This window comes from Brevundimonas sp. SL161 (genome assembly GCF_049896985.1).
In the GTDB taxonomy this organism is placed as follows: Bacteria; Pseudomonadota; Alphaproteobacteria; order Caulobacterales; family Caulobacteraceae; genus Brevundimonas.
On the sequence record NZ_JAFCVJ010000014.1, the window covers coordinates 1 to 55,490 of the forward strand.

At 66.2% G+C, this 55,490-nt stretch carries 54 protein-coding genes, 1 tRNA gene and 1 pseudogene (1 of these 56 running past the window's edge); 27 read left to right on the forward strand and 29 right to left on the reverse strand.

What is annotated here, in order from left to right:
* Window positions 1-134 precede the first annotated feature (134 nt).
* Window positions 135-848, forward strand: a complete 714-nt coding sequence (locus ACP7AU_RS10960) for a hypothetical protein (protein ID WP_426051428.1) — start codon at window positions 135-137, stop codon at window positions 846-848.
* A 10-nt stretch (window positions 849-858) separates the two neighbouring features.
* Here ACP7AU_RS10960 and polA read toward each other — a convergent pair whose 3' ends face one another.
* The 3 genes from polA to ACP7AU_RS10975 all read right to left on the reverse strand — a co-directional run bounded on the left by polA (window position 859) and on the right by ACP7AU_RS10975 (window position 4,985).
* Window positions 859-3,774 (reverse strand): DNA polymerase I, encoded by a 2,916-nt coding sequence (gene polA, locus ACP7AU_RS10965; RefSeq protein ID WP_426051429.1) that lies wholly within the window; start codon window positions 3,772-3,774, stop codon window positions 859-861.
* A 150-nt stretch (window positions 3,775-3,924) separates the two neighbouring features.
* Window positions 3,925-4,542, reverse strand: coding sequence for a DUF6655 family protein (locus ACP7AU_RS10970; protein ID WP_426038718.1), 618 nt, complete (start codon window positions 4,540-4,542; stop codon window positions 3,925-3,927).
* A gap of 2 nt (window positions 4,543-4,544) precedes the next feature.
* Complete coding sequence (locus tag ACP7AU_RS10975) at window positions 4,545-4,985, reverse strand: VOC family protein (RefSeq protein WP_426051430.1); 441 nt, start codon at window positions 4,983-4,985, stop codon at window positions 4,545-4,547.
* A gap of 173 nt (window positions 4,986-5,158) precedes the next feature.
* Between ACP7AU_RS10975 and ACP7AU_RS10980 the strand changes: the two genes are divergently transcribed.
* Both ACP7AU_RS10980 and ACP7AU_RS10985 read left to right on the forward strand, forming a co-directional pair.
* Window positions 5,159-7,144, forward strand: a complete 1,986-nt coding sequence (locus ACP7AU_RS10980) for a CASTOR/POLLUX-related putative ion channel (protein ID WP_426051431.1) — start codon at window positions 5,159-5,161, stop codon at window positions 7,142-7,144.
* A gap of 99 nt (window positions 7,145-7,243) precedes the next feature.
* Window positions 7,244-7,570, forward strand: coding sequence for a zf-TFIIB domain-containing protein (locus ACP7AU_RS10985; RefSeq protein WP_426038715.1), 327 nt, complete (start codon window positions 7,244-7,246; stop codon window positions 7,568-7,570).
* A gap of 163 nt (window positions 7,571-7,733) precedes the next feature.
* Here ACP7AU_RS10985 and ACP7AU_RS10990 read toward each other — a convergent pair whose 3' ends face one another.
* The gene (locus tag ACP7AU_RS10990) at window positions 7,734-9,446 is read right to left on the reverse strand and encodes a hypothetical protein (RefSeq protein ID WP_426051432.1); all 1,713 of its coding nucleotides are present in this window, start codon (window positions 9,444-9,446) and stop codon (window positions 7,734-7,736) included.
* A 187-nt stretch (window positions 9,447-9,633) separates the two neighbouring features.
* On the opposite strand from ACP7AU_RS10990, the gene ACP7AU_RS10995 reads away from it, so the two are divergent.
* The 5 genes from ACP7AU_RS10995 to ACP7AU_RS11015 all read left to right on the forward strand — a co-directional run bounded on the left by ACP7AU_RS10995 (window position 9,634) and on the right by ACP7AU_RS11015 (window position 13,160).
* Complete coding sequence (locus tag ACP7AU_RS10995; protein WP_303694605.1) at window positions 9,634-10,338, forward strand: response regulator transcription factor; 705 nt, start codon at window positions 9,634-9,636, stop codon at window positions 10,336-10,338.
* Complete coding sequence (locus tag ACP7AU_RS11000; RefSeq protein ID WP_426051433.1) at window positions 10,307-11,935, forward strand: stimulus-sensing domain-containing protein; 1,629 nt, start codon at window positions 10,307-10,309, stop codon at window positions 11,933-11,935. Before ACP7AU_RS10995 ends, ACP7AU_RS11000 begins: the two co-directional genes overlap by 32 nt.
* Entirely contained in the window at window positions 11,932-12,354 is a 423-nt protein-coding gene (locus ACP7AU_RS11005) for an HPr kinase/phosphorylase (RefSeq protein WP_426038712.1), read from the forward strand. The genes ACP7AU_RS11000 and ACP7AU_RS11005 overlap by 4 nt, the downstream gene beginning before the upstream one ends.
* A 108-nt stretch (window positions 12,355-12,462) precedes the next feature.
* Complete coding sequence (locus ACP7AU_RS11010; protein ID WP_271084494.1) at window positions 12,463-12,867, forward strand: PTS sugar transporter subunit IIA; 405 nt, start codon at window positions 12,463-12,465, stop codon at window positions 12,865-12,867.
* A 5-nt stretch (window positions 12,868-12,872) separates the two neighbouring features.
* Window positions 12,873-13,160 (forward strand): HPr family phosphocarrier protein, encoded by a 288-nt coding sequence (locus ACP7AU_RS11015; protein WP_426038711.1) that lies wholly within the window; start codon window positions 12,873-12,875, stop codon window positions 13,158-13,160.
* Between the two features lie 3 nt (window positions 13,161-13,163).
* On the opposite strand, the gene ACP7AU_RS11020 is transcribed toward ACP7AU_RS11015, so the two are convergent.
* Complete coding sequence (locus tag ACP7AU_RS11020) at window positions 13,164-14,117, reverse strand: rhodanese-related sulfurtransferase (RefSeq protein ID WP_426051434.1); 954 nt, start codon at window positions 14,115-14,117, stop codon at window positions 13,164-13,166.
* A 623-nt stretch (window positions 14,118-14,740) separates the two neighbouring features.
* Here ACP7AU_RS11020 and ACP7AU_RS11025 point away from each other — a divergent pair.
* Complete coding sequence (locus ACP7AU_RS11025) at window positions 14,741-15,088, forward strand: hypothetical protein (RefSeq protein WP_426038709.1); 348 nt, start codon at window positions 14,741-14,743, stop codon at window positions 15,086-15,088.
* A gap of 398 nt (window positions 15,089-15,486) precedes the next feature.
* Here ACP7AU_RS11025 and ACP7AU_RS11030 read toward each other — a convergent pair whose 3' ends face one another.
* Window positions 15,487-15,963: a hypothetical protein gene (locus tag ACP7AU_RS11030; protein WP_426051435.1), complete on the reverse strand. Its 477-nt coding sequence runs from the start codon at window positions 15,961-15,963 to the stop codon at window positions 15,487-15,489.
* A gap of 403 nt (window positions 15,964-16,366) precedes the next feature.
* Here ACP7AU_RS11030 and ACP7AU_RS11035 point away from each other — a divergent pair, with 403 nt between their 5' ends.
* The 4 genes from ACP7AU_RS11035 (at window position 16,367) to ACP7AU_RS11050 (ending at window position 18,844) form a co-directional block, all read left to right on the forward strand.
* Window positions 16,367-16,555 (forward strand): hypothetical protein, encoded by a 189-nt coding sequence (locus tag ACP7AU_RS11035; protein ID WP_426051436.1) that lies wholly within the window; start codon window positions 16,367-16,369, stop codon window positions 16,553-16,555.
* 835 nt (window positions 16,556-17,390) lie between these two features.
* Window positions 17,391-18,086, forward strand: a complete 696-nt coding sequence (locus ACP7AU_RS11040; protein ID WP_426051437.1) for an SOS response-associated peptidase — start codon at window positions 17,391-17,393, stop codon at window positions 18,084-18,086.
* 42 nt (window positions 18,087-18,128) lie between these two features.
* Entirely contained in the window at window positions 18,129-18,311 is a 183-nt protein-coding gene (locus ACP7AU_RS11045) for a hypothetical protein (RefSeq protein WP_426051438.1), read from the forward strand.
* Window positions 18,312-18,433: 122 nt separating this feature from the next.
* On the forward strand, window positions 18,434-18,844 hold the full coding sequence (locus tag ACP7AU_RS11050) for a hypothetical protein (RefSeq protein WP_426051439.1): 411 nt from the start codon (window positions 18,434-18,436) through the stop codon (window positions 18,842-18,844).
* 69 nt (window positions 18,845-18,913) lie between these two features.
* Here the strand turns inward: ACP7AU_RS11050 and ACP7AU_RS11055 are convergent, their stop codons facing one another.
* From ACP7AU_RS11055 to ACP7AU_RS11065, 3 genes are all read right to left on the reverse strand, one after another.
* Window positions 18,914-19,108 carry a hypothetical protein gene (locus tag ACP7AU_RS11055; protein WP_426051440.1) on the reverse strand — a complete coding sequence of 65 codons (195 nt, stop codon included), beginning with the start codon at window positions 19,106-19,108 and terminating at the stop codon, window positions 18,914-18,916.
* 50 nt (window positions 19,109-19,158) lie between these two features.
* A complete protein-coding gene (locus ACP7AU_RS11060) occupies window positions 19,159-19,407 on the reverse strand; it encodes a hypothetical protein (RefSeq protein ID WP_426051441.1) in 249 nt (82 codons plus the stop codon).
* A gap of 250 nt (window positions 19,408-19,657) precedes the next feature.
* Window positions 19,658-20,047 (reverse strand): DUF302 domain-containing protein, encoded by a 390-nt coding sequence (locus ACP7AU_RS11065; protein ID WP_426051442.1) that lies wholly within the window; start codon window positions 20,045-20,047, stop codon window positions 19,658-19,660.
* A 272-nt stretch (window positions 20,048-20,319) separates the two neighbouring features.
* On the opposite strand from ACP7AU_RS11065, the gene ACP7AU_RS11070 reads away from it, so the two are divergent.
* Window positions 20,320-20,847, forward strand: coding sequence for a DUF305 domain-containing protein (locus ACP7AU_RS11070; RefSeq protein WP_426051443.1), 528 nt, complete (start codon window positions 20,320-20,322; stop codon window positions 20,845-20,847).
* 151 nt (window positions 20,848-20,998) lie between these two features.
* On the opposite strand, the gene ACP7AU_RS11075 is transcribed toward ACP7AU_RS11070, so the two are convergent.
* From ACP7AU_RS11075 to ACP7AU_RS11115, 9 genes are all read right to left on the reverse strand, one after another.
* Window positions 20,999-21,490: a YybH family protein gene (locus ACP7AU_RS11075; RefSeq protein ID WP_426051444.1), complete on the reverse strand. Its 492-nt coding sequence runs from the start codon at window positions 21,488-21,490 to the stop codon at window positions 20,999-21,001.
* A gap of 46 nt (window positions 21,491-21,536) precedes the next feature.
* Window positions 21,537-22,013, reverse strand: coding sequence for a DUF411 domain-containing protein (locus ACP7AU_RS11080; protein WP_426051445.1), 477 nt, complete (start codon window positions 22,011-22,013; stop codon window positions 21,537-21,539).
* Window positions 22,010-22,933 carry an acyltransferase family protein gene (locus ACP7AU_RS11085; protein WP_426051446.1) on the reverse strand — a complete coding sequence of 308 codons (924 nt, stop codon included), beginning with the start codon at window positions 22,931-22,933 and terminating at the stop codon, window positions 22,010-22,012. The genes ACP7AU_RS11080 and ACP7AU_RS11085 overlap by 4 nt, the downstream gene beginning before the upstream one ends.
* A gap of 18 nt (window positions 22,934-22,951) precedes the next feature.
* Entirely contained in the window at window positions 22,952-23,119 is a 168-nt protein-coding gene (locus tag ACP7AU_RS11090) for a hypothetical protein (protein ID WP_426051447.1), read from the reverse strand.
* Between the two features lie 98 nt (window positions 23,120-23,217).
* Window positions 23,218-23,439: an ammonium transporter family protein gene (locus ACP7AU_RS11095; RefSeq protein ID WP_426051448.1), complete on the reverse strand. Its 222-nt coding sequence runs from the start codon at window positions 23,437-23,439 to the stop codon at window positions 23,218-23,220.
* An 11-nt stretch (window positions 23,440-23,450) separates the two neighbouring features.
* Entirely contained in the window at window positions 23,451-23,834 is a 384-nt protein-coding gene (locus tag ACP7AU_RS11100) for a copper resistance CopC family protein (protein WP_426051449.1), read from the reverse strand.
* A 104-nt stretch (window positions 23,835-23,938) separates the two neighbouring features.
* Window positions 23,939-24,565 (reverse strand): DUF305 domain-containing protein, encoded by a 627-nt coding sequence (locus tag ACP7AU_RS11105; RefSeq protein WP_426051471.1) that lies wholly within the window; start codon window positions 24,563-24,565, stop codon window positions 23,939-23,941.
* A 110-nt stretch (window positions 24,566-24,675) separates the two neighbouring features.
* The gene (locus ACP7AU_RS11110) at window positions 24,676-25,656 is read right to left on the reverse strand and encodes a hypothetical protein (protein ID WP_426051450.1); all 981 of its coding nucleotides are present in this window, start codon (window positions 25,654-25,656) and stop codon (window positions 24,676-24,678) included.
* 232 nt (window positions 25,657-25,888) lie between these two features.
* Window positions 25,889-26,434 carry a recombinase family protein gene (locus ACP7AU_RS11115; RefSeq protein WP_426051451.1) on the reverse strand — a complete coding sequence of 182 codons (546 nt, stop codon included), beginning with the start codon at window positions 26,432-26,434 and terminating at the stop codon, window positions 25,889-25,891.
* A gap of 606 nt (window positions 26,435-27,040) precedes the next feature.
* Between ACP7AU_RS11115 and ACP7AU_RS11120 the strand changes: the two genes are divergently transcribed.
* Window positions 27,041-31,210: a hypothetical protein gene (locus ACP7AU_RS11120; protein ID WP_426051452.1), complete on the forward strand. Its 4,170-nt coding sequence runs from the start codon at window positions 27,041-27,043 to the stop codon at window positions 31,208-31,210.
* A gap of 603 nt (window positions 31,211-31,813) precedes the next feature.
* Here ACP7AU_RS11120 and ACP7AU_RS11125 read toward each other — a convergent pair.
* The 3 genes and pseudogenes from ACP7AU_RS11125 to ACP7AU_RS11135 all read right to left on the reverse strand — a co-directional run bounded on the left by ACP7AU_RS11125 (window position 31,814) and on the right by ACP7AU_RS11135 (window position 33,875).
* Complete coding sequence (locus ACP7AU_RS11125; protein ID WP_426051472.1) at window positions 31,814-33,532, reverse strand: site-specific integrase; 1,719 nt, start codon at window positions 33,530-33,532, stop codon at window positions 31,814-31,816.
* A 21-nt stretch (window positions 33,533-33,553) separates the two neighbouring features.
* Window positions 33,554-33,838 (reverse strand): annotated as a pseudogene (locus ACP7AU_RS11130) (DUF6538 domain-containing protein); the annotation flags it as partial.
* Window positions 33,800-33,875 (reverse strand) — tRNA-Ala (locus ACP7AU_RS11135). The gene ACP7AU_RS11135 and the pseudogene ACP7AU_RS11130, both read right to left, overlap by 39 nt.
* Before the next feature lie 144 nt (window positions 33,876-34,019).
* Between ACP7AU_RS11135 and ACP7AU_RS11140 the strand changes: the two genes are divergently transcribed.
* The 5 genes from ACP7AU_RS11140 (at window position 34,020) to hisS (ending at window position 38,757) form a co-directional block, all read left to right on the forward strand.
* Entirely contained in the window at window positions 34,020-34,325 is a 306-nt protein-coding gene (locus tag ACP7AU_RS11140) for a YggT family protein (protein WP_303694612.1), read from the forward strand.
* A 120-nt stretch (window positions 34,326-34,445) separates the two neighbouring features.
* On the forward strand, window positions 34,446-35,327 hold the full coding sequence (locus tag ACP7AU_RS11145; protein WP_426038708.1) for a 3-hydroxybutyryl-CoA dehydrogenase: 882 nt from the start codon (window positions 34,446-34,448) through the stop codon (window positions 35,325-35,327).
* A complete protein-coding gene (locus ACP7AU_RS11150) occupies window positions 35,327-35,884 on the forward strand; it encodes a DUF5671 domain-containing protein (protein WP_426038707.1) in 558 nt (185 codons plus the stop codon). Before ACP7AU_RS11145 ends, ACP7AU_RS11150 begins: the two co-directional genes overlap by 1 nt.
* Window positions 35,885-35,960: 76 nt before the next feature.
* Window positions 35,961-37,205: a DUF418 domain-containing protein gene (locus ACP7AU_RS11155; protein WP_426051453.1), complete on the forward strand. Its 1,245-nt coding sequence runs from the start codon at window positions 35,961-35,963 to the stop codon at window positions 37,203-37,205.
* Between the two features lie 46 nt (window positions 37,206-37,251).
* Window positions 37,252-38,757, forward strand: coding sequence for a histidine--tRNA ligase (gene hisS, locus ACP7AU_RS11160; RefSeq protein ID WP_426051454.1), 1,506 nt, complete (start codon window positions 37,252-37,254; stop codon window positions 38,755-38,757).
* Window positions 38,758-39,221: 464 nt separating this feature from the next.
* Here the strand turns inward: hisS and ACP7AU_RS11165 are convergent, their stop codons facing one another.
* Complete coding sequence (locus ACP7AU_RS11165) at window positions 39,222-41,342, reverse strand: M13 family metallopeptidase (protein WP_426051455.1); 2,121 nt, start codon at window positions 41,340-41,342, stop codon at window positions 39,222-39,224.
* Window positions 41,343-41,507: 165 nt separating this feature from the next.
* On the opposite strand from ACP7AU_RS11165, the gene ACP7AU_RS11170 reads away from it, so the two are divergent.
* Both ACP7AU_RS11170 and ACP7AU_RS11175 read left to right on the forward strand, forming a co-directional pair.
* Window positions 41,508-43,355, forward strand: coding sequence for a cation:proton antiporter (locus tag ACP7AU_RS11170; RefSeq protein WP_426051456.1), 1,848 nt, complete (start codon window positions 41,508-41,510; stop codon window positions 43,353-43,355).
* Window positions 43,356-43,541: 186 nt separating this feature from the next.
* Window positions 43,542-44,192 carry a TetR/AcrR family transcriptional regulator gene (locus ACP7AU_RS11175; protein ID WP_426051457.1) on the forward strand — a complete coding sequence of 217 codons (651 nt, stop codon included), beginning with the start codon at window positions 43,542-43,544 and terminating at the stop codon, window positions 44,190-44,192.
* Window positions 44,193-44,207: 15 nt separating this feature from the next.
* Here the strand turns inward: ACP7AU_RS11175 and ACP7AU_RS11180 are convergent, their stop codons facing one another.
* Window positions 44,208-45,320 carry a Rieske 2Fe-2S domain-containing protein gene (locus ACP7AU_RS11180; protein ID WP_426038701.1) on the reverse strand — a complete coding sequence of 371 codons (1,113 nt, stop codon included), beginning with the start codon at window positions 45,318-45,320 and terminating at the stop codon, window positions 44,208-44,210.
* Window positions 45,321-45,452: 132 nt separating this feature from the next.
* Between ACP7AU_RS11180 and ACP7AU_RS11185 the strand changes: the two genes are divergently transcribed.
* The 3 genes from ACP7AU_RS11185 (at window position 45,453) to ACP7AU_RS11195 (ending at window position 49,282) form a co-directional block, all read left to right on the forward strand.
* Window positions 45,453-46,427, forward strand: coding sequence for an alpha/beta fold hydrolase (locus tag ACP7AU_RS11185; protein ID WP_426038700.1), 975 nt, complete (start codon window positions 45,453-45,455; stop codon window positions 46,425-46,427).
* Entirely contained in the window at window positions 46,424-47,047 is a 624-nt protein-coding gene (locus ACP7AU_RS11190) for a class I SAM-dependent methyltransferase (RefSeq protein WP_426051458.1), read from the forward strand. Before ACP7AU_RS11185 ends, ACP7AU_RS11190 begins: the two co-directional genes overlap by 4 nt.
* 135 nt (window positions 47,048-47,182) lie before the next feature.
* A complete protein-coding gene (locus ACP7AU_RS11195) occupies window positions 47,183-49,282 on the forward strand; it encodes a transglycosylase domain-containing protein (RefSeq protein ID WP_426051459.1) in 2,100 nt (699 codons plus the stop codon).
* Between the two features lie 170 nt (window positions 49,283-49,452).
* Here ACP7AU_RS11195 and ACP7AU_RS11200 read toward each other — a convergent pair whose 3' ends face one another.
* The 3 genes from ACP7AU_RS11200 to ACP7AU_RS11210 all read right to left on the reverse strand — a co-directional run bounded on the left by ACP7AU_RS11200 (window position 49,453) and on the right by ACP7AU_RS11210 (window position 52,134).
* A complete protein-coding gene (locus ACP7AU_RS11200; RefSeq protein ID WP_426038697.1) occupies window positions 49,453-50,178 on the reverse strand; it encodes a M48 family metallopeptidase in 726 nt (241 codons plus the stop codon).
* Complete coding sequence (locus ACP7AU_RS11205; RefSeq protein WP_426038696.1) at window positions 50,132-51,412, reverse strand: polyhydroxyalkanoate depolymerase; 1,281 nt, start codon at window positions 51,410-51,412, stop codon at window positions 50,132-50,134. The genes ACP7AU_RS11200 and ACP7AU_RS11205 overlap by 47 nt, the downstream gene beginning before the upstream one ends.
* Before the next feature lie 98 nt (window positions 51,413-51,510).
* Window positions 51,511-52,134, reverse strand: a complete 624-nt coding sequence (locus tag ACP7AU_RS11210; protein WP_426038695.1) for an SCO family protein — start codon at window positions 52,132-52,134, stop codon at window positions 51,511-51,513.
* Window positions 52,135-52,183: 49 nt separating this feature from the next.
* Here ACP7AU_RS11210 and ACP7AU_RS11215 point away from each other — a divergent pair, with 49 nt between their 5' ends.
* Window positions 52,184-53,662, forward strand: coding sequence for an ActS/PrrB/RegB family redox-sensitive histidine kinase (locus ACP7AU_RS11215; protein WP_426051460.1), 1,479 nt, complete (start codon window positions 52,184-52,186; stop codon window positions 53,660-53,662).
* A 120-nt stretch (window positions 53,663-53,782) separates the two neighbouring features.
* Window positions 53,783-54,328, forward strand: a complete 546-nt coding sequence (locus ACP7AU_RS11220) for an ActR/PrrA/RegA family redox response regulator transcription factor (RefSeq protein WP_426038725.1) — start codon at window positions 53,783-53,785, stop codon at window positions 54,326-54,328.
* A gap of 18 nt (window positions 54,329-54,346) precedes the next feature.
* Here the strand turns inward: ACP7AU_RS11220 and mmcB are convergent, their stop codons facing one another.
* The 3 genes in view from mmcB to thpR are tightly spaced (at most 31 nt apart) and all read right to left on the reverse strand, a layout consistent with a single transcriptional unit that may run on beyond the window.
* Window positions 54,347-54,802, reverse strand: a complete 456-nt coding sequence (mmcB, locus tag ACP7AU_RS11225; RefSeq protein ID WP_425992129.1) for a DNA repair putative endonuclease MmcB — start codon at window positions 54,800-54,802, stop codon at window positions 54,347-54,349.
* 31 nt (window positions 54,803-54,833) lie between these two features.
* Window positions 54,834-55,382, reverse strand: coding sequence for a GNAT family N-acetyltransferase (locus ACP7AU_RS11230; protein WP_426038693.1), 549 nt, complete (start codon window positions 55,380-55,382; stop codon window positions 54,834-54,836).
* A 2-nt stretch (window positions 55,383-55,384) separates the two neighbouring features.
* On the reverse strand, window positions 55,385-55,490 hold the final stretch of the coding sequence (gene thpR, locus ACP7AU_RS11235; protein WP_426038692.1) for an RNA 2',3'-cyclic phosphodiesterase. It continues 431 nt past the right edge of the window; only the last 106 of its 537 coding nucleotides appear in the window; its start codon lies beyond the right edge, outside the window; its stop codon occupies window positions 55,385-55,387.

A 55,490-nucleotide genomic window follows, 5' to 3' on the forward strand; every position in this document is an offset into this window, starting at 1 on the left:
AAGTGCGGCCTGAGCCGCTCCATCTGCTCGTCCGTCAGCCAATAAAGGTCGCTCATATCCAGACTCCTCGCAGAGCCTGAATCAGATCGAGCGCATCACACCAATGGGTCCTGAGCCTAAGCACGACCGGAGATTTGGTCGTCGCCATCCGGAACAGCGAGCCTCTTGGTGTGGATGTCGTCGCCGACCTTCTCCGCGCGATGGGGGACGATTATCGGATGTCGAGTGGCGGCAGAACTTTGGCCGTCCGCGAGATGCGGGCGGGATCACTCCTGATCCATCTGTGGGACGCGGCCCAGTTCGCCTTCGACAGCGCAGCGACGATCGTGACGCTCGTCGAGTTTACGAAGTTGATACGCGGTGCGATCGAGGCGACCAAAAAAGGTCGGTCGGTAGACTCGAAAGGCCGCGGGATGAAGACTGTTCGCGCGCTGATCAAAGCCTCCCGTGAGTCTCACGCCGAGATAGAGATCGATTATGAAGGCCCGAACGAACGCATCCAAGTTCGGCTATCCCGGCTCGACGCAGAGCAGATCACCCTGAGGGAGGTCGACAAACCAGTCCTCAAACGCCTGCCGTCGATTACCGGCTTGTCGGCCCCCCAGTCGCGGATCGACCAAGAGATTGAGGCATTCGCCCGAACCGCAGCCCGGGATGATCGCTTTGTGGATCCACCCCAAGGGGACGGGCTCTTGTCCATAATAGGTACACTCGTTCACGCGCTGCTTGAGCTACCGGGCGGTCGTGACCGCCTACAAGAGATAACACGTCGACTGCGCTCATCGGGGGACGAGACTGCCGCGGTATTCTTGGAGGGTTTCATGGGGAAGCCGCTGGATCGCGGTTAGGCGCTACCCCCTAGTGGGCCTCGTCCCAATTCCCCGCCGCTCTCGCATCTACCACCAGCGGCACCGTCAGGGCCACGGCCGGTTCCCCCGCCCCCTCCATGGTGCGTTTGATCACGGCGATGGCGCGCTCGGCCAGGGCGTCCGGGCATTCGAAGACCAGTTCGTCGTGGACCTGGAGCAGCATCTTCACCTCCGACAGCCCGGCCGCCACCAGGGCCGCGGGCATGCGGATCATGGCGCGGCGGATGATGTCGGCGGCGGCGCCCTGGATCGGGGCGTTGATGGCGGCGCGCTCGCCGAACTGGCGTTCGGCGCCCGACTTGGAATGGATGGCCGGGATGTGGATGCGGCGGCCGAAGACGGTGGAGACGAAGCCCGCCTGGCGGACCTCGGCCTTCGTCGCGTCCATATAGGTGCGGATGCCGGGGAAGCGTTCGAAATAGGTCTTGATATAGGCGCCGGCCTCGCCCTGGTCGATGTTCAGCTGGGCGGCCAGGCCGAAGGCCGAGATGCCGTAGACGATGCCGAAATTGATCGCCTTGGCGCGGCGGCGGGTCTCGGGGTCCATCTGGTCGACGGGGACGCCGAACATCTCGGAGGCCGTGGCCGTGTGGATGTCGATCCCGGCCTTGAAGGCGCGTTTCAGCTCGGGGATGTCGCCGATGTGGGCCAGCAGCCGCAGCTCGATCTGGCTGTAGTCGGCGCTGATCAGGACATGGCCGTCGCGGGCGATGAAGGCCTGGCGGATCTGGCGGCCCGTCTCGGTGCGGATCGGGATGTTCTGCAGGTTGGGATCGCTGGAGGCGAGGCGGCCGGTGGTGGTGGCGGCCAGCTGGTAGGAGGTGTGGACCCGGTCGGTGGCCTCGTCCATGGCCGCGACCAGGGCGTCGGTATAGGTGCCCTTGAGCTTGGACAGCTGGCGCCAGTCGAGGATGGCGCGCGGCAGGGGGTGGGTCTCGGCCAGGGTCTCCAGGGTCGCGGCGCCGGTCTCCCACTGGCCCGAGGCGGTCTTCTTGCCGCCGCTCAGGTTGAGCTCGCCGAACAGCAGCTCGCCGATCTGTTTGGGGCTGCTGATCGCGAAGGGGCGGCCGGCGATCTCGTGGGCCTGGGTCTCCAGCTCGGCCATGCGCAGGCCGAACTCGGACGACAGGCGGCGCAGGCGGGCGGGGTCGACGCGGATGCCCTCCAGCTCCATGTCGGCCAGCACCGGCGGCATGCCGCGCTCCAGGCTCTCATAGACGGTCGCCAGCCCCTCCGCCGCCAGCCGGGGCTTGAGCAGACGCCACAGCCGCAGGGTCACGTCGGCGTCCTCGGCGGCGTAGCAGGTCGCCGGCTTGAGCTCGACGTGCTTGAACGACTTCTGGGCCTTGCCGGTCCCAGCGACCTGTTTGAACGGGATCGGGTCATGCCCCAGATGCAGCCTTGAGAGCTCATCCATCCCGTGCCCGTGCAGCCCGCCCTCGAGGACGTAGCTGATCAGCATGGTGTCATCGATCGGCGCGACCCGGATCCCCCGCCGGGCCATGACCGCCAGGTCGTATTTCCCGTTCTGCACGACCTTGAGGACGGATCGGTCCTCCAGAATGATCTTCATCCGGGCCAGAACAGCGGCCTTGTCCAGCTGATCCAGCGGCGGCCTCGTCTCGATCGCGTCCCCGAAATCCAGCCCGCCCCCGCCCGCCTGCGGCTCGTGTTCATGGGTCAGGGGCACATAGCAGGCGTCGTTCGGCCCGATCGCCAGGCTGATCCCGCACAGGCCTGCGTGGGTCGCCGACAGGGCGTCGGTCTCGGTGTCGAAGCCCACGACCCCCACCTCTGTCGCCCGGGCGATGAAGGCGTCGAGTTCCTCCAGCGTCTGGATGCAACGGTAGGCCTCATGGTCCACCGCGTGTTTCTCGACCCCCTCCGGAATGGCCTGGGGCGCATAGCGGGGCGAGATGACCGGGGCGGTCAGGGGCGCGGGCCGGGCGGGCGCGAAGGCCGACCCGTCGTGTCCCTCAAGCCTGCCGTCGCCGACCCGGCGCAGCAGTCCCCGGAACTCCATCGTCTCCAGGAAGCCGACCAGCGTCGCGGGATCGGGATCGCGGACCTTGAAGTCGTCGATCGCCTCGGGCGCAGGGGCGTCGCAGGTCAGGGTAACCAGCTGGCGGCTGAGCAGGATCTGGTCCCTGAAGTTGATCAGGGTCTCGCGCCGCTTGGGCTGTTTGATCTCCCCGGCCCGCTCCAGAAGCGTGTCGAGGTCGCCGTATTCGTCCAGCAGCTGGGCGGCGGTCTTGGGGCCGATGCCCGGGGCGCCCGGGACGTTGTCGACGCTGTCGCCGATCAGGGCCTGCAGGTCGATCATCTTGTCCGGCGTGACCCCGAACTTCTCCATCACCGCCTCCTCGGCCAGGCGGCGATCCTTCATCGGGTCCCACATGACGACCGAGGGCCCGATCAGCTGCATCAGGTCCTTGTCGGACGAGACGATGACGCACTCGCCGCCGGCGTCGCGCACCTTGCAGGCATAGGTGGCGATCAGGTCGTCCGCCTCGTAGCCCGGCAGTTCGACGCAGTGGACCCCGAACGCCGCCGTCGCCTCTCGCACCAGCGGGAACTGCGGGATCAGGTCCTCGGGCGGGGCCGAACGGTTGGCCTTGTACTGGTCGTAGAGGGTGTTGCGGAAGGTCTTCTCGGAGTGATCGAAGATGGCCGCGAGATGGGTCGGCCCATCGGCGCCCTTCATGTCCTTGAGCAGCTTCCACAGCATGTTGCAGTAGCCCTGCACCGCGCCCACTGGAAGGCCGTCGGACTTGCGCGTCAGGGGCGGCAGGGCGTGGTAGGCGCGAAAGATGTAGGCCGAGGCGTCGATCAGCCACAGCCGGACCGGCGGGCCGTCCTGCGTCAACGGGCGGTCGGTTTCTGGCGCAAGATTGGCATCGGACATGGCGCGAACATAGGCGTCGCGTCGCGGCGCGTCACGCCTTGGCGATCGTCAGATCGGAGAAGCTTCAGCGTCGGACGACCAGGGCGTGGTGGCGATCGAGTTCGCCGGCTTCGCCTTCGTTAACGGCGTCTGGTCCGGCATGGCCGAAGCCTAGAACTCGAGCCAGCTGTCGCCGGGGTCGCGCTCGCCGGGCCGGGCCGACTGCTGGCCCCAGCTGACCATCATCAGCAGCTTGTGGCTGCGGATGCGGTATTCGCCGATCATCGGGCTGACGGCCCCCAGAGGCGCGCCCGTGCGCGCATCATAGACGAAGCCGGAAAACTCGGCGACGCCGACCCGGTCGCGACGGCTGTAGAGGCTGAGCTCGGGAATCGAGACGACGTTCAGGTTCTCGTTGATCGGCAGGGCCAGCGGCGGCAGTCCGACGACCCGGCGCATCTGCTCCAGCGACAGGGCGCCGGCGCGCAGCTCGAATACGGCGTCGGCCTGGGCCTTGTCGTCGGCCAGGGCGAAACCGGCCTCGGACAATGCGGATCGGATGGCCGAAGTCGCATAGGCCGAGCCCTCTCCCTGCATGTAGCGGCTCTCCACGAAGACCCGCGATCCGGGCGGAATCGGCAGACGCAAACCATCGACGGCCTGATCGGCGGCGCGCGCCATCAGCAGCTGTTCCGTCGCCGTCCGGCCCGGGTAGGTCTCCGACGTCGAGGCGCATCCGGCCAGGAGGGCGGCCAGAACGACCGCGACGCCCGGCAGGATTAGACGCACGCCTACCAGGTCCCGATATTGGGCATGGACAGCCACGGCTCGGCGGGCTCCAGCGGCGTCCCTTCCTGCAGCAGTTCGATCGAGATGCCGTCGGGCGAGCGGACGAAGGCCATGTTGCCGTCGCGGGGCGGGCGGTTGATGACCACGCCCGAGTCCATGAGCCGTTGGCAGGTCGCATGGATGTCATCGACCTTGTAGGCGAGGTGGCCGAAATTCCGGCCACCCATATAGACCTCGGGGTCCCAGTTCCAGGTCAGCTCGACCTCGGGCGATCGCTCGGCGGCGGAGCGATCCTTGTCCCTGGGCGCGGCCAGGAAGACGAGGGTGAACCGCCCCTTCTCGTTCTCGAGACGGCGGACCTCCTCGAGGCCCAGCTGGGCGGTCCAGAAATGCAGGGAGGCGTCCAGGTCGGCGACCCGGACCATGGTGTGCAGATAGCGCATGAGATCGCCTCAGGCTGAGAGGGAGGAGGCCCGCCTTCTAGTCGGGAATCGTCAGCTTCCAAAGGCCGGAAAAGCGCTCTAAGCGTGGCGGCTCAACGTCCTTGCACGAATTGTCGCAGGACGCGGCCGTCGGCCAGGGGGCGGGCGGACAGCCAGGGACATTCAGCCGCTTCATGGGATCGCTCACTCGCGCCAACGCGGCGCGCAGCGCCGGCAAGGGCGCCGCCGCCAAACCGAACACCACCAAGGGACAGCAGGTCGGCGACGTCAGTCTCGGCGAACGGCTGAAGTACGGCTTCGACAAATCCATGGCCGGCGGACCGGTCGCCCTGGTCGGCTGGCTCAGCCTGGTGACCCTGGTGGTGATCGTGATCGCCGCGACCATCCTGGCGATCAGCCGGATGGGCCCGGACGGCGGCTTCAACTTCTTCGAGGCCGCCTGGCAGTCGCTGATGCGGACGATGGACGCCGGCACGATGGGCGGCGACTCCGGCTGGCCATTCCGCTTCCTGACCCTGTTCGTGACCCTGATGGGCATCCTGGTCTTCTCGGCCCTGATCTCGATCATCTCGGCGGGCCTGGACGCCAAGATCGACGAGGCCCGCAAGGGCCGCTCGCGCGTCCTCGAAACCGATCACACCATCATCCTGAACTGGTCGGCGTCGATCTTCGACATCATCTCCGAACTGGTCATCGCCAACGAGAGCCGGAAGAACCCGCGCATCGTCATCATGGCCAACAAGGACAAGGTCGAGATGGAGGACGAGATTACGGACAAGGTGTCCGATCGCAAGAACACCCAGATCATCTGCCGCTCGGGCGATCCGACCGACCTGTTCGACCTCTCGATCGTCAATCCCCAGGCCTGCCGTTCGATCATCGTGGTGTCGCCGGAAGGCGCCGAGGATCCCGACAGCCAGGTGATCAAGACGGTCCTGGCCCTGACCAACGATCCCAAGCGCCGCGAGACGCGCTATCAGATCGCCGCCGAACTGCGTGACGCCAAAAACGCCGAGGTCGCCCGCATCGTCGGCGGCGACGAGGTCCAGCTGGTGCTCGCCGACGACCTGATCTCGCGCATCGTGGTCCAGTCCAGCCGCCAGGCCGGCCTCTCGGCCGTCTATTCCGAGCTGCTCGATTTCGACGGCTGCGAAATCTACACGACCGAGCTCGAGGAGCTGACCGGCGTCACCTATGGCGACGCCGTCATGGGTTATGAAGACTCCGCCCTGATCGGCATCCGCTATCCCGACGGCCGGGTGCGGATGAACCCGCCGATGGACGAGATCATCGTCGCCGGCTCGCGCGCGATCATCATCGCCGAGGACGACGCGGCCATCAAACTCACCCCGCTGCCCGAGGACGCCATCGACGCCTCGGCGATCCGCAAGCCCAAGGTGGTGCGTCGCAAGGCTGAACGCACCCTGATCATCGGCTGGAACCGTCGCGGCCCGATGATCGCCTATGAGCTGTCGAAATACGTGCGCCCCGGCTCCACCCTCGTGGTGGCCGGCGACACCCCCGGCTTCGCCGAGGAGATCGCCGCCATGCCGCTCGGGTCGACCAATATGAAGGTCACCTCGAAGACCATCGACACCAGCCACTCTGCCTCGATCGAGGCGCTGGACCCGGTCAGCTACGACTCCATCATGGTGCTGGGCTATTCCGACACCATGGAGGCCCAGTCGGCCGACACCCGGACGCTGATCACCCTGCTGCATCTGCGGAAACTTTCCGAGCGGCTGGGCACCCATATCAGCGTGGTCTCGGAGATGATCGACATCCGCAACCGCGAGCTGGCCGAGGTCACCCGCGCCGACGATTTCGTAGTGTCCAACAAGCTGGTCAGCCTGATGCTGGCCCAGGCGTCCGAGAACGAATACCTCAGCTCGATCTTCGACGACCTGCTGGATGAGGACGGCTCGGAAATCTACATGCGCCCGGTCGGCGACTATGTGGACCTGTCCGGGCCGGTGACCTTCTACACGATCGCCGAGGCCGCCCGTCAGCGCGGCGAGACCGCCATCGGCTATCGCCGCAAGCGCGAGAGCGAGGCCGGCGACGACCGCAACATGGGCGGGGTGGTGGTCAATCCGCCCAAGTCCGAGGCGCTCGACTACCTGCCCGAAGACCGCATCATTGTCCTGGCGGAAGACTGATCGCATCGATCGGGGCGGGGCTGCGACACCCCGCCCCGCTTGGCGCGTCTGGCCAGAGCCTCCACCTGTAGTAAATACCTGTCGCCTAGGAGACCGCCGTTGCCCCTTCTGATGTGCCCCAACGACAATACCCAGATGCAGACGCTGGATCGCAACGGCGTCCAGTTCGACATGTGTCCCAGCTGTCGCGGCGTCTGGCTGGATCGCGGCGAGCTCGAGAAGCTGATGGAGAGCGCCGCTGCCAATGCGGTGGCCTCCGCGCCCCCGCCGCAAGCCCAGGCCTATGCGCCGCCGCCCCAGCAGAGCCAGCCCTGGGGCCAGGCTCCGCAGCAGCCGCAGTATCGCGAACAGCCGCGCTATCGCGACGACGACGACAATCGCTACAAAAAGAAGAAGCGCGACAGCATCTTCGACATCTTCGACTGACGTCGGAGGCCTCCTCCCTCTCGCGCAGCGATGGGGAGGCGTATCCATAGCCTAGCGGAGGAGACGGAGGAGGTGTTGCCGCCACTCAGAACACTTCCGTCAGCTCGCGAAGGGCTCGCTGTCTCCTCCCCACGCCTGCGGCGCCTGGAGGAGACAGATCGGTTCAGGCCGCCAACCCCGCCGCCTTCATCAGGGACTTCAGCGGCGCAAGGCTTTCCGGCGCGGCGGTCAGGGCGGCCCGGGAGTCGGGCGCGCGAAACAGCTTGATCGCCTCGGCCTTGGCCCGGTCTGCGGCCGGTCCCAGCGGCGCGGTCTCGCCGGCGGCGAGGCGCAGCAGGGCCGACAGCTTTTGCTGCACCGGCGCGGTCGCCCGGGCGAGCTGGAGGGTCAGCCGGGCTTCGGCCTCGACCACGCCGCCGACATGGCCGATCGAGGCCATGACCTGTTCGGTGTCGTGCTCCGACAGGGCGGCCGCCATCACCGATCGATTCAGCTGGGCCAGGACTTGAAGCTTCCTGGACGCGGTCGGCCCGTTGAGGCGCATCTCGCTCTCGAAGCGCAGCGAGGTGACGCAGGCGGCCAGCCAGCGCGCCGCTGAACGTTTGTTCGCATTGCCGGTGACGTTCTCGCACAGGCGTGTCAGCTGTTCAGCCTCGCACAGGACGGACTCGCAGGACACGACATAGGCCTGGACGAAGTCGGCGGTGACCAGGCTCTTGGAGCGTTCGGTGAAGGCGGTCTGGACCTCGTCCAGCGTCAGCAGCCGCCCGGCCGTGGCGGTCAGCGACATGGCGAGCGCGCGCAGGATATCGATCTCGCCGGGCGCATCGGCGGGACGCAGGCGGCGCTGTCCCATCAGTTCTCGCAACACCATGCGAGCCAGGGACGCGGCGAGGATCGGGTACTCCCCGGCCTCGATCCGGGCCCCCAGCCGGGCCGCAGGCCCGTCGACAGACGGCATCAGCAACGCGAGGCGCGGATCGTGGCGGATCAGGGCGGCGATCTCGCGCGGGGCGACCATCCGCACCACCGCGGCCAGGCTGCCGCCCTGATCCAGCGCGGGCCCCAGGATTTCCGACAGGTTGGTCCGCGCGCCCAGTTGCTCGCACAGGATCTGTTCGATCGCGACCATCACCATGGCGCGCGGCGCGCCCTCGCCCGGCGCCCGATCGGCCAGGTCCATCAGCCGGTCAAGACGCGGCCGTGCCCCGCGGGCGCCGGCCAGCGCACCGGCGATGACCCCGCCCATGATAAAGGCGCGATCCGACGCACCCGCCAGCTTCTCGGCCACATCGGCCAGCGACCGGTTGGCCAGGTCGGGGAAGGTTCCCTTGCGCCCGGCGGACATCACCCGTTCCATCGCCTGCCCGACGAGCTTCAGATAGTGACGGATCAGCTCATGCGAGGCCTGACCCGTGGCCTGGCTCTCGGGAATGACGACCTTCTGGATCGCGTGCTGGAGTTCGACACCGGACGCCTCGAGCTTTTCGACCATATCCGGCCGGTGCAGAAGCTCGAAGACGGTGATGCCGTTGCGACCGAGCCAGTCCTCCAGCACCCGTCCGATCAGCTCGCGGGCATGCGGTGCGTAGAGGTCCTGCGGGCCCAGGCAGTTCGAGCGCTCTTCGTCGGCGTTGACGAGGCGCTTCTTCGGCGCTTCCGGCACGCCCTTGGTCAGGACGGTGTGGCTGCTGAACTCCATCGTGTCCGGATCCAGCGTCTCCTTGGTGACCCGCACCGCCACGGCGTGCTTGTCCTTCAGAATTTCCTCGGCCGTATCGATGGCGTGCTTGCGCTCTTCGGTCGCCAGCATCAGCGACCACGGCGCGGGCGCCGTCTTGCGGATATAAAGCTCGTAGTGGACAGGTCCGGCCATCGGGTCGCTTTCTGCGGTCTTGGCCGCAGGTTAGGCCCCAAGGCTTTAAGCTCCCGTTTCGCGAACGAAATCTGGCGCTGGGGCGACTGTGGCCGTAAAGTCACCGTGATCGCGGGCGAACGGTAACGCTTGTCGTGCGTTCAAACGCTCCCGACTTCGGTCAGGATCAGACGAGGAGACCTTCATATTGGCCAACATCACCCTGGTGGACGACGACGAGAACATCGTCGCCTCCGTGTCGCTGGCTCTCGAGAGCCACGGTCACAAGGTGGTCGCCTACCACGATGGCGCCACGGGCCTTGAGGCGCTGGAGGCCTCGCCGCCGGATCTGGCCATCCTGGACGTCAAGATGCCCCGGATGGACGGCATGGAGGTGCTGCGTCGCCTGCGCCAGACCAGCCAGATCCCGGTCATCATGCTGACGTCCAAGGACGAGGAGATCGACGAGATCCTCGGTTTCAACCTCGGGGCCGACGACTACATCCACAAGCCGTTCAGCCAGCGCCTTCTGATCGAACGGGTGAAGGCCCTGTTACGCCGCTCGGGCGGCGACGGCGGCGAGCCGGAACCCTCGGCCGAGATTTCAGGCAAGGCCATCCGGCGCGGCAAGCTGGTCATGGACCCGGCGCGGCACGAAAGCACCTGGGACGGTCGGGCGGTCAAGCTGACCGTCACCGAGTTTCTTCTCCTGCAGGCCCTGGCCCAGCGCCCCGGTTTCGTGAAGAGCCGAGACAATCTGATGGACGCCGCCTACGACGATCAGGTCTATGTCGACGACCGCACCATCGACAGCCACGTCAAGCGGATGCGCAAGAAGTTCCGGGTCGTCGATCCCGAGTTCGACGCGATCGAGACCCTGTATGGCGTCGGTTATCGATACCGCGAGAGCTGACGCTTCGGAGCCGTCCGAGGATCTGCCGCCGCGCCCCCGCCTGATCCGCTTCGGCGGGTCGCGGCTCGGCGGACTGATCCTCGCGCTCAACCTTCTGAGCCTGCTGATCCTTTTCGGCGGGGCCCTGGCGCTGAACGAATGGAGCACCGGGCTGATCAAGACGCGGCAGGAATCCCTGCTGGGCCAGGCCGAACTTCTGGCCAAGGTGCTGAGCGACGAGGACTACACCCGCGGCGAGCCGATCCCGGAACTGAACCCGACCCAGTCGGCCAAGGTCCTGATCGACCGGTTCGTGCCGGCGGGCCAGCGCGCCCGCATCTTTGATCGCGATGGCGTCCTGATCGCGGACAGTTTCGACGTGTCCGACACGATCGAGGGGCACCCTCTGCCGCCGGCGCGGCCGGCCGGCACGCCGGCGGCGCCCGACCCCGTCGACGCCAAGGCGGCCGCAAACCTCGAACGGGCCAATGCGGCTCTGGACGAGGAAATCCTTGCGGCTCTGGCGGGCAATCCCCAGGCTGCGGTGCGGCGGTCGGAGAATGGTGACCGGGTGGTGTCCGTCTCCCTGCCGATCCGCCATGTGCAGCAGGTGCTGGGCGTCCTGACGCTGGAGGCCGGAGACGTCGATCAGATCCTGGACGCCCAGCGGCGCGCGCTGGTGCCGTTCGCCCTGGTGGCCCTGGGGGTGAACCTGCTGGCCTCCCTGCTGCTGCACCTGTTCGTGGCCCGCCCTGTCATGCGGCTGTCGGCGGCGGCTGACCAGGTCCGGCTGCAGCGCGCCCGCGCGATCTCCCTGCCGGACCTGGAGGATCGTCGCGACGAGATCGGCGATCTGGCCCGGTCCCTGGAATCGATGACCGACACCCTGTCGACGCGGATGGACGCCATCGAACGGTTCGCCGCCGACGTGGCGCACGAGATCAAGAACCCCCTGACTTCGATCCGCTCGGCGCTGGAAACCCTCGATCTGGTTCAGGACAAGGACAAGCGCGATCGCCTGACCGCCGTGCTGCAACAGGATGTACGGCGGCTGGACCGGTTGATCACCGACATCTCCAATGCCTCGCGCCTGGATGCGGAGCTGTCGCGCGATCGGCCGCGCCCCGTCGATCTGGCGGCCCTCCTGACCGAGATCGTCGGCGTCTACGAAACCACCGGAAAGCCCGGGGAGGCGCCGGTGACGCTGGACCTCGCCGTCGATGCGCCAGCGCGGGTCATGGGGCGCGACGGGCCGCTTAGCCAGGTCTTCCGCAACCTGATCGATAATGCCCGCTCCTTCAGTCCGACAGGCGCCACCGTGCGGATCGCGGTGCGTCGGGACGAGACCGACACCCTCCTGCCCCTGCGGATAGCGGTCGAGGACGATGGTCCGGGCATCCCGCCCGAGAACCTAGAGACGGTGTTCGAGCGGTTCTACACGTCGCGGCCCCGGGGCGCGGCCTTCGGCTCCAACTCCGGCCTCGGCCTGTCCATCGTGCGCCAGATCGTTGAGGCCCACGGCGGCCGGGTCACGGCCACGAACCGGCTGGACGCCTCGGGCGCCGTCAAAGGCGCGCGGTTCGACGTGGCCCTGCCCGCCGTCGGGCGCCGACTGTGAGCCAGCCTGTCCATGCCACCGCCGTCGCGCGGTATGCCTCTGGCGGCTGGCAGGGCGTCCTGCTGCGCGGCCCGTCGGGGGCCGGAAAGAGTGATCTGGCGCTGCGCTTGATCGACGCGGGCTGGCGTCTCGTCGCCGACGACTACGCCGGGGTCTGGGCCTCCGACGGCCGTCTGTTCGCTTCCGCGCCCGAACGTATCGCCGGACGGATCGAGGCGCGGGGCCTGGACGTTCTGGACGCCGCCTTCCGGCCCCTGGCGCGCATCGTCCTGCTGGTCGACTGCGTCCAGACGACGCCGGAACGGCTGCCCGAACCGCAATGGGAGACCCTGGCTGGCGTCCGCCTGCCGCGCCTGATCGTGGATGTCCGCCCGGCTTCGGCGGCTGTGACTCTGGCGCTCGCCATCGACCGGCTTTAATCGCAGATCGGTTTGGCCTATCTAGGCCCGCTGGGGTCGGAGCGGGGGCTTCCGATCCACCGCATAGGGGATACCCAGCGTTGCAGTCGCTTTCATGATCGGCTCGGCATGATCGGCCTGGTGATCGTCACCCACGGCGGACTCGCGTCCGAATTCCTGTCCGCCATGGAGCATGTGGTCGGCCCCCAGCGCGGGGTCGCGGCCATCTGCATCGGGCCCGAGGACGACATGGAACGGCGTCGCCGCGACATCGTCGACGCCGCCGCCGCCGTCGATGACGGATCGGGCGTCATCCTCTTGACCGACATGTTCGGCGGCACGCCCTCGAACCTGGCCATCTCGGTGATGGAACAGACCCACGCCGAGGTCATCGCCGGGCTCAACCTGCCCATGCTGATCAAGCTGGCCAGCGTGCGCGGCCGCGAAACCCTCGAAACCTGCGTGGCCCATGCCCAGGACGCGGGCCGCAAATACATCTCCGTGGCCTCCTGGGTCCTGGCGGGCGAGAAGTAGCTTCCATGGGTCAGACCATGCCGACCGCGAAGGCGACCGCGAACATCTGCAACACGCGCGGCCTGCATGCCCGGGCCTCGGCCAAATTCGTGAAACTGGCCTCCAGCTTCGAGGCCGAGATCCAGGTGACCCGCGACGGCGTCACGGTGGACGCGCGCTCGATCATGGGCCTGCTGATGCTGGGCGCCGGAAACGGTTGTTCGATCGAGATCACGGCCGAGGGTTCAGACGCCCGGGACGCCATCGACGCCCTCAACGACCTGGTCGCCCGCAAGTTCGACGAAGACCAGTAGGGTTCAGTCCCTGCCCTGCTTCGCCCCGATGTGGGCGATGCCCAGCCGCTTCGCGATCCTGACCTGACGATCCCGCTCCAGCGCGGCCTCGCGCTGTTCTTCGGTCCGCGCATCGTGGCACCGCTCGCAGCAGACGCCCTCGACATAGTGGGGCGACGTCCGGCCCCGCGGGCTGACCGGCATCCGGCATCCCCGGCAGAGGGTGTGCGTCCCTTGGGCCAGGGCCTGGCCGACCGCGACCCGCTCGTCGAACACGAAGCATTCGCCCTGCCACAGGCTCTCGGCCTGCGGCACGGTCTCCAGATAGCGCAGGATGCCGCCCTGCAGGTGGACGACATCCGTCACGCCCTCCGCCTTCAGGAAGGCCGTCGACTTTTCGCAGCGGATGCCGCCGGTGCAGTACATGGCCACCTTGGGCGGGCCCCGTCCGTCTTCAGTGCGTCGGTCGAGAAGCGCGCGCCCCTCGGTCTGGAACCACTCGGGGAAATCCCGGAACGACCGCGTGTTCGGCTGCACCGCCCCGACAAAGGCCCCGACCTCGCCCTCATAGTCGTTGCGGGTGTCGATCACGATCGTGTCCGGGTCGGCGATCAGGGCGTTCCAGTCCTCAGGCGCGACATAGGTCCCGGCGTTCACGGCGGGCTCGAGGTCGGGCAGGCCCAGGGTGACGATCTCGGGCTTCACGCGCACCTTCAGCCGATGGAACGGCATCCGCTCGGCGGTGGAGTATTTGACGTCGGTGTCCGCGAAGCCGGGCAGGGCGGTCAGCCCGTCGATGACCCGCGCGACCGCCCCGGCCGGACCCGCGATGGTCCCGTTCACGCCCTCATGCGCCACCAGCAGGGTGCCGCGCACGTCCTCGCCACAGAGATCTTCCAGGAGATCTCGCAGGGCCGCAGGGTCCGCGACGGAGGCGAAGCGGTAAAGGGCCGCGAGGCGGACCGGAGATTGGATCATCGCTTGTGTGTCAATTCTACGGGCTTTCCGCCAGCCACCGGGATCAGTTTTCAGCGGCGAGATTCTGTCGAAGAAATATTTTTATTCGACGTCTTTTTCCAGACGCCGAGCCCCTTGGAACCGATCTCGCGCGCCCTGGTTCGCGGTCCCCTTAGATTCTGTGGACGTCGAGCCGCTGTGGCCCGGCCAACGGAGATTTCCATGACAGACGCTACCAATCCCGGCAATATGCAGGTCTGGGGCCAACGGCGCCAAGCGAATGGCCTGTTCCCCTCTGCCGGCGGCGCGGGCATGCAGCCGCCACTCGGCACTCCCGCCAAGGAGAAGCGTGACCCGGAAAGCCCCTACTACGACCCGTGCGCTCTTGGTGGACCACAATTCCCCGACCGGCTACACTACCTACGCCCACACCTATGACCCCCCGGAGGGTCAGGTGGGTCGCGAGGTCAATCCGCTTGCCCTGCCATGCCCGAACCCCTGATCAAGTTGCACTGCTAACGGTAGCGGGCCTCGGCCTCATGGCTGGGGCATGCGCCGCCCAGACTGCGTCGAGGCCATCAATCGGCCCGCGGGATGAGAATCAAGGCTACGAATACCGCATCCGGGCGGAGAACGAACTTGGCGTGAGCCTGCTGGTGCAGCAGCAGCCAAACTTCAGGTTCAGCGTCGAAATCCGCGCCGGTGGCGGCGCCAAGGTCGTAAATCAGGGTGCATGCGCCGCGCTGGACGGGGTCCTCGCGGATTTTGCCACTTTGCCGCCATTGGCGATGGGGCCATGGTCCTTGAGGAATCTCGGTGAAGACCCGCCGACAAGTCTTCCACCACGGCGGTTTCATACGCCGTGGTGGAATGTCGAATGGTCTGGGGAAGCTCCGGACGGCTCGAAGTCGCGTGTGATCATGGACGGCAACCAAGGTCCGCATAGCGCCTGGCTGGACCAGGTCGCCGTGGCGGTCGCGGCCTGCGAGTAGCGGGCTCGCTGGCTTGCGAGCGTGAACCTGTAACTCTGTACTTCGGGAACCAAGGCCCCGAAAGAATGCTGGTTAGGGCATCGCCAAATATGAGCGCCTGGTGGAGCCGAGGGGAGGCTAATCCCTCCGAACTTCCCAGTGAATACAAGGGCACATTGCACCGCCGCGTAGCAGGGACGGCCTCCGAGTAGCAGTTATGAGTAGCAGGAGTAACCCCATGCTATTAGGATTTGAGAGCCGGTCCCCGGTGATGATGGGATCAACGTGACCGGCCCCTTCTGGTCCTTCGGTCTTACCGGGCGTCCGCTGCCTTCATGGCTGATCCGGGACGTGGCCGAGTCTGAATCGAGGGGTTCGCACCGAGACTGACGCATCATCGCGCTCGATACGCAGTCGCCTCACGCCACAGCTACCGCCGAGAATGCGGCGATCTGTGATGGTCTGAACTTCGGGTCAGCATGTCGCGTGGCTTTGCGCATACCGGCGATCACTTCCGCCTCGTTCTCGGAGATCAATCGACGCTCAAACGCCTCCACCAGGCCGGGCGGAAGGCCTTTCTCGCGAAGGACCTCCTGTTTCAGCCAGAGAGCAAGCAGCACCATGACGTCGATCTTCATCAAGTCCGCAATCTGGGTGATCCTGGCCAATGGGACTGGCGAGCGTCCGGTTCGCCACATGCTGATGACGTTCGGCGACGCTAAGCCAAGGATTGAAGCCGCAGCGTCGTTGGTCAGACCGAGACTGCCCCAGCGCGCATCGATGAACTCCGACATGGGTGAAAGGATCGCACAGCGCGAGACCTCGCGGGGGCGGCCAGCTTGGCTCTGCATGGTGTTTCCTTTCAAGTTCTGTCGGTGGTCGATCGACCACTTCATCGTCACTATATCCTAACTAATACATTGAACTATAGGCATTTTTGTTTATTGGGCTGGCCATGATCGAGGTAACGCATCCTCGCCTTTGTCAGTCCACCTGCACCGCAACTGACCCTCGACCACCGGCGGGAAGCGCTCCCGCTTCTTCGTCCCCGGAGATGGTGTTTCCCGGCCGTCTAAGGTGGGCTGGAGGAGCAAGTCCGCGGTTCTGCAGCATCGGTCAGTCGGATGCTCGAACAGTGCTCCTGACCGACCTTATTGCGTGCGGTCTCAATCGTTGATCCGAGACACGCGAACCGACCATCGAACCTGGGGAGGAACAGAACAAATAGCGAACATGCTCTTGCCAGACGTGGGCCTCTCGAGGCATCTGATCCTCGGGTCGGCAACCTGGAGCTTGAACATGACTGACCGATCCCTCGCCGCCTTGCTGATCGAACTGGATGGCGAGCTGGCGAAGAAGAACGACCCAGATCAGGCGGCGGCGGACATCCTGAGCCAGGTCGAGGCGCGCGCGCCTGGAGCGATCTTGAGGTCGGCGGCCACGCTCCAGCTTCGTAGCCTCGGTTGCTCGGTTGACCCGGCTCGATAGCGTCATGCCGGCCTCAGCGACCGTCGGGTTGTCCGCGAGGACATCGCTCCCGAGTTCGGTGAGCGGATGATCGTTCGGTGCGACAGCCCCGCCTGCGACCATGCCGTATTGATGGATCCTCGCCCTCTGTTCGGACGTCGGCGGAACTGGCCGTGCGTGGGCAGATCTGAGCGCTTCCGGTGCCGTTGTGGTCACCGGGTCGCTGTTGTGAGCTTCACGCGGAACTCTAGCCAGGGCGACGGTCCTGTCCCTCTCGCTACGATCAGCCTCTGGTTCTGATGAGCTACGTCAAACTCGAGAACCGTCCGGTGACTTGGTGGCGCACACGCGCGAACACCATCGGCCAGATGATCGACCAAGGCTGGGTTGTCTGGTCTGTCTGCAACAGATGCTTTCTCGTCATGCCAGCGGATCTGGAGTGGTTCGCCTATCGGCTGGGTGAAGGCGAAACCCTGTGGAACCGGCATCCTGCGTGCCGGCGGTTCGGATGCACCGGGTTCGTTTCGTTCCATGGCACCCCGCCCGAGATCAATCGTTGCATGGAGTTGAAGGCGGCTTGGCCGGCGGAGTGGTCTGACGCCGCTCAGCCTAACGTTCCGCCGCGACGGCCTCCGGAAGCTCGAACACCGCCGCTGGAAGATCCAGCCGCTCCCGAAGCGACACGGCGATACCGATGATGACAATGACTCCACAACCACCGTGCGTCATGTCAGATTCAGCCGATGACTGAGGACGATCCTCAACCCGGTGACGAGCACATCGGGTTCACCGAGTTCATGGAGCGGACCGGAGTAGCTGAGCAGTTCATGGTCAAGGTCAGGGCGAACTACGGCTGATGTGCAATCTGTATCGTATGCGGTCAGGTCCCGGTGACATTCTCGCAGTCGCGCGCGCCATGACGAGCGACGTCGGCAATCTTGAGCCCCGCGACACCTATCCCGACTATCCGGCCCCCATCGTGCGACACGATGAGGCTGGTGAGCGAGTTCTGACGACGGCGCGCTGGGGACTCCCCTCGTCCATGAAGGCGATATTCGACGCCGCAACGAAGCGGGCGGACAAGCTGCGTGCCAAAGGCAAAGAGGTCGATTTCCCGAAGCTGCTAGAACTTGAGCCGGACAGCGGCACGACAAATGTCCGCAACACAGCCAGCAGTCACTGGAAACCGTGGTTAGGCCCTGCGCACCGATGTCTGGTGCCCTTCACGGCGTTCAGCGAACCGGGGCGCGAGAACGGCGTCTACAAGCCGGTCTGGTTCAGCCTGCCTGGTGACGATCCACTCGCCTTCTTCGCCGGCATCCATCTCCGCGACCACACCTCCGTCAGGAAGATCAAGACGGGCGTCGAAACCTGCGACCTGTTTGCCTTCCTGACCACCGAGCCGAGTGAGCCGGTGAAGTCGGTCCACCCGAAGGCGATGCCTGTCATCATCACCACCGAGGAAGAGCGAGACGTCTGGATGCGTGCGCCGTGGGACGAGGCGAAGGCCCTTCAGCGAGCGCCGCCGGATGATGCGCTCACGATTCTTTGACAGGGGATGTTGAGTGCACGAAGGGATGTCAGGATCCACCGCATGATCTGGTCACCAGACATCGACATCATCGCCGGCGGCCTAGGCATAAGCTTCGCCCTGTGGAGCATCCGACGACGACAACTTGGCAAGCCAATGCATCCGGATGCGGCCAAGGTCGACGGGTGGCTATTAGTCTTTGCCGCCGCCTTGGTGTGCATCGGGGTAGCGCGCTGGCCGGGGTAGCGATGCTTCGAGGTTTTCGCCCAAAACGAGAGCATCCGCATGGACTCTCGCTGAAATAGTGGCGTAGCGTTGCCGCAGCTCACTGGAGGGTGAGCGATAATATGCCTGGGAGGGCACCCATAATGAAGATCCGCAACACGCTGGCGCTATGCGCCGCGTCCGCAGTCGCGTTCGCCTCGAGCGCCTGCACCACGACCGAGAAGGTCAACGTCATGCAGCCTGGAGATCAGGCGATGACATGCGCCGCGCTACGCGCTGAGTTCGTCAAACTGGACGAGATCAAGGCCGATGGTCAGAGCGACCAAGGGGTCAACGGCGCCAACGTGGCGGCCGTCCTCTTCTTCTGGCCAGCAGCGGTCGGCAACTATATGTCAGCGCGTGATGCGCTGGCTGTCGCCGAGCGTCGGCACAGCCATCTGATGACCATCTACGACAGCAAGCAGTGCGACAACCCGGCGAACGCGAACCTGTCGTTCATGGTGCCGAGCAGCTTGCTAGGCCCAATCGAGCGGAGCGTTGGCGTTTCACACTAACTCCACCCCGACAAGACAGCGCCGGCCTCTTCGCGGGGGCCGGCGTTTCGTGTGCCTTCCCGCGAGGAGCTACTTGCGCGGCTGAAAAGCCCGACCGCGATTGCCGATCATCACCCAGCCTGCATTCGTCGGCTCATAACCGCCCTTCGCTTTCGCTACTGCCAGCCCCAGAACTGCCAACTCTGGCCCTCGGCTATCGTTGGCCATGCGAGCGGGATCGACCATGTCGAGGAGCGCATCAATGCGTTCGGGGTCGGTCATCATCGTGCGAGGTCTCAGCGAGGGTGGGGAAGAAGCGACGCGCCAGCCGTAGCCTATTGCTCGTTCCAGGGGAGCGGCAATTGACCCGCCTTGAACAGGATCGTGGGGTTCTCATCATCGTCCCTGATCTCCGTGTCGGCTGACGCTGCGAATGCGACGACACCCAGCCGGAGTGGAACGGGACGTTCGGCCTTGCGTCGCGCCTCGTCTGCGGTCTTGCAGCCTTGCTGCTGCCCAGCCTTCAGGCCTTTCCCGCGACCCTGCCCATAGGTCTGAATGGTGTAGACGGTCGCGATGGCCATATGCGACTCCACTGGGTGGTCGCCCTAAGGCACGTGTCGGTTCTCCGACCGGGGTCAAATGACCACTCTCGACCCCTGCGGCGGTTCGGGATGTCTGTTCTCGGGACCGGCGGTGAATGTCCGGTTTCGGGCCTGATGCCAATGTCGTGGTCCGACCCATTGCGGACATAAGAAGCCCGAGTTCGGGTGAATTGCAGAACCCCCGTTCAATGACCAGCGTGCGGCCATTGGGACCGTCGCCAATCGATGATCAGATTGCGTCCAGCGCTCGCCTGAGGCTGGCTCCGATCTCCTCGGCCTTCGCCTGCAAACCCGGGTTTTGGATCGCCGACATCGAGGCGACAGGATCGACCGCAGCGATCTCGCTGCCGCCTCCGCTGGCTCGCTGTTGGACGATGACATTGCACGGTAGCATCACGCCGACCTTGTCTTCCTGCAGGAGCGCTTCATACGCCGCCTTCGGATTGCATGCGCCAAGGATCATGTAGGGCCGGAAGTCGAGGTCCAGCTTCTGCTTGAACGTGTTGGTGACGTCGATTTCGGTGATGATCCCGAAGCCTTGCTCTTTCAAAGCCTCGCGTGTGCGTGCGACGGCCTCCGCGAACGGGAGATCGCTGGTCTTGCTGTAGTAGTAGGTCATGGAGGGCTCCTTTCCGTCTTAAACCATCAGGGGGCCTCGACGTTGCGAGCCGGCATGTAGATCGCAACCATAAACGGGCGTGGTGGTCGGCCTCAGTTTGCCCGGGCACTTGGGCCAAAGCCGCCGCATCTGACGCTCCCGGCACACTTCGCCGGGCGATTTGAACCAACGATCCCGACGTTCGTTCAAAGGGCGGCCGAGCACGGCCGCAGCCACCGCGTTCCGGACGTCCCGTTCGACTGGCAGTTGGCTTGATCCAGAGGATCCAACCCATGTTCAACGTCACCGATCGGCCCGTCAGGCGGACCGCGCTTGCTTTTTCGACGCTTTCCCTGTTCGCGGCCGCCGGGTGTGCCGCCACCGCATCGGACACCGGCATGGCGATGCAGGATCGACCGATGTCCGGCATGAGCATGCCACAGTCAGGCGCGAACAGCGGCATGATGGGCCAAGGGCACGCGATGCCGCAGGGCATGAGCATGCCGCAAGCCGCCTCCAGCAGCGGGATGATGGGGCAGGATCACGCGATGCCGCCGGGAATGAACATGCCTCGGACAGTCTTCTCCGAGGCCGAGATGGGCATGCACCGCGACATGATGATGGCGACGGACGTGAACACCCAGCGCACCTGGGCCAGGAAGATGATCGCTCACCATCGAGGGGCCATCGCGATGTCGCAGGTTCTGCTGCGAAGCGACGCGACGGACGTCGAAGCCCGCAGGATGGCTCAGGCGGTAGTTGATACCGTGACGCCGGAGATCGCCGAACTCGAAGGGTGGCTTGAGCGTCACCCGGGCTGATGTTTCGGCGGCGGCGCGGCGTAGGTTCGAGTCCCTCTGCCGCCGCCGCCTGAACACGCCAAGCTGCCCGCTTACCGCTGCGGCCGTTTGCCGTTGTCGCGGTAATGGGCACTCTGGCCCCACCGTCGTTCATGTGACGTAGCCGACGCGCCTAGCCAGGAGCGCGCGACGACCAGTGGATGTGGTGGATGCGCCAGCCGTCGGCGTGGCGCTTCAGGACCATGCTCTCGGTCGTCAGGCGATCCACGGGGCGATTGTTAACCTGACCCGTCGTTCGGCCTTCGCTGGTGATCCAGGCGATGTCGCCGTCCGCCCAGCCCGACCGCCGTTCCACCATGGACTCTGATGCCGCCGCGAAAGCGGCGTCCGAACCCAGGTGATGGGACGCATATTCGTCGCGCGATCGCTCGGCGTAGCCCTCTTCGAAGATCATCACATCCGGGGCCATCAGGGCGACGGCGGCGGCCGTGTCGCCGGCCTTCAATGCGGCGTGGAAAGCGTCGACGGCCACCGCCGCGCCCGCTGCCTCTTCGGCGACCGAGCCTGCGGCGTGGTCAGGGCCGTGGGCGTGGTCCTGGGCGAAGGCCGGCATCGCTGAGAGGACGGCGATCGCCAAGGCGAGGGCAAGAGGTCTGCGGGACATGGCGGGCTCCGGGTTGCGGGATCTGAATGGATGAGCGTGGCCTGCGTCAGGCCGGCTGGTTGTGGCGAGCGAACACGCGGGAGGTGCCCGCCGGGAGCACCAGAAGGGTATCAAAGGCATCCTTGTGCCCCTGCGGAGTCTCCATGCCGGGAGAGCCTAGCGGCATGGCCGGGACGGCGAGACCGATTGCCGACGGCCGTTCGTTCAGCAGACGGATGACGTCCGGCGCCGGGACGTGGCCTTCAACGAGATAGCCATTGATCAGTCCGGTGTGACACGAGGCCAGCGCATCCGGAAAACCTCTGGCGATCCGGATCGGTCGGAGATCGGGAAGGACAGTGACCGTGACAACAAATCCAGCCTCGCGCATGTGCGCGATCCAACCATCGCAGCACGGGCAGGTCGGCGTCTTGTAGACGACGAGGTCGCGCGGCTGACGCGACTGGGCGCAAGCCGCTCCGCTCGACCCGACAAGTAGGGCGGCTCCCAACAGCAGACGACGGTTCAGTGTTGCGGGCGTCAAAACGGCTCTCCTTGATCGCTGTGAACGGAACGTTTGGCCTCGACGGGATCGACGGGCCTCGGCGTCATCCACTCCCGGAGCCACCGTCGGCCCGGCTGCTCAACGAAGACATGGATGGCTGCGGCGGCGGCGAGCGTCAACATCAGCAGGGCCGTCAACTCACCCACGCCCATACGGTAGTCCCCGGGCCAGCCGGCGAGCGCCTGCGCCGCGTTGCGCCATACCATCAGGATCGGGATGTGGACGAGATAGAGGGCGAACGAGGCCTCACCTGCAAACAGGATGACGCGATGGGACAGAAAGGTCCGCACGCCCGCCTTCGCCAGGAGCGCGAGCGCCAGGATGAAGGGTCCGGCCGCCGCCACGATGACGCGGTCATCAGCGCCGAACTGCATCAGGGAGAGCAGCGCGACCGAGGTCGCCAACGCACCCATGACAGACACGCGCGGCGACGGCACCCAGCGCTGACCGAGATAGTAAAGACCGACGCCGTAGAGAAACTCCGGGATAATCCGCAGGACGCCCATGCTGTCCTCGGCCCGAGGGAGCACGCGCCCGAACTGAGCGCGGTAGATAGCGTCCAGCACGACGAACGATATCGCGGCGAGGCCGATGATGACCCAAGGTCTGGTCCGCAGCCGGAAAGCCAGGGCGGCGTAGGCCGGGAATGCCAGGTAGGCGAACCACTCCGCCGACAGCGACCAAGCCGGCCCATTCCAGAGCGCCAAAGTCTCGCGCGGAAACCAGGCCTGGACAAGCAGCAGAGTGCCGACGAAGTCGGCGGCATTGAACCGGCCGTGTTCCAAGCCGATCCCGAGCAGGGGCGCTGCCAGCACCAGCCCGAGCATGGTCAGAAGGATGAACAGGTGGGCCGGATAAATCCGTGCGAATCGCGCGGCCAAGAACTGCCGGTAGTTCACCGTCCCGTCTCCCTGCAGTTAGACGTGGGTCAGGACGAAGCCCGACAGGATGAAAAACACATCCGCCGCCAGACGCGCGCGGTTCAGCAGTGCCCCGTCCCCCGGCAAGGTCCACTGAAGCTGGTAGTGAAACAGGACGACCCCCAAGGCGAGAAAGAACCTCACGCCGGTGAGCGGATCGAGCACGTCGGGAAAAGGAACTCGTGAGGGACGGCGACTGTCTGTCACTTCACTCCCCCCGAGCGAGCGGCCAACCGGCTTTGCGGTGGTCGAGCCGGCCGCCTTTATTGGTGATGGCTCATTGCGGGTGCAGCGGGCGCGGGTTCCTCAGCCCCAGGAGTGGGCACCGGAGCTGGAGCGGGTTCTGCCTTCATCTTGTCACAGCAGGACATCGCGGCGTCGGCCGCCATGTCCTTGCAGCACGCGCAGCCCTCGGCTGCGAGCGCCGCGCCAGCACTCAGGGTCAGGATCGCGCCGGCTGCCGCCAGCAGGTTGGAAACTTTCATCACCATTCTCCCTAGTGAACCATGAAGCTGCTGGAGCCTGACATCTTGTGGCCGTCGGCACCCTCGGCGGCCCAGGCGGCCGTCCAGGTTCCGGGTGCAAGGCGCGGCAATGCCACGCCAACGGTCGCGGCGGCGGGCGAAGCGGGCGCCGTCAAGACAATGGGTGCCTGACCCTCGGCAGTCAGGGTCACAGTCTTGAGCAACATCGGGTGCGGGAAGGTCGCGGAGAACCGTTCGGGTGAACCCGAGAACATGGCACCGTCAGCGGGGACCGTGATGATGCCGGACTGCGGCGTCGCAGCCTGGGCCTGCGTGTGGTGGCCGGCATGGGGGCCCTGTGCGGCGGCGGTTCCGGCGAGGGCCAGTGCGGTGGTGACGGCGAGCGTGCGGATCATGGGGTAGTCTCCTTCAACAAGAGCCAGCCTTTGGGCCAACGACGAAGCGGGTGTCTTAAGACTCTGCGTATCGACCTTCTATACGCGATGGCCGAGCGCGCCCCTCAGGAAAGGCGATCGCGACCGAAGGCATCATGAGCCAAAAAGGGGCACCTCCGCGGAAAAGTCCAATCAGCGGCTGACTTCGCGCATTCACCCGGTCCGCCGTTGGTGCGCTGATGCGGCATCAGGCCACAGGCGCTGCAGACGTCGATCATCTGGATTTCCCGCTCCTGAGCCGTGATCACATCCCGGGCGAGGGCTCGCGCCTGGGCGTCTTTGCCATGCGCAAGTTCGACCCGCGCCATTGCGATAGCGGCCTGGTGGTGCCCCCGCATCTGTTTCATGAAGTCGATGTCCGCGTCTCCGACGAAGGCGGGCATCTGTCCAAGCAGTGAAGCGAGTGCTGGACACAAGCCGAGGTCCGATTTCACCCTGATACGGTGCGCGTCTCCGAGAAGGGTAAGGTCCGCTTTCCACCCGTTTGAGACGTCCAGGACGTCCGCTTTGCGGCGCTCAGCTGCCGATATTGAGATTTGGGCAGAAGGGCATGTGTCTAGGACCGGCAACTTGCCCCGCCCCTGATCAGGGAGGGCCCGCCGGTCGTAGGGGCTTCTCGTTGCCGCAGCGGACAAGCTCGTCGAACTACAAAGACTTACCCCCTCAAAATCTGCCCCAGGAGACCGATACATCTTTCCGGGCAGTCGTGTCCGATAAAGATCGACTTGGCGCTCCAGCGCCCCTCCAAGTAGCGGGAAGCGGCATTCTTCGACTGTCTCGGCACCCGGTCCATCTCCGTCGATCAATATCCCACTCCGACCAAGTCCAGCAGCCCCGGATAGCCGAACCTCCGGATCGTTGCGTCGATCGCTGAACAGAGGTCGCGACGGACATCCGCCATGCCCTCGACGCTTGCTATCGTGGGCATGCGCATGTTGATCGCCGAGCTGGAAAGCGGGATGATCCGCTGGATGGCGCGCGCAATAAGGCTCCGCGCGAGCTTGTCTTCGCTGGTCGCCTGAGCCCCACCGATCATGGCCGCCACATTCCGTGACGGGTCGATCAACCAGGGTGTTCTCACTCCTCGTTTGATCGTCCATCCCTGCTTCCGGAGGTAGGCGGTGGCTTTCAAGAGGCTACGCTCAGACGGAATCTCAAGCCCATGAAAGCCGCGTGCCAGGCGGTCCCGATGGTCGAACATCCGGAGACCTGCGCTCGCGCTGATCGGTTGAAGGTCAGAACGAGGTGCTCCGAACTGTGACGCTGGGTTCAACGGGCGCTGAACAAGTGCCAGCAATCCGGCGAGCCCGACTTGGTTCAGGGCGTCGCGAATCCGGCCAATGACGAACTCTTTGGCTTTAATGAAGCCGTTCCCTGCGACCCGCCGGTTCTTCGCCTCAATGCAGCTCACTGTAAGCCGATGAAGCCTTTGGACCCGGGATGAGAGAGCTTCAGCCAACAGGTTCATCGCATGCTCGTCGAAAGATCGGATGTTTGATCCCGACATGAAGCGACGAAACTCTGGCCCCGGACGGATCCGATATGGCGTCTGATGGGGACCGGATGCATCGATCTCCCAGGGCAGCAGAAGTAGGTCGGAAAGCGCTTTGAGGAGGGTAGGCTGAGTCAGCCGAGCGCGCGCACGCGCGCGACGTTCATCGGAAGCATTGGTCAAAGGGAAGGCCGGGGTTGGGATGAGGTAGGTGCCGGCAGTGAAGCCGGGTGAGGTATCCCTAGAGAGGTCTCTCCAACGTGCTGATTGTAGCCGAAGCTCGATGAACAAGCGAGGCCGAACTCCGGAGATCAGGCGAACGTCCTGGCTCCGGGATCAGTCGCGCTCTTGCGCGACCCCGGAGCTTGGACGGACGCTTCGCGCCGAAGGCGCGAGCTTCAAATGATTTTCGTTAAGTTCATATATTTTGAATCCACTACATGAATAACTACTACCTGTATCAAGAGACGCGGGCGAGTGACAGAAAATCTGCGCAAGTCAAGCTAAATTCTCCATTCCGGAACTAACTCGGCATCAGCCGATATATTGAGGCCCTTCCGACGCCGAGCTTCTTGGCGATCGCTGTTGCACCCAGACCATCCGCCTTCAGCCTTGCGATCTCGCCGGGGTCGATCGAAGTGGGTCTGCCGCGATAACGACCCTCGGCCTTCGCCTTCTGGATGCCCTCCATCTGACGCTCCCGACGGAGGTCGGTCTCGAACTCAGCCACTGCCGCGAGCATGTTCAGCATCAGCCGACCGCCGGAGGTGGACGTGTCAATCGCGCCTTGCTGGATGGCCTTGAACTCCACCCCTTTCGCCTGGAGCCGGTCGATGATGTCGCGCAGGTCGGACATTGAGCGGGCGAGGCGATCGAGGCGGGTGACCACGAACGTGTCGCCATCTCTGACGTAGTCCAGTGCGGCGGCGAGCTGGACGCGACCCTGCTGGCTCGTTCCGCTGACCTTCTCCTCGAACAGCTTGGTGCACCCGGCGGCTCGCAGTTGCTCAGCCTGGACTTCCAAGGATTGCCCGGTCGACGAGACCCTTCCGTAGCCGATGGTCGCCATTCGATACTCCTGTCTCGATTAGGTCTAGACCATACACCGGGACTGTATCGGAAGTCGGGATATAACCCATACGAGACGCACCTTCCCGTCTCACGGCGACGCCTCGCCGGGTATACTCATCGGAGACGGTTTGAAAGAACGAGCAGCGCTCCGCGCGGCGGTTCAATAAGCCTCGCTCGCGGCCAGTCGCACGGGCGGAAGGCGGACTCTTCAAACGTCGCCTAAGGGGGGACGTGACCTTCGCCTGAACGGGACCGGGGGCGGCTCAGCGCCAACAGCAGACGTTGGCCGTCATCCCGAGAGTTGACCGCCGGTAGCCACGACCTCAACCACTACAGCTCCGACTAGCCGCGAGACCCGCGACGAAGTAGGTATCGATCGGCTTCCTTTGCACGCTGCCGATCCATGCCCAGCCCATCCAACAGAGACGAGTTCACCCAGGGCACCAAACGGAAGCTCGAGCGTCGCGCTTGCATGCGCTGCAGCAATCCCGAATGTCGTCGCCAGACCCTAGCGCCGACCTCCACGGGCGAGGGATTCATCCAGAAGGGGGTCGCGTCACACATCGAAGCGGCCTCCCCTCTGGGACCCCGCTTTAGGGATGACATGACCCGGGAGGAGCGACGCAGCGAGGCGAATGGGATCTGGCTCTGCCAGGACTGCGGCAAGGTCGTCGACTCCAATGATTCGAAGTTCACCGTGACCGAGCTGCACGACTGGAAGCGCCGGTCAGACGAAGACCTGTGGCGGAGCGTCGTTCACAACATCCCCTACGAAGCGGGCATGACACCGACCGCTAACGAGCTGCGTTTGCGCCTCCGCGCCGCTGCCGTGGCCGACCTAGAAACCTTCAAGCAGAATCCGAAATGGCCCCGGTCAGAGGTTCCGCTGACCCTAATGCTGGAGCGGCTGGACGAGCCCCTCACCACCCGCTCGCTCGCGGAGGCGCTGACTACATTTGACGATCTCGTGCTAATCGCGCCCCCGGGCATGGGAAAGACGTCCACACTATTCCAAGTCGCCGATCAGGTCGTGCGGACTGGCACAGGCGTTCCGTTGTTCGTTTCGCTGGGCGACTGGGCAACCGGAGCGGATGACCTGCTCGCCTCGGTGTTGAACCGCGCGGCCTTCTCTGCCGTCAGCCTATCGGACCTTCGCAGCGTGATCGAGGGAACGGGTGTCGTGCTGCTCCTCGACGGCTGGAACGAACTGGACGCAAAGGCGCGAGCCCGCGCCGCCAGCCAGGTGGAACAGCTCGGCCGGGAGTTGCCCCAGTTAGCGCTGATCGTCTCGACCCGGAAGGAAGCCCGGAATGTGCCCTTCTCCGGAACGGTGGTCGAACTCCTTCCCCTGGGCGACGACCAGCAGCTGGCAATCGCCCGGGCGATTCGGGGCGAAGACGGCGAAAAGCTCGTCGACCAAGCCTGGCGGACGCCAGGCGTGCGGGATCTCATCACCATCCCGCTCTATCTGACCGCGCTTCTCGATCTACCGCCCGGCGAGCCGTTCCCGCGAACGAAGGAAGAGGTCCTCAGCCGCTTTATCGTCGCGCATGAGGCAGACCCGAAGCATTCCGTGGCCCTGGCTCCCGTCGTGGGCGGCTTCCAGCAGACCTATCTGGAAAATCTCTCGAACGCCCTGACCGCGAGCGCCAGCACCGCCGTCACCCTGGCGGAGGCCCGAACGATCGTAAATGGCTCGACCCAGGCCCTGATCGCGGAAAGCCAACTATCGAGCGTTATCGCCCAGCCCAACGAGATCCTAGCCGGTCTTGTGAGCGACCATATACTGGTCGTTCAGGCGGGCACGGGTGCCTATTCGTTTCAGCACCAGCAGTTCCAAGAGTGGTATGCCTCGCACGAGGCCGAACGCCGGATGCGGGCGGCCGTCGGGGATCCGATCGCGCGTCACAGGCTCAAGACGGACATCCTTGACCAGCGCCCCTGGACCGAGGCCATCCTGTTCGCCGTCGAGCGGGCGTCCCGAGGCGACGCCGCCCGGAAGACGGCTGTGGCGGACGCCATCCTCGCCGCCTTCGAGGTCGATCCGCTTCTGGCCGCTGAGATGATCTACCGCGCCACCGACGCGGTCTGGACGACGGTCGCCAAGCCGATCCGCAGCTTTGTCGACCATTGGCACACGCCGGACCGCTTGGGGCGCGTGGTCGGCTTCATGATCGCGACCGGCCGGCCGGAGTTCGGCGACCTGCTCTGGCCGGTCCTGACCCACGAGGACGACCAAGTGCATCTCGCGGCGCTGCGGATGATCGAGCCGTTCCGTCCGTCCGTCTTCGGCGCGGACGCCGCGGACCGGATCGCTGCCCTGCCTAAGGCCGTCCGACGACACGTCCTCGCTGAAATCGCCGCCAACGGGGGCATGGACGGACTAGATCTGGCTACGGCGATCGCGGTCCGCGATCAGGACGCCGAGGTTCAAGCGACGGTGATAGAGGCCCTAGCCTTCCGGCGCGCCGACCGTCACGTCACCGAAATCCTCCGGACGGCCGGCGACCCCACCTACGACCTCATCGCGCGCAAGGGCCACGTCGGGCTCTTGGAGGATGAGACTGTTCAGGCGCGACAACGCGAGGCCGAGGCGAGACAGGTGCGGGACCAGCCGACGCCGCGCGACACCCTGCACGCGCTGTTGCGGACCGGAGCCAAGATACCGGCAGAAGAGGTCGCCGCCATGGTCGCCGCGATGGACAATGGCACCGACGAAGGCAGCCAGTCGAATCTTCTGCATGAACTGAAAGAGCGCTACCCCGTGGCCCTGGCCGTGGGTCTCCTGCAGCGACTGCGAACAGGAAAGGCCCTGTTCTTCGGGGCGGACGACGTCATTGCGTCCGCGGGGTTCAGCCTCGAGGGGGACGACTTGCTCGAGAAAGCACTCAGCCCGGCGGCTCGGCACGATGACGTGGCCGAGGCGGCGGCGTCGGTCCTAGGCCCTCGCGCGACCGGGGCGTTGGTCGACGCCTATCTCGCCGCAGCGGATCGCGTCCGCCCGGATGGACGTTATGACGAGGCGGCGAGCGCGCGCTTCCTGGCCTTGCGGGATCGGCTGGCCCATACGCCTGGAACCAGCTTGGTCACCGCCCTGGAGGAGCGCGCCGCCACGGTCCCGGACGACAAGATCGTTGACCTCGCGGCCCTCGCCTCACGGAACGATTACGGGCAGGCTGAGCGCGCACGTCCGTTCGGACCGGACGACCGCCAAGCTCTCGGCCGTCTGGCGCAAAACTGGGGCGAGCGCCTTCTCAGGTCGACAACCGCTACCCGATACGCCAAGGCGTCGATCGCCACCCTTATTAGCCAAGTGCCGGCCGCCGACCTGCTGCCGATTCTGCGGGCGCTTCTAGACGACAACATCGCGCGCTACGCGGCCTGTCGTTTGCGGGTCGATCAGGGCGGCAGGCTGGATAAGGATGCTCTTAGGGTCGTTCAGAGCCCCCACTTCCACGAATACCAAGCAGCGTTGGGCGCCATCGACGAACAGGCGGCGCGGGACGTCGCCGCGGACTATCTGACCGACCTCCATTTCGGGGAGTATGCAGCGCGTGTCCTCCTCCAGCACTGGACGCGGGACAATATCCCGAAGACATCTAGAATGTTCGGGGGAGAGGATTTCACGCGGGTCGGAGAACGGCGACAGGCGCGGGATCGTCACCGGAACCTGAGCGCGGAGAGCGCCGACCGCATCTTCGCGGCCATCGACACTCTCCTGAGGTTCCACGGCGACGATCCGAAGGCGCAAGGCCTCGCCGTCTCCCTCGGCACGCTCGGCACCCTGCTGCCGCATGGGAACCGTGATGCGGTGATCGAGAGACTGCTGGATTTGGCGGGCCGCCGAACCAAAGCGCGGTTGATCCTGAGCTTGGTCGTTTCGGGAGAGCGTGTCGCCATATCCCGTGTGGAGGCCGGCATCGGCGAACTGCTGGAAGCGGCCCGGACCGAAACTTGGTTGCTCGACCCTGGCAATCCCTACGAACTGAAGGAGTGGCTCCAGCTGCTTCCCTTCGCCCATCCGCAATCGGAAGTGCCCCGTATCATGGCGACCGTGCCGGCATCGCACAGATCGACACACATTCTGGACAGCCTGATCGGCGCGCTCGGTAGTTCGCCGGAGCCTGGTGCCGAGGAGACCGCCTTCGCCCTTGCGGAGGCAGATCCGTGTCTGTTCGACAATCACACCTGGCGCGCGACCGTGCTGGGATTCGGGACCGCCTCCGCCGCTGTCCGCCTGATCGATTTGATCGTCAGCGAGCAGTTCGACGCCAGATCCGTGAACCAGTGGCGCCTTCAGAGCGACCTCGCCGGGATGATCGCGGATCATCCGATGGCAAGGTTGCACGTCCGGACCCTGCTGGCCGGTGGAATCAAACCCGGTCCCCTTCTCCTTCTGGCGCGCGCCCTCGGCGAGGCCCCCGAGACCGAGGACATTCTGTTCCTGGTGGCGTCAGAGTCGCAGGTTGGCGAGGCCTTGATCGACTGGCGATCGATCGAACGGGCCACAACCGCGCGGATCCCTTCGGAGGACTGGCAGGGTGCCTTCCACGTCGTCCCGGCTCCGGCCGTCGATCTGAGGAAGGCCTTGCTCGCGCTGACATCAGATGGAGGCCCGGACGATCGCGCCGCTCGGTGCCTAAACGACATCGACAAGCTGCGGGACCGCTACGGCGCGCCCGAAACGGAACCTCGCCACCCAGACCTCGCATCAGGAAAGCCGTGGCCAATCTTGACGAAGGAGCCAGACGCCGATCGGGTGGCCTATGCCTGAGCAACCCTCCCATACGCGCTGTAGCTGCGGAAGCTCGCGATGCACGGGCTTTGCCAGAGCATGATGGCGACTAACAGACGCTCCCAACCGCTTTGAGTCAGTTACGGACCTCGACACAAACTCCTCGAAATGTCCGCAACGGGTCGGACCCCCTAATTGGCCTGACGCCCGATTGCGGACGTGCATAAAACCGCCAACAACCGGGGAGGTGCCGGGCCCAACACAAGGTCCTGATAGTCCGGTTCCCTTGATGTCAGGTATAAGGAACCTACTGTTTCGCCCTTCCGTGGTTCCACGACCGTCCCAGTCTTTGCGCGGTAACTGATTACCGCCTCGCAACTCTTACACCGGCCGCTGTCGCCACCACGAGGCGGGCCGTCCGTGCCAAAAATCACTCCAGACGCTAGTCAGCCTTTCGAATCCGGAAAATAGGCGAGCGTTTACGACGTGATTCCGAGTGTTTCGGCATTCATCGAGTGTTCCGGCGCTCGGCCATGACCATGCTCCGCCGCCATGACTGCACCCAGACTCGGGGGGGGGTAAGGGTATGGCCAAAAAGACCGGCTGACCCACTGCACCCGGGTGGCTCAGGCCCGGCTCGGTCTAAGACATCACTGTCTCCGGCATCATCAAACGGCTAAGGTCGAGGCCGGGATAGACCATCTTGTCGATTGCGGCTTTGAGTGTGGCCATGTCGTAAGTGCCGTAACCCGAGTGAGTGTCACCCTTCTCGTGACCCACAATCTCCTCCGCGACGTCCTTCCGGACTTCAGCAGCGCGAAGCCGGGAAGTCACAGTGTGTCGAGTTGAGTGGAACACGAGTTTGCCGGGCTCGTCAGGGTCCGCGTCTTCGATACCCGCCATCTGTCGTCCGAGGAACTTGGACGGCTCCCTGCTGAAGTAGCCGTGCTTGTCCACGTTGAGTTCGTCAAACAAGCGCTCACCACCGGCTTCCCGTCGCTTTGCCACCCACTCGATCAGTCCCAAGGTGACCAGCTCGTGATGCAGAGGCACCTTCCGGCGAGACGCATTCCCTTTTGCGCTCTGCCCTTCGGCTTCGTCCCGCACGTGGAAGAAGACGATGTCATTTTGGACCTTGATGTCGGCCAGGGAAAGACCGCAGGCCTCGTTGAGGCGCATCCCCGTGAAGACGCAGATCAGCGGGACCCAGAAGCGCCAGTCCTGAACACGGAATGTCCCCGGTCGGTTGAGTGCCGCTTGCCGCAGGCCTTCGGAGCCGGTGAACAAGGGACGATCAAAAAATCGTTGAAGCTCTGCTGTGCTGAAGTCCCGTCTCTGCTCGTGAACATCAACCCGCCGGGGCTTCTTCATGACGATGCCTTTGAAGGGGTTGTCTGCGGCTGCCCCGACGCCGACACCGGCCTGCCAGTCCACTATCCGTCTCAGGGGCGTCAGATACTTTCCGTTGATCGTGACGGCTCCCAGCAGCCGTTCCTCGCTAACGGCGGCCGCTCTCTCTGAGCGCTCACGGAAGGTCTTGAGATTGCGATAGCCGGGACGCTTGTTGGCATTGGCGGGGTAGTGGCTGAGCGCTGTCTTGAACGACCCTGCATCCAAGCCGCTGATCGACGTCAAGAGCGGATCGTGCCCTCGCCACAGTATGAAAACGGCGACAGCGTTGCGGTAGTCCTCGATCCTCTTCGGCTTGAACTCCTCAGTTCGAGACATCTCGGCGATGGCTGCAGTCGCCGCCTCGCTGAGCGTGAGAGTGGTTCCGCTACCCTTCATATCGACGCTGACGGCCGTGCGTGGGGCCAACTTCGCTAAGAGGTCAGCGACCGGATCGTCGTCGAGGTCCGGACGCCATTCCGCTTGGTCTCTTCGTTTAATCGAGGTCAACACGTCTTGATGAGCGCGGACCATCCTCTTTGTCGCCGTTTCGTAGGTCTCGCTGAACGGTGACAGTGAGATCCCGGCTCGTTTCAAAGCCGCGTCCAAGTCCCGTGTCGCAACCTCGTCGGCTCCCGATCGATGACGTTCATCTGCACCTTGGAAGAGCTTGTCACGGGCAGCTCGCCGGAGGTCGAGTTCACTGACCCCAGTCAGGACGTATCCGGTCGGACCAAGCCGTTTCGTTCGCTCTTCCGGCTCGAGTTCGTTGAGTTCCGTCAGCTCGCTGTGATCCAAATAGGCGACGATAGAATCAGACTGGCCGGGAGGTTGGCGATGAAGGATCACGCCGATGTGGATCTCGCCTTCAGGAGCGGTCCTGAGATAGGAGTCCTCGTCCAGCTCGGCCCTTAGCCAGTCGTCGATCAGGGCTTTTGCCTCGAGCGGAGTGATTGACTTGTTCGACGACATGACAGGCTCCAAGTCTCGCCAGAGGCGATGCGTCAGCTGGGCTATCAGGGAGGCTCGCTGACGAGCTTTCCAGGCGTCTCCGGTGCGGAGCGACTTCCAAAGTTCACGGCGGCTCAGCACCGCCCGGAAGCGCTCCGGAACCCGGGCTCGGAAGTAGTAGGAACCACCGCGTCGGAAGACGTTGGTGACTAGCGACATAGAACCTCGCGTAGCAGCTGTGAGTAGCAGCGCTACGCGGCGGTGGCCAAGTGCTTGATATTGCGAGCCTGGTGGAGCCGAGGGGAGTCGAACCCCTGACCTCGTCATTGCGAACGACGCGCTCTACCAACTGAGCTACGGCCCCGTTTTCCGGGTGACAGGCGAGCGCGGACATAGTCGGGCGCAAGGCGCGGTGTCAACGGGCCGCACACCGTCGCTCCGGGGAATCCTTGGCCTCGGGCGATTGGCCCGCTAGAAGCGGCGTTCATTTCTTGAAGGAGTTCCCCGCATGGGAATGGCGATCGTCTGGCTCATCAACGCCATCATCAGCCTGATGACCTGGTTCATCATCGGCTCGGCGATCCTCAGCTGGCTGTTCGCCTTCGATGTGATCAACCACCGCAACCGCTTCGTGAACCAGCTGGCCGGATTCCTCGACGCGGTGACGCGGCCCCTGATGGAGCCGTTCCGGCGGATCATCCCGCCGCTGGGCGGCATCGACATCTCGCCGATCGTCGTGCTGCTGCTGCTCAATTTCGCGCGGATCGCCTTCAACAACATGGCCGCCGGCCCGATCATCGCCCTGCTGGGGTGATGTCGGCGCGCCCCGGGCCGTGGCGCAGGCGCCGCAGTGCGACATTCCAGCCTTGCGCCGCGCCCGGACGCTCTTAAGGTGCCCCGGCCCGGGCGAGACGCCGCTTTTGACCACGACTAGATGACCTCTACGATCAAGACAGTCGCCGTGATCGGCGCCGGCCAGATGGGTGTCGGCATCGCCCATGCCGTGGCCCTGGGCGGATATCAGGTGCGGCTGTACGATGTCGCCGCCGAGCGGCTGCCCACGGCGCTGGGCGTCATCGCCGCCTCCCTGGCCCGCCAGGTCGAGCGCGGCGGCGTGACCCAGGCCCAGGCCGATACGGCCTTGGCCAACATTTCCGGCGTCGAGACCCTGGCCGAGGCCGGGAAGTCCGACCTTGTCATCGAGGCCGCCGTCGAGGACGAGGCGACCAAGAAGGCGGTGTTCGCCGAACTGGTCCCCCATCTGGGCGCCGACACCCTGCTGGCCTCCAACACCTCCTCGATCTCGATCACCCGGCTGGCGTCCGCGACGGACCGGCCGGACCGGTTTATCGGCCTGCATTTCATGAAGCCGGCCCCGGTGATGAAACTGGTGGAGATTATCCGCGGCATCGCCACCTCGGCCGCGACCTACGACGCAGCCGTCACCTTCGCCGAAAGCCTGGGCAAGACCACCACCAATGCCGAGGACTTCCCCGCCTTCATCGTCAACCGCATCCTGGTGCCGATGATCAATGAGGCGATCTATGTCCTCTACGAGGGCGTCGGTAACGTCGCCTCGATCGACAAGGCGCTGAAGCTGGGCGCCAACCATCCGATGGGGCCGCTGGAGCTGGCCGACTTCATGGGTCTGGACGTCGTCCTGGCCATCATGAACGTGCTCTACGACGGGCTGGCCGACAGCAAATACCGGCCCTGCCCGCTGCTGGTGAAATATGTCGAGGCCGGCTGGCTGGGGTGCAAGTCCGGACGCGGCTTCTACGACTATTCCGGCGACGTTCCGGTCCCGACCCGCTGATGGCCCGGTTCGACACCCCCGCCGATCTTCCCGGTCAGGCGCCGGTCATCTGGCGCCGAACCCGTGCGGCAATTCCTCTGGCCGCGCTGGCGGGCGTCATGTGGCCGCCGCTGATCCTGACGCTGCTGGTCTGGCCGCCCCAGAACTGGATTCCGGGTCGGGAAATCGACTGGCGGCTGACGGTTCTGCTGATCGGCATGATCGCCGTGCCCGCCGGCCTGTGGTCGATCCGGCGCGAGCGGGACCGTCGCGGTCGCCCCGCCTCGCGCCTCGGCGTCGTGTGGCGCTTCATGCTGTATGGTGGCCTGCTGGCCGCCGCAGCCCAGACGGTGCTCGCCCTGGGCATGATGGTCTATGGCTGGGTCCAGTCGGGCGACCTCGGCCAGGGCGTCGGCGCCACCGAAACTACCCTGCTGATCTACGGCGTCGCCGGCCTGCCGGTCGCGATCCTGGTCGGCGTCAGCTACGCCCTGTGGGCCGGCCTCTGCGCCGCCTTCATCGCCTTCATCCCCGCGCCGGAGCAGGTCAAGGACCGTCTGGGCGTTTTGGGCCGCTGACCCTGCGGTCAGCGTGCGGTTTACGCCTGACAGCATTGCTTTAAAGTCGACGGATGATTGCTTTGGGGGAAGCATAATGGCCATGCCCGCACTCGAGGTTCAGCCTCGGACCGCCGCCGGAGGCCTCGCGCCGACCGAGACCAGGGACCGCATTTTCCAGCTCGACGTGCTGCGCGGCTGGGCCATCCTCGGGATCCTCGCCGTCAACGCCATCGCCTTCGCCTGGCCGTTCCAGGTCATGATGTCCGAGGCGCCGCCTCCGGGCGCGACCAGCCAGGCCGATCTGATCGGGGTGTGGGTCACAGACGTCTTCTTCCACGACAAGTTCCGCACCCTCTTCACCATGCTGTTCGGCGTCTCGATCTTCCTCGTCGGCGGCGAGAAGTTCGACGAGGCGCGGGGCGCGCTGCTCTGGCGACGTCTATTGTGGCTGGGCCTGTTCGGCCTGCTGCATGGCGTGGTGCTCTGGTACGGCGACATCCTGCTGCACTATGCCTACTGCGGCCTGCTGATGATGATGATGCGCTCGTGGAGCGCTCGCCGGCTGCTCTGGATCGGCGGCGGCCTGACCCTGCTGTGGGCCGTCGTCGCTGCGGTCGCCTCCTGGGGCATGGCCAATCTGCCGGCCGAGGTCGCCGCCCAGATGGAGGCCGCCCGCCCGGTGGCGAGCCCCGAAGCCATCGCCGAGGCCGTGGCCCTCTACCGCTCCGGCTGGCCGGCCGGTCTCATGGAGAACATCGAGGTCTGGGCGACCTTCCAGCTGATGGCCAGCCCGTTCCTGATCCCGGTGACCGTGCCGCTGATGATGCTGGGTCTGGGCCTGTTCAAGTCCGGCTATCTGCACGGCCGCGCGCCGCTGTGGACCTATCTTCTGATCATCCTGTTCGGCGGCGCCAATCTGGCGGCCTTCGCCATCTGGGGCTGGCAGGACACGATGGCCGGCGAGGCTGATCCGACCAGGGGCCTGGCGGCGGCCGCCGGCGGCGCGGCCTTCCTGATCACCCTCTTCTACGCCAGCATCCTGATCCTGCTGGTCCGCTTCGGCCTCAGGCCTCTGGTCGCCTGGCTGGCGCCGGTCGGTCGCATGGCTTTCACCAACTACCTGACCCAGACCCTGATCATGGTCACCCTCTACTATGCGCCGTGGGGGCCGATGTGGTTCGGCCAGCAGGGTCCGGCCGAGATGTGGATGGTGGTCGGCGCGATCTGGGCCGCCCAGATCATCTGGTCGCCCCTCTGGCTGTCGGTCCTCACCATGGGACCGCTGGAGTGGATCTGGCGCTGCCTGACCTACGGACGGATGGTGCCGATCCGGCCCTGAGGTCCGGGGCCTCGACCACCGGCGGTCGAGCCTCTAGAAGCCCGGCATGACCGACGCCGAAACGCCCGCAGCACCCCGCCCCGAAGCCCGAGGGCCACGAGGCTTCGCCGACCGGCGCGGGCCTGAGGTCGCGGCCGAACGCCGGATCGTGCGCCAGGTGTCGGAGGTCTATGAGCGCTGGGGCTTCGAGCCGCTGGAGACCGGCGCCTTCGAATACGCCGATGCGCTGGGAAAATTCCTGCCCGACGCCGACCGTCCGAACGAGGGCGTCTTCGCCCTTCAGGACGACGACGATCAGTGGATGGCCCTGCGCTATGACCTGACCGCGCCCCTGGCCCGGTTCGCGGCCCAGACCTGGGAGACCCTGCCCAAACCCTATCGCCGCTACGCCTTCGGACCCGTGTGGCGCAACGAGAAGCCCGGACCCGGCCGCTTCCGCGAGTTCGTCCAGTGCGACGCCGACACCGTCGGCTCCGACCGCCCCGAGGCTGACGCCGAGATCATCGCCATGGCCTGCGAGGGCCTTGAGGCCGCGGGCCTCGCCGAGGGTCAGGCCGTCGTACGCGTCTCCAACCGCAAACTGTTCGACGGCCTGTTCGAGGCGGGCGGGATCACCGATCCGATCCAGCGCCTGACCGCCCTTCGCGCCATCGACAAGTTCGACCGCCTTGGCTGGGAGGGCGTCGCCGCCCTGCTGGGCGAGGGCCGTCTGGACGACAGCGGCGACTATACGAAGGGCGCCAACCTGCCGCTCGGCGTGGCCGCGACCATCGAGGCCTTCCTCGGATCGGCGTCCGAAGGCACGCGCGCCGAGACCCTCGACGCCATCGCCCGCTCGGGCGGCCTCGGCGCAGCCGGCGAAGCGGCGCTGGAGGAGCTGGCCGGGATCGACCGCGCCCTGACCGCCATGCGCGTCGATCAGGCGACGGTCCGGTTCGACCCGACCATCGTGCGTGGTCTGGAATACTACACCGGCGCGGTGTTCGAGGCGGAGCTTCTGCTGGACACCACCGACGACAAGGGTCGGCCGGTCCGCTTCGGTTCGATCGGCGGCGGCGGGCGCTATGACGATCTGGTGGCTCGCTTCACCGGCCAGTCGACCCCGGCGACGGGCTTCTCGTTCGGCGTCTCGCGCCTGGCCTCGGCCTTGCGCGCGGCGGGCCGGACTTCGGAGACGGCGCGCGGCCCGGTGGTCGTGATCGTCTTCTCGCAGGACGACATGCAGGCCTACCTCGACGCCGTGTCCGAACTGCGGGGCGCCGGCGTCGCCGCCGAACTCTATCTGGGTCGCGCGGGCATGAAGGCCCAGATGAAATACGCCGACCGGCGCAACGCTCCCGCCGTCGTCCTCCTGGGCGGCGACGAGATCGCCGGTGGCCAGGTCACCATCAAGGATCTCGACGCCGGGCGCGCGGCCGCGGCCGGTCTGGCGGACAACGAGGCCTGGAAGGCCGAGCGTCCTGGCCAGCAGACCGTCGCTCGCGGAGACCTCGTGCGAACCATTCGCACCATTATCGAAGCTTCTTCGAGAATGACGACGCCCATCGGATGACTTATCGATGTTCAGTCATGAAACTTTCGGTTTTCGCTTGTGGTTTGATTGACTTGAACCGGCCCGTGGCGTCATCTGAAGCCACTCGAACGGCGCGGCGCTGACAAGGCGCAGCCGCTGATCGAAGGCGTTTCGGGGAGGAAACGTCCGCTCCTTAGAGAGCGTGAAAGCCCGCTGCGATGTATCCCCCGCAGCGGGCTTTTTCACGTCTGGTGATCGGCGCGACGCCTTCCAGTCTCTCCGTCATCCTCGGGGCGCGCAGCAAACCCGGCGACCCAGCTCGGTGATGTCGACGTGCGCGCCTCCCCGCCCGGAATGCTGGGTCCTCGGATCTCCGCTTCGCTTCGTCCAAGGATGACGGAGGTGGGGCGAGGGCGCGCATGAAAAAGGCCGGAGCAGTGAGCTCCGGCCTCCTGGTCATCTTGGCGAATCTGATCGCCGCCGTTGGTCGGTTTGACGATCGCCTACCAGATGCGAACCCGCTCTTCCGGCGCCAGGTAGTAGTGGGTGCCCGGCTGGACCTCGAAGGCCTCGTACCAGGCGTCGACGTTGCGCAGCGGGCCGATGACGCGGAACTCGTCGGGCGAGTGCGAGTCAGTGGCAATGCGGTTCTTGAGGGCGTCTTCGCGCGACTTCGACTGCCAGACCTGGGCCCAGCCGAGGAAGAAGCGCTGGTCGCCGGTGAAGCCGTCCAGAACCGGAGCCTCGGCGCCGTTCAGGGACAGTTGATAGGCCTCCAGACCCACGGCCACGCCCGAGGCGTCGCCGATGTTCTCACCCATGGTCAGGCCCGGATTGATGAAGTGGCCGGGCAGGGGCTCATAGGCGCCGTACTGGGCGCCCAGGCGGGTGGTCAGGGCGTTGAAGGCCGTCGCATCGGCCGGGGTCCACCAGTCGCGCAGCACGCCGTCGCCGTCCGACTTACGGCCCTGGTCGTCAAAGCCGTGGCCGATCTCGTGGCCGATCACCGCGCCGATGCCGCCGTAGTTGATGGCCGGGTCGGCCTCCGGGTCGAAGAACGGCGGTTGCAGGATCGCCGCCGGGAAGACGATCTCGTTGTTGGTCGAGTTGTAATAGGCGTTCACCGTCTGGGGCGTCATGCCCCACTCGGTCTTGTCGACCGGCGCATTCAGGCGGGCGAGGTCGTATTCCCAGCGGAAGCGGCTGGCCCGTTCGCCGTTGCCGAACAGGTCGTCGGCGCGGACCTCCAGATCCGAATAGTCGCGCCAGCGGTCGGGATAGGCGATCTTGACCGTGAACTTCTCCAGCTTGGTCTGGGCCGCCGCCTTGGTCTCGGCGCTCATCCAGCTGTAGCCCTCGATGCGGTGGCTCAGGGCCGTGCGCAGGTTGGCGACCAGTTGTTCCATCTGGGCCTTGGATTCGGCCGGGAAATATTCGGCCACATACTGGCGGCCGACCGCTTCGCCCAAAGCGCCGTCGGCGAAGCTGATGCCGCGCTTGTCGCGGCTGCGCTGTTCAAGGGCGCCCGACAGTTCACGCGAGCGGAACTCCCACTGGGCGTCCGAGAACCGCTGCGACAGGCGAGGCGCGGCGCGGTCCACGGTCTGGAAGGCCTGCCAGGCCTGCAGAGTCGCGACCGGCGTCTCGGCATAGATGGCGGCGATCTTCGGCAGGGCCGTGTTCTGGCGCACGATCAGACGCGGGATGTCGCCCAGACGCGCCGCACCGAAATAGCCTTGCCAGTCGAAGCCCGGCGCGTCGGCGGCCAGACGCTGGATCGTATATTCGTTGTAGGTCCTGTCGCGGTCGCGGCTCTCGGCCGGAGTCCAGTGGGCCTCGGCGATCTTCGTCTCCATGGCCACGATGGCGGCGGCGGTCCCAGCGGGATCGTCCCAGCCGATCATCTCCAGCATCTGGGCCACATAGGCCTCGTACTTCACCTTCTTCTCGGCGAAGAGCGGCGACAGATAGTAGTCGCGGTTGGGAAGGCCGAGACCCGACTGGCTGGTCGAGACGACGTAGCGGTCCGGATCCTTCTGGTCGGTGGTGATGCCGGTGCCGAAGAAGGAGCCGCCCAGTCCGCCGATCGTCTGGCCCATATAGGCGGCCAGGGCCTCATGGCTGTCGGCGGCGCGGATGGCGGTCAGGAAGGGCTGCAGCGGCCGGGCGTCGAGCGCCTCGATCCGCGCCGTGTCCATATAGGAGCGATAGGCGTCGGCGATCTTCTGCTCGTCCGTGCCGGCCTGCAGGTCGGTGCGGGCGACCAGGGTGTCGATCATCGCCTTGACCCGGTTGTCCGACAGTTCGCGCAGCAGGCCGAAGGAGATGCCGTAGCTGGAACGGTCCGCCGGGATCACCGTGCGATCCAGGGCCAGGCCGTTGGCGAAGCGGTTGAAATTGTCTCCCGACGACACGGACCGATCCATGCCGGAGGCGTCGAAGCCCCAGGTCCCGTAGTGCGGCGTCTCGGTGCCGCGATAACCGGTGAAGGCCGCATCGCCCTCCTGGAAGATCGACTGGATGGTGCAGGCCTCGTCGATACAGCCGTGGTCGTGGTCCTGGGCGGAAGCGGCGGCCGGCAGCAGGAGCGCGCCGAGGGCCGCTCCGATAAGCAGAGACTTCATGAGGATTTCCTGGGGTTTCGGATCGTCGCCGCGCCGTTGTCGCGCGCTCGGCGCGGACCCTACGCCCGGCCGACAGGGTGTCGCCTTAAAAAAAGTTCATGAATCTGATCGCACGGCTCGCCAAGCGCAGCCTTTAAGGTGACGATCACTCATCGAGGAGATCGAATGGCAGGCGGGCACGGCGGCGGCGATTACAAGGACCTGGTCGTGTTCCTGGCGGCAGCGGGGGTGGTCGTACCCCTGTTCAACCGCTGGAAGATCAGCCCCGTACTCGGCTTCCTCGCGGCCGGCGTTCTGCTGGGGCCGGACGGGCTCGGCCGGTTCGCGGACGGGGTCCCCTGGCTGTCCTGGCTGACCATCGACGACGCCGACCAGTTGGCCCAATTGTCGGAACTGGGCGTCGCCTTCCTGCTGTTCATGATCGGGCTGGAGCTGTCCTGGGAACGGCTGAAGGCGATGCGCCGGCTCGTCTTCGGCTTCGGCCTGATGCAGGTCGTCCTCTGTTCAGCCGTTCTGGCCGGGGGCTTCATCCTGCTGGGCCAGCCCCTGGCGGGCTCAGCGGTTCTGGGCATGGGACTGGCGCTGTCGTCTACGGCGGTCGTCCTGCCGGTCATGGCCGAAAGAAACCGCATGAAGGGCGCGGTCGGCCGGACGACCTTCGCCGCGCTCCTGGCCCAGGACCTGGCCGTTGCGCCGATCCTGATCACCGTCACCGTGCTGGCCACGCTGGCGATCAGCGGCGGAGACGTTCAGCCAGGCGTCCTTGGGCCGGCGCTGCTGACCCTCGCGCCCGCAGCCATCGGCCTGGGGCTTTTGGTCATGTTCGGCAGGATGGCGCTGCGTCCCCTGTTCCGGTCGGTCGCCAAGAGCAGATCCAGATCCGGCGGCGGACGGCAGGAGCTGTTTGTCGCCCTGTGCTTGCTGATCGTGGTGGGCGCGGGCGTGGCGGCGCAGGCGGCTGGATTGTCGATGAGCCTGGGGGCCCTTGTGGCCGGCTTGTTGCTTGCGGAGACGGAGTATCGCCGCGAGATCGAGGTCAACATCGAGCCTTTCAAGGGCCTGCTTCTGGGGGTGTTCTTCGTGGGGGTCGGAATCGGTCTCGATCTGGATGCGGTCGCCGCCAACCCGCTGGGTGTGTTCAGCCTGGCGCTGGCCATTATCGCAATCAAGGTGGGGCTGATCTTCGGGCTCGCCCGGCTGTGGGGTGTGGGCGCACGCTCGGCGATCGAGACGGCCCTGGTCCTGGGGCCTGCGGGCGAGTTCGCCTTTGTCATCCTGAATACCGGAATGGTGGAAGGTCTCGCCTCCCCGGCCTTCACCCAGAGCGTTCTGGTGTCCGCCACCATCAGCATGTTCGCCGTTCCGCTCATGGCGATGCTGGGACAGAGGCTGGCAGGCGCTCGTGCGAATTCCGTCCCTCTGGCCGGGGATCCGGCGCTCGGCCTGGGTCCGGTGCGCGATGTGGGGATGGTTGACGCCGCCGTCCTGATCGTCGGCTTCGGCCGTGTCGGTCGGCTGGTGGCCGAAATGCTCAAGGAGCACGGTCAGAGCTTTATCGCCATGGACACTGACCCCTCCGCCGTCGCCGCCGGTCGACGCGACGGCTATGACGTCTCCTACGGCGATGCCGCGCGAACGGAGATGCTGTCGCTGTGCGGCATAGAGACGATCAAGGCCCTGGTCGTCACCATGGACGCCCCGACCAAGGTGGACGATGTGGTCATTGCCGCCCGCGCCCTGCGCGACGATCTGGTCGTCATCGCCCGCGCCCGCGACGACCGCCACGCGGCGCGCCTCTATGGTCTCGGCGTGACCGACGCCGTGCCGGAGACCACCGAAGCCAGTCTTCAGCTGGCGGAGAACACCCTGATCGACCTTGGCGTACCGATGGGCCTGGTGCTCGCCTCGATCCACGAGCGTCGCGACAAGTACCGGGCGGTGTTCCAGGCGGCGATCCCCGAGGACCGGCGCAACCGCAAGACCCGCGCGCTCCGGGCCGGCCCCAGGCCTTAACCAGAAACACGACCCATTTTGGTCATCGTTACGTGATGAAAGCGCGCCTTCCCCCGGGGCTCGGCGTTGCACGGGTCGCTATCTCACGTCCGTATCCGTGACGTGACCGATCCAGCCTCTGCCCCTTCTGTCCATCTCCTTCACGGTCCCCCGCCGTGAAGCGTCAGCCACAGAGTATTCGTGTTCATGCGTGAGTCCGCGTCGACCGCCACCCCCTCCAACCTCGACGAGCAGCCCCGGCTGAATCGCCGCCAGGCCGCCAAGGTGCGCACGCGCCAGAAGGTTCTGGACGCCGCTCGCGGCCTGTTCGCGGAGCGCGGCTACGAGCCCGCCACCATCCGCGACATCGCCAAGGGCGCGGGCATGTCCACCGGTGCGGTGTTCGCCAACTTCCAGGACAAGGCCGAACTGTTCGAGGCCGTCCTAACCGAGGACATGGCCGGTCTGGGCCAGGTCATGCTCAACGGCGCAGGCGACGGCTCGACCCGTGATCGCCTCGTCAACGCCCTGACCGCCGGCTACCACGGCTCCATCGACCAGCTGCCGCTGTTCCAGGCCATCGTCGCCCGCTCGTGGTTCCAGCCTGTCGCTGCCGAGACCCGCCAGCGCGCCGCGACGCAAGGGTTGACCGACGTCATCTCCGACATCCTGCGCGCCGGTATCGGCGGCGGCGAGATCAGACAGGACGCCGATATCGCCCTGCTGACCGAGCTGACCTGGGACGCCTATCTGTCGAACTACCGCCGTGCCGCCTATGACGGCTGGACCGTGGACCAGCTGGCCGACCACATCGCCCGCCAGGTCGACACCCTGCTGGCCGGCGTCAGCACGAAATAGTCCTGGGAAGAGCCTTCAGCTCTTCCACTTCAGGATCGCCGGTTTGACCGGATTGGAGAAGCCGCGCCCCTCAGCGCGGCTTTTCTGCCATTCGCGCTTGAGCTGCTGGTACCATTTCGCCTGTTTGTCGGCGTCGTCGATCCAGATCAGGGCGGGGTCGTAGCGCAGCCCCTCGTTCTGCAGGTTCACCATCCCGCCGTCCTGCTTCAGGAAGGCGGCGACCCCCATCCTCAGGAAGGGCCTGGCCAGACCGAACACCCAGTGGTCGGACCAGAAGATCTGGGTGATCCGGGTCTTCGTCTCGGTGACGGGCGTCAGACAGGTCAGGGCCAGGACCTGCTTCGCTCCGACCTGGATATGCTCCCAGCGATAGCCGGGCAGGCGGAAGGTGATCTCGGTCGCGGGCGCCCCGCCCAGGATCCTGTAGGCCCGCGAGTTCGACGACGGCGCGTGACGGACCATGGCGAAGCCGAGCTCCCGAGGCTCGAAGGCCTTGGACTTCTCGTGCATCGAATGCTCGGAGCGCCACCACCATTGCTGATGCACATAGGGCCCGTGGGCGGGGTCCATCAGGCCGACAACCGCGTGGTCGATATGGCTGTCGAAATCCATCCACTCGACCAGTTTCGCCTCCCCGCCGACGACGCCGGGGAAGGTCGGCGGCGGATGATCGGGCTCGGCGTCCGAGCGGGGATCGGCGTGGACGAAGACGAAAACCATCCCTTGGCTCTCGACCACCGGATAGGACCGCACCCGGACCCGTTCGACCTCGAACGGTTGTTCGTCCACCAGCGACGGGATGGCGGCGCAGACCCCGTCGGTGCGGAAGCGCCAGCCATGGTAGCAGCACTCGACCGTCTCGGGCTCGCCCGGCTTCTGGACCAGACGGCCGGCCGACAGGGGCGCGGCGCGGTGCGGACAGATGTCGCGCATGGCATAGACCTGACCCGCCCGCGTCCGCCCGATCAGCACCGGCTCGCCCAGCAGTTCGTGGCGCGTCAGCGAGGCCTCTGCGACGTCGCGCGACAGGGCCACGAAATACCAGGTGTCCAGCACGAACCCCTTGCCGAAGGCTGCGGGCGGGGCTTTCGCCTCGGGGACGGCGGCGGGGCTTTCGGCAGGGTTCATAGGCGTCAGTCTAGACGCCGCCGGAGCTTTCGTCATTCTCCCGCCTTGCCGAACGCATCCGATGTCGCCAACTGCGACGACTAGGGTCGGAAAGGTCGGCGCATCGTCAGGCCAAAGTCAGGAAGACGCATCATGGACAGCCAGATACTCACCGGCCTCGTCGCCGCCCTCGGCCTCCTGGCCAATTTCGCCGGTGTCGGGGATGCCCGCGCCGGGGACATGATGGAGTCCCTGAGCCAGGACGGTCATGCCCAGCACGCCGACCACGGCCACCACCACGCCGACTTCGAGTCGACCCGCATGCACGTCCGCGTGGACGGCGAAGCCGGCCCGGGCGTGCGCGACATCATCCTGATTCCCGGCCTCAGCTCCTCGCCGGAGGTGTGGCAGGGCACGGTCGATCATCTTGGCAGCGGATGGCGCGTCCACCGCATCCATATCCAGGGCTTCGCCGGCGCGCCGGTCGAGGGCAACGCCGAGGGCCCCGTGGCCGCGCCCGTGGCCGAGGAAATCGCGCGCTACATCTCCGAACAGGGCCTGGATAAGCCGGTGGTCGTGGGCCATTCGATGGGCGGCACGATCGGTATGATGCTCGCCGCCCGCCATCCGGACGCGGTCGGCAAGCTGATGGTCGTCGACATGGTGCCCTTCATGGGGGCCATGTTCGGCGCGCCCGGCGCCACGGCCGAGAGCATCGCGCCTGTTGCCGAGCAGGTCTATCAGGGCATGGCGACCGCCGCCCCGGCAGATTACTACGCCCGCGGCGCCGCCTCGATCACCGGCATGATCAACACGGAATCGAAGCGCGCCGGCCCTCTGGAAGACGGGGCGACCAGTGACCAGCAGGTCTCCTCGCGCGCATTCCGCGAATTGATCCTGACCGATCTGCGGCCCGAACTGGCCCGCATTACAGCCCCGACTGAGGTCTTGTACGTGAAGTTCAACGACGCCCGGATGACCAACGAGATCACCGACATGATCTACCAGGCCTCCTTCGCCGGCCTGCCGGGCGTGGCGTTGAAGCGGATCGACGACAGCGCCCACTTCATCTTCCTGGACCAGCCCGAGGCCTTCTACGCCGACCTGGACGCCTTCGTCGCCGAATGAGCGATCCGGTCGCCCCCGGCGTCTTCGATGCTGCGGCCGACATCGTCGACCTTTACGATCGGCGGTCCAGCGACTGGATCGCCGATCGCGGCACGGTTCTGACCGAAGCCGACCGGCTCTGGCTGGATCGCTTCATCGCCTCTCTGGCGCCGGGCGACACCGTGCTCGACGTCGGCTGCGGCTCGGGACGGCCGATGGCGGCGGCCCTGCTGGATCGAGGGTTCCCGGTCACGGGCGTGGACTCCTCGGCCGGGCTCGCCGCCCACGCGGCGGCCGACCTGCCGACCGGCCGTTTCCTTCAGGCCGACATGCGCACGCTGAAGCTCGGCCAGACCTTCGCCGGCGTTCTCGCCTGGCACAGCCTGTTCCATCTCTCGCCCGAGGATCAACGGCTGGCCCTGCCGGGTCTCCTAACCCACTGCGCGCCGAGGTCTGTGGTGATGTTCTCGTCCGGCCCTCGCCTCGGCCACGCCATGGGCGAATGGCGAGGCGAGCCCCTCTATCACGGCAGTCTGGAGCCCGAGGCCTATGAAGCGGAACTCGCCGGGCACGGGTTTTGGATTGAATCCGGCGTCCGGGCGGACGACGGCTCGGTCTGGTTCGCCCGTCGCGATGGATGATCGTTAAGACCCGCGCCATCGTTTCGGCCGAAAGGACCATCACGCTGACGTGAAGTCTTCACGCGCCGTTCACCACAACGGCGTTTTGGTAGGCGATGCGAACGGCTATGACGGCCGGGGTTTCTGAGGATGTCGATGGCCGGTCCGGGGTTCGGAAACAGGAATGCGGGCGGCGGGGCCAGACCGGCGCGCACTCGCCTGCAGCAAGTCCTCTACTGGGGCTCGGTGCTGGCCGTCTGGGGCGTAATCTTCCTGGTGGTCTTCTTCGCCGTGTTCGCGCGAGGACTGCCGGACACCTCGGCTCTCTACGACATCGATCGCCAGCCCTCGATCACCTATCTGGACCGGAACGGCGCCCTGATCGCCACGCGCGGCTCGCAGCAGGCGCCGCCGGCCGATCTGGACTCGCTGCCGGACTATGTGCCCGCTGCCTTCATCGCGATTGAAGACCGCCGCTTCTACTGGCACCCAGGCTTCGATCCGATCGGCATGAGCCGGGCCATGGCGGCGAACATGCGCGCCGGCCGGATCGTCCAGGGCGGCTCGACACTCACGCAGCAGCTGGCCAAGAACCTGTTCCTGACGCCCGACCAGAACGTGCGCCGCAAGGTGCAGGAACTGATGCTCGCCGTCTGGCTGGAGTTGAAATTCTCCAAACAGGAGATCCTCGCCCTCTATCTCAACCGCGTCTATTTCGGCGCCGGCGCCTATGGCATCGAGGCCGCGTCGCAACGCTATTTCGACAAGGGCGCCAAGGACCTGACCGTCGGCGAGGCTGCCCTGCTGGCCGGACTGCTCAAGGCTCCGTCCCGCTATTCGCCGGTCTCGGAACATGAGCGTGCCGCCGCCCGCGCCACGGTCGTTCTGGACGAGATGGCGGAGGCTGGCGTCATCACGCCCGAACAGCGCGCCGCCGCCGTGCTGGAGCCGGTTCGCGTCTCCCGCACCCTGGCGACCCAGCACGCCCAGTATTTCGTCGACTGGCTCGACAAGGAGATCCGCGGCCTCGTCGGCGAGCCGACCGAGGACATGATCGTCGAGACGACCCTGGACCTGACCCTGCAGACGGCGGCCGAACGCAATGTCCGCCGCATCCTGGACCGCGACGCCTCGCGCGGCGTGGAGCAGGCGGCCCTCGTCGCCCTGGACGGCGACGGCCGGGTGCGCGCCATGATCGGCGGCGCCTCCTATGCCGACAGCCAGTTCAACCGCGCCGTCGACGCTCGCCGTCAGGCCGGCTCGGCGTGGAAACCCTTCGTCTATCTGGCGGCCATGGAGGCCGGCTACACGCCCGAGACCCCGGTGGTCGACGAGCCTGTCCGCATCGGCAACTGGAGCCCGCGCAACTACTCCGGCACCTTCGCCGGCAACATGACGCTGGCCAACGCCGTGGCCCAGTCGACCAATACGGTCGCCGCCTATGTCGCCGACCAGATCGGTCGCGACAGCGTGGCCCGGGCCGCGCGGCGCCTCGGCATTTCGTCCCGAATCGGGCTGGAGCCGGCCATGGCCCTGGGCGCCGTCGAGGTCTCGCCGATCGACATGGCCACCGCCTATGACGCCTTCGCCAATGGCGGCCGTCGGGTCGAGGCCTATGGCATCAGCCGGATCCGTACCCCCCAGGGTCGGGTCATCTACCAGCGCAGCGCCCGTGACGCGGCGGCCGGTCAGGCGATCAACAATCCGTCGCTCTACTACATGAACCAGATGCTGCGGGGCGTGGTGACGAGAGGCACGGCCCGGTCGGCGGCGATCTCAGGCCGCGACATCGCGGGCAAGACGGGCACGACCTCGGACTACAAGGACGCCTGGTTCGTCGGCTACACCGGCGGCTTCGTCACCGCCGTCTGGGTTGGCAAGGACGACAACACCGCCATGCGCGGCGTGACCGGCGGCGCGGCCCCGGCGGCGATCTGGAAGGGCTTCATGGAGGCGGCCCTGCCGCGCCTGAACGTCCAGCCGATCCCCAACGGTCCGCCGATGCCAGACGGCTGGGTCGCGCCCGATCCGATCGGCGACCTGATCGGCGATGTGGAGGATCCCTACGGCGACTCCACTGTCCTGCCGGGCGGCGTCGACCCGAACCAGGGCGAGCCCTATGATCCGCGCGCGTCCGTCGAGGAACCCCGCCGCGATCCCGCGCCCGTCGAGCGTCCCCGGCGCGACGACCCGCCGGACCAGCGCCCCGAACCCGAGGCTCGGCCGGAAAAAGAAAACAACCCGCTGTTCTTCTGAGCTTCCTTCTCCCCTTGCGGGAGAAGGTGGCCGAGCGAAGCGAGGTCGGATGAGGGGTCGCGCTGACCTCGAAGGTCAGCGCTTGATCACACCAATCCTGCCGCCGGTGTGACCCCTCATCCGTCAGCCTTCGGCTGCCACCTTCTCCCGCGAGGGGAGAAGGATCGATGTCACCGTCCCACGGCGTGCAGCGCGGCCCCGTGGTCGCGCAGCCAGGCGCGGAAGGGACGGTGGTCGCCGACCAGCCCCTTGACCACCGACCAGTAGGCCGGGCTGTGATCGGCATGGACCAGGTGCGCCACCTCGTGGGCGGCCAGATAGTCGAGCACCTCGGGCGGCGCCATGATCACCCGCCAGGAATAGCGGATCGAGCGCGACACCGGACTGCACGAACCCCAGCGAGACGCCGGGTCATTGATGGTCAGGCTCACGGGGCTCTGGCCCAGGGCACGAAGATGGAAATCGGTTCGGGTCTGGAGCGCTTCTCGCGCCGCCCGCTTCAGCAGGTTGACGACGCGCCGGACGAACGCTTCGCCCTCGCCGCCCGAAACGATGCGCAGGCCGTCCGGGCCTTCCACCAGCCGAGCCGCCCCCGCGCCGCCCGCGGCCTCCAGCACGACCGTGCCGCCGCGATAGGGAATGACTGCGCCGGGTTCGATCGCCGTCCCGCCGGGCCGCGCCGCCAGCCGCTCGGCGATCCAGGCCGACTTGGTGCGCGCGAAAGCCACCGCATCGGCCAGCCGCCGCTCCGACGGGGCGATGGCCACGGCCTCACCCTTCCGCGTATCGATGCGGATCGAGATGCGCCGGGCGCGCGGATTGACGCTCAGGCGAAGGGCGTGGCCGCCCTCAAGCGGCAGCCGCTGACCGGTCTGATACTGCGCAGAGCTTTTCATTTGCGGCGATGAAGTCCCGGGTGCGGGTGTAGATCTCCTCGCGGAACCGCCGCCCGTTGAAGACGCCGTAGTGGCCGACGTCCGGCTGGACGTAAAGCACCCGTCGGCCGTCGGGAATGTTGGTGCACAGGGTATGCGCGGCCTGGGTCTGGCCCACGCCCGAGATATCGTCCTTTTCGCCCTCGACGGTCATCAGGCCGATGTCGGTGATCTTCGTCAGATCGACCGGTGCGCCCCGATGTTCCAGCAGGCCGCGCGGCAGCAGGTGGGACTGGAAGACGATGTCGATGGTCTGGAGATAGAACTCCTCGGTCAGGTCCAGAACCGACAGATATTCGTCGTAGAATTCCTCGTGCTTCTCCACCTCGTCGCCATCGCCGGCGACCAGGTGGCGGAAATACTCCCGGTGGGCGTCGGTGTGTCTCTGCTCGTTCATGGACATGAAACTGTAGAGCTGGACGAAGCCCGGGTAGACCTCCCGGCCGAAGCCCGGGTAGGGCCAGGGCACGGTGTGGATCATGTTCGACTGGAACCAGGCGAACGGCTTGGCCTCGGCCAGCTGGTTCGTCACCGTGGGCGACAGGCGCGCGTCGATCGGTGAGCCCATGAAGGTCATGGAGGCCGGGCGGTTTGGATCGTTCTCGGCCGCCATGATGGCGGCGGCGGCCAGCACAGGCGGGCCGGGCTGACAGACGCCGACGACGTGGGCGCGCGGGCCGATCTGGGCCAGCATGGTGCGGACGTGGTCGATGTAGTCGTGGAAGTCGAACCGGCCTTCCAGCATCGGCACCTGACGGGCGTTGACCCAGTCGGTGACATAGACGTCGTGATCCTGAAGGAAGGTCTCGACCGTGCCGCGCAACAGGGTCGCGTAGTGCCCGGACAGAGGCGCGACGATCAGCACACTGGGCGCCGCGACCGGCTTCCGGGCCCGCTTCAGGTCGCCGACGTTGCGCGCGAACCGCACCAGGCGAACCCAGGGGCTCTGCCAGATGACCTGTTCGGTGGTGCGCACCGGCTGGTTGTTGATGGTGACGACCTCGAGGCCCCAGGCCGGCTTGCCGTAGCGGCGCGTGACGCTCTCGAACAGCTCGGCCGAGGCATAGGCCGTGCGTCCGACAGCCGTCTGCGAGGCGGGGTTAAAGGGCGAGGTCCAGAACTTGCGGGCGAACTGCGCCCCGAGCCGGAAAGGCTGCGCCGACTGATAGGCGAGCTCGTGGAGGGAGTAGAGCATGAAATCCTGTGATCGGCCCCGCCGAAGCGGTGATGCCATCATAGAACGCGCTGCACTGCAAAAGGATTTATATTCGCAGCCCACGATCCCTGGGGATGTCAGCCCCGCGCCATGACCCGCTGGATCAGCTGGGCCGAGCGTTCCGGACCCAGATCGTGACCCAGGGCGGAGCGGAACTGGCCGTCGGGGCCCATCAGATAGACCGTCAGGGAGTGGTTCATCGTATAGTCCTCGCCGTCGCCGACCTTCTGGAAATAGGCGCGATAGACCTTGGCGGCGTCGGCGACCTGTTCCGGCGTGCCGGTCAGGCCGATGACGCCGGGCGGGAAGCCGTCGGACGACAGATAGTCCTTCAGCGCCCGGGGCGTGTCGCGCTCCGGGTCGATCGAGACGAAGACGATCTGCAGGTTGTCGGCCGCCGACCCCAGCAGGGTGCGCGTCGCCTCCAGCGAGGTCAGGGTCGTGGGGCAGAAGTCCGGGCAGTAGGTGAAGCCGAAGAAGACCAGGCTCCACCGGCCGTCCAGCATCGTCTGGTCGACCGCCTGGCCGTCCTGGTTGACGAGCTGGAACGGACCGCCGACGGCAGGCTGACCCGTCGCGGTCCCCTCGGCGACGGCCTGTGCGCGGTCCCGTCCCGTGACGACGACCACCGTCACGGTCGCCAGGGCGATAGCGATGGCCAAACAGGCGCCGGCGAACAGGAAGATGGAACGGCGTGGCATCGTGTCTCTCCGGGCCGACAGGGGCGCGAGACCGGTCTATAGACGCCGTGTGAACCAGAGCGAAGTCCGTCCCCATCCCGACGCCTCTCCCGAGGACGTCATGTCGCAGTTCCCGCCGGCGCCGCCGAACTGGGCCAGTTTGCCGCGCCGCAGCCGGGGCCTGTCGCTCAGGACGCTGATCATCCTGCGCTGGCTGGCGATCGTGGGCCAGACGGCGACACTGATCGTGCTGGACACGATGTTCCACTTCCCCCTGCCGCGATGGCAGTGCCTGCTGGTCATCCTGGCCAGCGTGATCGTGAACCTGCTGGCCATGGCTCGATTGCAGAGAGTCGACAGCCGCCTGCCGGACGGGCGCCAGACCGGCATCCATCTGGGCTTCGACATCCTGCAGCTGTCGGCCCTGCTGGCCTTTACCGGCGGGCTGGAAAATCCCTTCTGCCTGCTGCTCGTCGCGCCGGTGACGGTGGCGGCCGCGTCCCTGCCGGGACGTCAGGCCCTGACACTGGGCCTGATGGTGCTGGCCTCGACAACGGCCCTGTTCTTCTGGTCCATGCCCCTGCCCTGGCAGAACGGTGCGGATATCGACCTGCCGGTTCTCTACAAGTTCGGCGTCGGTCTGGCCCTGACGACGGGGGTGGTGTTCACCGCCGCCTACGCCTGGCGGGTGGCGGCGGACGCCGAGAAACTGGAGCTGGCGCTGGCCACGACGCAGGACGTGCTTCAACGGGAACAGAGGCTGGCGGCGCTGGGCGGACTGGCGGCGGCGGCGGCGCACGAGCTGGGCACCCCGTTGGCGACGATCCAGGTGGTGGCCAAGGAGCTGCTGCGCGCCTCGCCGTCCGACGGGCCGATCGCCGAGGATGCGCGGCTGATGCTGCAACAGGCCGAACGCTGTCGCGAGATCCTCAAGCGGCTGTCGCAACGACCCGAGGACGGCGACCCCCTCTATACGGAGATCGGGCTGAAGGCCCTGCTGAACGAGGTGGTCGATCCGCATCTGGGCTTCGACCTCGACATCAAGGTGGCCGTCCACACGCGCGGAGGCCTGGCGGAGCCGCGCGTGAAACGACTGGCGGAAGTGGTCCACGGCCTGTCCGCCCTGGTCGAGAACGCGGCCGATTTCGCCGCCTCGACGGTCCGGGTCCGGGCGACGGCGGACGCACAGTGGATCACAGTCGAGGTCCTGGACGACGGCCCGGGCTTTGCTCCCGAGATCCTGCCGCGTCTCGGCGAGCCCTATGTGACCAGCCGTCCACTCGGCAAGTCGCGTCAGGCCCTGGCCGCGCGACTGGCCGCCGCCGCACGACCGCCCCGGCGCGGCAAGACCCCTGCGCCGCCTCCGCTGGAGCCCGACATCGTTCCGAGCCAGGGCGGTATGGGGTTGGGCTTCTTCATCGCGCGGACCCTTCTGGAACGGACCGGCGGCAAGGTGGTCGTCGGTCAGGGCGAGGGCGGACCGGGCGCCAACCGGGGCGCACGCGTCACTGTGCGCTGGGACCGTCGTGCGCTGGAACTGGTCCCGTGAGACCCGGCTGGCCTGCGCTCCATCGCCGCACCGCTTGACCCGCCTGCGCGGGAAGCCGACTTGGTGGCTAGGAGAAACTTCGCCATGACGACCACCAGCGCGCCTCTCAACTCCGGCAACATGGAAGACCGCATCGCCGGGCTCCAGGACCGTTCCCTGTTGCTGCTGGACGACGACCAGGCGCTGCGCACGCGTCTGGGCCGGGCGCTGGAGTCTCGTGGGTTCCAGGTGACCACGGCCGGATCGGTCGGCGAGGCGACCGAGCTCCTCCGGACCTATCAGCCGGCCTTCGCCGTGCTGGACATGCGGCTGGAGGACGGCAACGGCCTGAAGATCGTCGAGGCCATTCGCGAACGCCGCGAGGACGCCCGGATCGTCATGCTGACCGGTTACGGCGCCATCGCCACAGCCGTGGCGGCGGTGAAGGCCGGGGCCGTCGACTATCTGTCCAAGCCCGCCGACGCCGACGATGTGGTCAAGGCCCTGCTCGCCACCGGCGACTCGCCCGAACCGCCCGAGAACCCGATGAGCGCGGACCGGGTGCGCTGGGAGCATATCCAGCGGGTCTACGAGCTGTGCGACCACAATGTCTCCGAGACTGCGCGCCGCCTCGGCATGCACCGCCGGACGCTGCAACGCATCCTGGCGAAACGCGCGCCGCGCTAGAGCAGGATCGGCCTCGCCCTATGGGAGAGGGTCTCGCACCGTCCGCATCGCCGCCAGGCGTCCGAAGGCGATCGTCAGCGCCTTCCGCCTCGCTGGAGCCAGGGTCAGCACCGGCGCATCCCGCACCACGGCCCCGCCGAACGCATCGGCGACGATCAGACCCGGCTCAGTCGGCAGCACCCCTTCCGGAAACTCGGGAGCCACCGCAAAGAAGAAGGCGTCGCAGAAGGGGGCGTACTGCGGCCATTTGCGATCGACACGATAGTCCGCGATCCCCGACTTCACCTCGACGATGACGATGTCGCCCTTGCGTCCCAGAGCCATGACATCGGCGCGACGGCCGTTCGGCAGACACACCTCCAGCAGCGGGGCATAGCCCATGTCGGCCAGCAGCCTCGCAGCCCCGCGCGTGACGCCGAGGGTGGTCTCAGGACGGCTGAAGACGAGTTCGAGATGAACAGCAGCGGCAGGCATCCGACACTTATGTTCCGGTTGCGTTCCGCCTTCAAGCCGTGAACCGCTTCCGATTCACGGCCCATTCCGCCCTTGTCTGACCCCACAGATCGACGCAGGACTCCTCGAACGGTGGCGGCAGTCGACCCCGGCCGCGATTGGCCGAGCCCAAGCGCGCGGCCAGCTGTTGGGACGCGATATTGTCGGGATGGATGGAGTGGATGACGTCGTCCCAGCCCAGCACGTCGAAGGCGTAGTCCATGGTCGCCACGGCCGCCTCCAGCGCATAGCCCTTGCCCATGGCGTCAGGGTGCAGGCTCCAGCCCACCTCCGGCCCCGGCCAGCCGTGCGGGTTCCACGGGCCGATGCGGCCGATCCACTGGCCGGTCGATTTCTCGATCACCGAGAAAAAGCCTTCGCCGGTCAGGGCCCAGGCGCCGGCCACCGACATCAGGACCCGCCAGACCTCGGCCGGACTCTTGGGACCGCCGATGAAACGGGTCGTCTCGGCGTCGCCCTGGAAATCGCACCAGCGCGGGAAATCCTCCATCGCCGTCGGGCGCAGGATCAGGCGTTGGGTCTCGATCGTGGGGCCGGGCATAGTCACAGCGGATACTCCCGTTCCAGTTCATAGTGGCTGCCGTCGTCACTCAGGACGCTGGAATACAGGCCGAAGCGATCGACGCGGATCGGCGGCGAATGCAGCAGG

Excerpts from the sequence above, each read along its gene's own strand:
- polA (WP_426051429.1), bottom strand. The coding sequence starts at position 3,774 with ATGTCCGATGCCAATCTTGCGCCAGAAACCGACCGCCCGTTGACGCAG.
- ACP7AU_RS10975 (WP_426051430.1), bottom strand. The coding sequence starts at position 4,985 with ATGCGCTATCTGCACACCATGGTCCGGGTCGCCGACCTGGACGCCTCC.
- ACP7AU_RS10980 (WP_426051431.1), top strand. The coding sequence starts at position 5,159 with ATGGGATCGCTCACTCGCGCCAACGCGGCGCGCAGCGCCGGCAAGGGC.
- ACP7AU_RS10990 (WP_426051432.1), bottom strand. The coding sequence starts at position 9,446 with ATGGCCGGACCTGTCCACTACGAGCTTTATATCCGCAAGACGGCGCCC.
- ACP7AU_RS11000 (WP_426051433.1), top strand. The coding sequence starts at position 10,307 with ATGGCGTCGGTTATCGATACCGCGAGAGCTGACGCTTCGGAGCCGTCC.
- ACP7AU_RS11010 (WP_271084494.1), top strand. The coding sequence starts at position 12,463 with ATGATCGGCCTGGTGATCGTCACCCACGGCGGACTCGCGTCCGAATTC.
- ACP7AU_RS11015 (WP_426038711.1), top strand. The coding sequence starts at position 12,873 with ATGGGTCAGACCATGCCGACCGCGAAGGCGACCGCGAACATCTGCAAC.
- ACP7AU_RS11020 (WP_426051434.1), bottom strand. The coding sequence starts at position 14,117 with ATGATCCAATCTCCGGTCCGCCTCGCGGCCCTTTACCGCTTCGCCTCC.
- ACP7AU_RS11030 (WP_426051435.1), bottom strand. The coding sequence starts at position 15,963 with ATGAAGTGGTCGATCGACCACCGACAGAACTTGAAAGGAAACACCATG.
- ACP7AU_RS11035 (WP_426051436.1), top strand. The coding sequence starts at position 16,367 with ATGACTGACCGATCCCTCGCCGCCTTGCTGATCGAACTGGATGGCGAG.
- ACP7AU_RS11040 (WP_426051437.1), top strand. The coding sequence starts at position 17,391 with ATGTGCAATCTGTATCGTATGCGGTCAGGTCCCGGTGACATTCTCGCA.
- ACP7AU_RS11045 (WP_426051438.1), top strand. The coding sequence starts at position 18,129 with ATGATCTGGTCACCAGACATCGACATCATCGCCGGCGGCCTAGGCATA.
- ACP7AU_RS11050 (WP_426051439.1), top strand. The coding sequence starts at position 18,434 with ATGAAGATCCGCAACACGCTGGCGCTATGCGCCGCGTCCGCAGTCGCG.
- ACP7AU_RS11055 (WP_426051440.1), bottom strand. The coding sequence starts at position 19,108 with ATGATGACCGACCCCGAACGCATTGATGCGCTCCTCGACATGGTCGAT.
- ACP7AU_RS11060 (WP_426051441.1), bottom strand. The coding sequence starts at position 19,407 with ATGGCCATCGCGACCGTCTACACCATTCAGACCTATGGGCAGGGTCGC.
- ACP7AU_RS11065 (WP_426051442.1), bottom strand. The coding sequence starts at position 20,047 with ATGACCTACTACTACAGCAAGACCAGCGATCTCCCGTTCGCGGAGGCC.
- ACP7AU_RS11070 (WP_426051443.1), top strand. The coding sequence starts at position 20,320 with ATGTTCAACGTCACCGATCGGCCCGTCAGGCGGACCGCGCTTGCTTTT.
- ACP7AU_RS11075 (WP_426051444.1), bottom strand. The coding sequence starts at position 21,490 with ATGTCCCGCAGACCTCTTGCCCTCGCCTTGGCGATCGCCGTCCTCTCA.
- ACP7AU_RS11095 (WP_426051448.1), bottom strand. The coding sequence starts at position 23,439 with ATGAAAGTTTCCAACCTGCTGGCGGCAGCCGGCGCGATCCTGACCCTG.
- ACP7AU_RS11100 (WP_426051449.1), bottom strand. The coding sequence starts at position 23,834 with ATGATCCGCACGCTCGCCGTCACCACCGCACTGGCCCTCGCCGGAACC.
- ACP7AU_RS11105 (WP_426051471.1), bottom strand. The coding sequence starts at position 24,565 with ATGTATCGGTCTCCTGGGGCAGATTTTGAGGGGGTAAGTCTTTGTAGT.
- ACP7AU_RS11115 (WP_426051451.1), bottom strand. The coding sequence starts at position 26,434 with ATGGCGACCATCGGCTACGGAAGGGTCTCGTCGACCGGGCAATCCTTG.
- ACP7AU_RS11120 (WP_426051452.1), top strand. The coding sequence starts at position 27,041 with ATGACCCGGGAGGAGCGACGCAGCGAGGCGAATGGGATCTGGCTCTGC.
- ACP7AU_RS11125 (WP_426051472.1), bottom strand. The coding sequence starts at position 33,532 with ATGTCGTCGAACAAGTCAATCACTCCGCTCGAGGCAAAAGCCCTGATC.
- ACP7AU_RS11140 (WP_303694612.1), top strand. The coding sequence starts at position 34,020 with ATGGGAATGGCGATCGTCTGGCTCATCAACGCCATCATCAGCCTGATG.
- ACP7AU_RS11145 (WP_426038708.1), top strand. The coding sequence starts at position 34,446 with ATGACCTCTACGATCAAGACAGTCGCCGTGATCGGCGCCGGCCAGATG.
- ACP7AU_RS11150 (WP_426038707.1), top strand. The coding sequence starts at position 35,327 with ATGGCCCGGTTCGACACCCCCGCCGATCTTCCCGGTCAGGCGCCGGTC.
- ACP7AU_RS11155 (WP_426051453.1), top strand. The coding sequence starts at position 35,961 with ATGGCCATGCCCGCACTCGAGGTTCAGCCTCGGACCGCCGCCGGAGGC.
- hisS (WP_426051454.1), top strand. The coding sequence starts at position 37,252 with ATGACCGACGCCGAAACGCCCGCAGCACCCCGCCCCGAAGCCCGAGGG.
- ACP7AU_RS11165 (WP_426051455.1), bottom strand. The coding sequence starts at position 41,342 with ATGAAGTCTCTGCTTATCGGAGCGGCCCTCGGCGCGCTCCTGCTGCCG.
- ACP7AU_RS11170 (WP_426051456.1), top strand. The coding sequence starts at position 41,508 with ATGGCAGGCGGGCACGGCGGCGGCGATTACAAGGACCTGGTCGTGTTC.
- ACP7AU_RS11175 (WP_426051457.1), top strand. The coding sequence starts at position 43,542 with ATGCGTGAGTCCGCGTCGACCGCCACCCCCTCCAACCTCGACGAGCAG.
- ACP7AU_RS11180 (WP_426038701.1), bottom strand. The coding sequence starts at position 45,320 with ATGAACCCTGCCGAAAGCCCCGCCGCCGTCCCCGAGGCGAAAGCCCCG.
- ACP7AU_RS11185 (WP_426038700.1), top strand. The coding sequence starts at position 45,453 with ATGGACAGCCAGATACTCACCGGCCTCGTCGCCGCCCTCGGCCTCCTG.
- ACP7AU_RS11190 (WP_426051458.1), top strand. The coding sequence starts at position 46,424 with ATGAGCGATCCGGTCGCCCCCGGCGTCTTCGATGCTGCGGCCGACATC.
- ACP7AU_RS11195 (WP_426051459.1), top strand. The coding sequence starts at position 47,183 with ATGGCCGGTCCGGGGTTCGGAAACAGGAATGCGGGCGGCGGGGCCAGA.
- ACP7AU_RS11200 (WP_426038697.1), bottom strand. The coding sequence starts at position 50,178 with ATGAAAAGCTCTGCGCAGTATCAGACCGGTCAGCGGCTGCCGCTTGAG.
- ACP7AU_RS11205 (WP_426038696.1), bottom strand. The coding sequence starts at position 51,412 with ATGCTCTACTCCCTCCACGAGCTCGCCTATCAGTCGGCGCAGCCTTTC.
- ACP7AU_RS11210 (WP_426038695.1), bottom strand. The coding sequence starts at position 52,134 with ATGCCACGCCGTTCCATCTTCCTGTTCGCCGGCGCCTGTTTGGCCATC.
- ACP7AU_RS11220 (WP_426038725.1), top strand. The coding sequence starts at position 53,783 with ATGGAAGACCGCATCGCCGGGCTCCAGGACCGTTCCCTGTTGCTGCTG.
- mmcB (WP_425992129.1), bottom strand. The coding sequence starts at position 54,802 with ATGCCTGCCGCTGCTGTTCATCTCGAACTCGTCTTCAGCCGTCCTGAG.
- ACP7AU_RS11230 (WP_426038693.1), bottom strand. The coding sequence starts at position 55,382 with ATGCCCGGCCCCACGATCGAGACCCAACGCCTGATCCTGCGCCCGACG.